Origin of the sequence: Pseudonocardia sp. 73-21 (assembly GCF_001899645.1) — a bacterium.
In the GTDB taxonomy this organism is placed as follows: Bacteria; Actinomycetota; Actinomycetes; order Mycobacteriales; family Pseudonocardiaceae; genus Pseudonocardia.
On record NZ_MKVV01000079.1, the window covers coordinates 1 to 48,882 of the forward strand.

The following is a 48,882-nucleotide window of genomic DNA, read 5'->3' on the forward strand; positions in this document are numbered from 1 at the left end:
CCTGCAAGCCCTCACCGGGCCTGATCAAGAAGGTAACGGGGCAGGATGGACCGGTGATCTCCTCCCTCAGCGAGCTCGGCATGGCCCTGCGTTCCCGTGAGACCTCCTCCGTCGAGCACGTCACCGACGTCCTCGGGCGCCTCGCCGCCGACACCCACAACGCCGTGATCACGCTCGACGCCGAGCGCGCGCTCGCCACGGCCGCATCGTTGGACGCCGAGCTCGCACGGGGGCAGTGGCGGGGGCCGCTGCACGGCGTCGCCGTCGGGGTGAAGGACCTGTTCGACGTGGAGGGGCTCCCCACCCGCGCCGGGTCGCTGGTGCTCGCCGACGCCCCGCCCGCCTCCGCCGACGGGCCGGTCGTGGCGCGGTTGAAGGAGGCCGGCGCGATCGTCGTGGCGAAGCTGCACACCCACGAGTTCGCCTACGGCCCCACCGGCGACGTCTCGGCCACCGGGCCGGCCCTGAACCCGCACGACCCCACCCGGATCACGGGCGGTTCGTCGTCGGGATCGGCCGCCGCGGTCGCCGCCGGGCACCTGCCGCTCGCGCTGGGCACCGACACCGGCGCGAGCGTGCGCACGCCGGCCGCGCTGTGCGGGGTGGTGGGGCTCAAGCCGGCCGCCGGGCACCTGTCCAACGATCGCGTGTTCCCCCTGTCGGAGACGCTCGACCACGTCGGGCTGATCACCGCGGACGTGCACTCGGCCTCCGTCGCCTGGGACGTCCTGGCCCGCCCCGACGGCACCGGCGGCGGGATCCAGCTGCCGGGGGTGCAGGGCGTGCGCGTCGGCGTGCTCGTGGACGACTACTGGCGCGCCGCCGACCCCGTGATCGACGCCGGCGTCGACGCGGCGGTCGAGCGGCTCCGCAACCAGGGCGCCTCGGTCGTCGAGGTGCGCACACCGATGATCGACGAGCTGGCCGGCGTCTACGGCACGATCGTCGGGGCCGAGGCGTGGGCCACCCACGCCGACTGGTTCGCGCAACGCCCGCAGGACTACCAACCCGCCACGCGCGAGCGCATCGCCCCGAACGCCGACCTGCCCGCCCGTGCCTACGTCGACGCCCTGCGCACGCGGCGCCGACTGTCCGCGGCGTTCCGGGCCGCGGCCGACGTGGACGTGCTGGTGCTGGCCACCACCCGGCTGCGGGCCACCCCGGTCGGTGCGGCGTCGGTCGAGATCGACGGGAAGGACGTGCCGGTCCGCCCGTCGCTGCTGGCCCTGACACTGCCGTTCAACCTCACGGGCTGGGCGGCGGTCTCGGTGCCCGGCGCGGTCGGCGACGGTGCTGATTCTCGGGCCCGCGAGCAACCCTTCGCCGGCCTGCCCGTCGGGATCCAGGTCGTCGGCGTCGGGATGGAGGAGCGCGGCGTGCTGCGGGTGGCCGGAGCGCTCAGCCGGTCGTGAGCGGAAATCAGTGCCCCGGCACTGGTTTCCGCGCACGGGAGTAGTTTCGCCCCGTGACCGAGCGGGCTGTCTGTGTGATCGGCGCCGGGCTGATCGGCGGGTCCCTCATGCGGGCCGCCGAGAAGGCCGGCCGCACCGTCTGGGGCTCCGCCCACTCCGCGGAGACCGCCGCGCAGGCCGTCGCCGACGGGTTCGACGTCACCACCGACACCGACACCGCGCTGCGCCGGGCCGCCGAGGCGGACGCGCTCGTGGTGCTCTGCGTGCCGCTGCCGGTCCTGCCCGACGTGCTGCGCCGCGTCGAGTTCGTGGCGCCGGGCGCCCGGTTGACCGACGCCGTCTCCGTCAAGGTCGCGGTGGCCGACCAGGTCGCCCGCTTCGCCCCCAGCGCCCGCTACGTGGGCGGCCACCCGATGGCGGGCACGTCGGAGTCGGGCTGGGCCGCGGGCTCGGCCGGGCTGTTCGTCGACGCCGCCTGGGTGGTGGCCGCCGACGACGGCCTCGACCTCGACGTCTGGCGTGACGTCGCCGAGCTCGCCTGGGCGTGCGGCGCGCGCGTGGTGCCGGCCGCGGCCGACGAGCACGATCTCGCCGTCGCCCGCATCTCGCACCTGCCGCACCTGATGGCCGCGGTGCTCGCGGCGGTCGGCGCCGACAGCCGGCTCGCCCTGGCGCTGGCCGCCGGATCCTTCGCCGACGGCACCCGCGTGGCGGGCACCCGGCCCGAGCTGGTGCTGGCGATGTGCGAGGGCAACCGCGACGCCCTGCTCGGCGCCGTCGACGACGCGCTGGGCCGGCTCGGCGCGATGCGCGGTGCGCTGGCCTCGACGGGCGGGCTCGTGGCCACCGTCGACGCGGGCCACGAGGGCCGGCAGCGCTGGGCCGACGCCCGTGACCCGAAGGCCGTCCGCGTGGCGCTCACCGGCCGCGGCCCCCTCGCGCGGCTGCGCGAGATCGGCCGCCGCGGCGACGTCGTGGTGGGTTGGAAGTAGCTCAGCCGGCCGGGGCCGGCACGTAGCGTGTGGCCAGGCCCGGGTAGGCCGTGACCACGGCGTCGTCGTCGAGCTGCAGCTCCGCGGTGAAGCCCTCGGACGAGAACTCCACCACCGGTGCCGTGCCGTCGGTGGACACCGTGCGGTAGCGCTGCTCGACCAGCGTGACCTCGAGGTCCGGCAGGGACACGTACACCACGGGGATCGTGTGCTCCCCCGCCTCCTGGTGCAGCTCCAGACGCCGGATCGGCAGGGTGTTGAACATCGGGCTGCCGGACAGGTCGACGTCGACGGCCCCGCCGAACTCGGCGCGCGTACCGCCCGAACCCGTGTCGAGCAGCCAGTAGCCGTCGTCGGTGCGGTTGAGCGTGAGGTGCCGCTCCCGCGCCGCGGTGGCGCTGGTGATGGAGACGCGCTCCACCCTCCCGTCGTCACGCACGACGAGGCGGTAGGACGCGGTGTACTCCGAGCCCGGATCGGCGCGCACCAGACGGCCCAGAGCGCGGAAGGCCTTGCCGGCACCGAGGTGCAGACGGGTGCCCTCGAAACCGTGGCCGTCGTCGGCCTGCCACGTGAGCATGGTCGTCATCGAGGGCACACCCCTTTCTTGAGCGTTGATCCCGCAACATCCTGCACCCCCGGCGGTGCGCACGGCCAGTAACCCGGGAGATCACGACTCGGCGTGCACCTGATCGACATCCAGGTCGTCGCGAATCCCCCGGTAGACCGGCTGACGCAACCGGCCTCCGTCCGTCCACCCCTTGTGCACGACCTCGACGACCGTGGTCGGCTCGCACCACCGGGCGCCGACGGCGTCGGGCCGGGGCGGGCGCTCCGCGAACGGCTGGGTGTCCGCGTCCACCAGCCGGTCGCGCAGGGCCCGCTGAGCAGCGGCCGAGGCGAGGCCCGAGCCGACGCGGCCGGCGTACTGCAGCACCCCGTCCGCGTCCGGGACGCCGAGCAGGAGGGCTCCCACCCGCGAACTGCTCACCCGCGCCGTCCCGACGTTCTCCGGACGCCACCCCCCGACGACGCACGCCTGGGTCTGCCGGTGCGTGACCTTGATCCAGCCCTCGCTGCGCCGGCCGGGCCGGTAGATCCCGTCGCGCCGCTTGGCCACCACGCCCTCGATGCCGCGCTGCGCCGTGGCGTCGAAGAGGGCCTGGCCGTCGGTGTAGGTCGGTGAGAGCGCGAGGTTCGGGGTGAGGTTGAGCCGCTCCAGGGTGGCGCGCCGCTCGTCGAGCGTGCGGTCCAGCAGCGGGACGCCGTAGAGGCGCAGGATGTCGAAGGCCATGAACGTGACGGGCCGCGCCAGCGCCGCGCGCTCCTCCACCACGGAGTGCATCCGGTCGCCCAGCGCGTGGAAGCTGGGCACGCCCTTGTCCAGCAGCACCACCTCGCCGTCGAGCAGCACGTCGGGCGCCAGATCGACCAGTCCGGCGAGCTCGGGGAAGTTCGGGGTGACGTCCCGGCCGCTGCGACTGCGCAGCGTGAGCACCCCGTCGACGACCTCGGCGAGCAGCCGCATGCCGTCCCACTTCACCTCGTAGAGCCAATCGGGACCTTTCGGAAGGTCTCCAGGGGTGGCGAGCATGGGCTGCACGCCGTCATGCTGGCACCTATGCGGGCAATGTGGAGCGGTGCGGTCTCGTTCGGGCTGGTGAGCGTGCCGATCAAGCTGTACTCGGCCACCACCAACCACGACATCCGGTTCCACCAGGTCCACGCGGCCGACGGTGGGCGGATCAAGTACAAGCGCACCTGCGCGATCGACGGCGAGGAGGTGGAGTACGCCGACATCGTCAAGGGCTACGAGACCGACGACGGCGAGCTCATCACCCTCGACGACGCCGACCTCGACTCGCTGCCGCAGGTCTCCGGCCACGAGATCGACGTCATCGAGTTCGTGCCGGCCGACCAGATCGACCCGATGCTGTTCGAGAAGAGCTACTACCTCGAGCCCGAGGCCAAGGCGGCCAAGCCGTACGCGCTGCTGCGCGAGGCGCTGGTGCAGACCGACCGGATGGCCGTGGTGCGCTTCGCCCTGCGGCAGCGGGAGAGCATCGCGCTGCTGCGCGTGCGCGGCAAGGCCATCGTGCTGCAGACGATGCTGTGGCCCGACGAGGTGCGCGAGCCCGAGTTCGACATCCTCGACGCGGTGGTGGAGCTGCGTCCGCAGGAGCTGACGATGGCCGCGTCGCTCGTGGAGAGCCTGGGCGCCGACTTCGACCCCAGCCGGTTCCACGACGAGTACCGCGACGCCGTCGAGGAGATGATCGAGCGCAAGCGCACCACCGGCGAGAGCCGTCCGGCGCCGGTGGAGAAGACCACCTCCGACGAGGGCGACAGCATGACCGACCTGCTCAGCGCCCTGCAGGCCAGCGTCGACGCCGCCCGCGCCAAGTCCGGCGGCACGCCCGCCGAGAAGGACGAGGACGAGAAGCCCGTGCCCAGCCGCAGCCGGGCGAAGAAGCCCGCCGCCCCGCGCAAGCCGGCGAACAAGGAGGAGGCGGACGACAAGGCCGACGCCCCCCGCAAGCGCACCCGCAAGCCCGCCTGACCGTCCACGCGCGCGCTCGGCCCGGCGCGCGTGTCGGGACGCGCGCGCCGGGCCGGAACGCGAGCGCGGCCTACGGGCCGAGGGCGTTCTTCGGCGGCGTCTGGTCGTCGGCGATCGCCTGGAACAGCGCGCTCGCGCGGCTCTTGTCCCAGTTCAGCGTGCCGGTGCCGGTGGGGGTGACCGGCACCGTCGTCGAGATGCCGCTGGAGATGCCCTTCATCGCCAGGCCGAGCTGGGCGAGGTTCCACAGGTGGTCGCCGCTGTCGACCGTGATGGCCTTGTTCAGGCCGTCGACCAGCGGCACCGACCGGAACGGGTTGAGCAGCGTGGTCGGGCTGACCACCTTGTTGAGCAGCGCGGAGAGCAGGGCGCGCTGCCGTTCGACCCGGCCCAGGTCCGACGACGCCGTGGCGCGCGTGCGGACGTAGCCGAGTGCGGTGGCGCCGTCGAGGGTCTGGACGCCCTTCTTGATGTCCAGCGCCGCCTTCGGGTCCTTGATCGACTCCGGCACGTCGAGCGTGACGCCGCCGACCGCGTCGACGACCGAGACGATGCCGAGGAAGCCGATCTCGGCGTAGTGGTCGATGCGCAGCCCGGTGGCCTGCTCGATGGTCTGCACCAGCAGCGCGGGACCGCCGCCGTCGGGGCCGCCGCCCTTGCCGTACGCCGAGTTGACGCGCGCGCGGCCGAAGCCGGGGATGTTCAGCAGGGAGTCGCGCGGCACGCTCACCAGCGTGGTGGGGCCACTGCCGGTGTGCAGGATCATGATCGTGTCGGTGAGCTGCGACGTCTCGTCACCGGTGGCGTACTTCGCCCGCTCCTCCGGGGTGAGCTTCTGGCGGCTGTCGGAGCCGACGATGAGCCAGTTGGTGCCCGACGAGGAGTTCGCGCTGTCACCGAGCGCGGGGGTGCGGCTGAGGTTGGCGTCGACGTAGACGCCGAACGCCACCAGCGCCAGCACGAGGACCAGCAGGACGATGCCGATCCGCCGTCCCCAGCGCGGCCGGCGCTTCGGACGGGCCACCGGCGGCCGGGACGGAGGCGGCGGGGGCACCGGCCGGCGGGCGTCGCGGCCGGCGGGCAGCACCACGGTGGGCTGCGGAGGGCGCTGCGGGACCCGTTGCTGGCCCCAGCCGGGACCGGGGCCGCGCCGGGGCGGTGGCCCCGCGGGCCGTGGTGGGGGGCCGCCCCGGTGGTCACCGTTCATGCCGCCATCATCCCCGTCCTGCGAACCGGGCCTACCGCCCGTCCCATCTTCGTGGAGGACGAATCGCGGGCGCGGCGGGTTCCCGGCTACCCCTTGAGCAGGGGCTCGCCCTCGAAGAACCCCAGCTCCTCGGCGTAGAACTCGATGCCGACGCCGTTGGGGTCGCGGATGTAGAGGCTGTTGTCGATGCCGCGGTCCGGGCCGATGTAGGCGATGCCCGCGTCGTCGAGGCGCTTCTTCGCGGTGGCGAACTCCTCCGGCGACGTGGAGAGCGCGAGGTGCTGCACCCCGCCGATGGTCTCGGTGAAGTCCGGGTGGTCGTGGCCGGGGAAGTCGAAGAAGCCCAGCAGGTTGCGGTTGCCGATGTCGAAGAAGAAGTGGCTGGAACCGCGGTAGTCGCGGTTCTCCACGAGCTCCACCAGCGGGAACCCGAGCAGGTCCTGGTAGAAGCGGATGGTCTCCTCGACGTCCTTCGCGATCAGGGCGAGGTGGTGCACGCCGCGCACGGTGCTGGCCGGGCGGTCGGCGAGCGGCTGCAGGTACTTCTCCTTCAACGCGGCGCGGCGGGCGCGCACGGCGTCGAGCTCGGCACCTTCGGGCTGGGGCATCGGATCTCCCTCTCTCGAACCTGGTCCCGACAACAGTAGTTGAGATGGCAACATTCCGGGACCGGGCATGATCGCGGTGTGGACCTGCCGCTGCACGAGGACGACCTGACCGACACCGGGGTGCTGGAACCCGCCACCGTGCTGGCCGGCCTGCGCGTGGAGGACATGCCCGACGTGGCCGTGCTGTGCTTCTTCCCCGAAGTGGTGGAGGCACTCGGGGCCGGCGGGGCGCGGCGGATCTGCCGGATGTCGACCGAGCGGGGCCGGACGCCGGTCTGGGAACTGGAGCTCGACGGGCGACGGCTGGCGGTCATGCAGCCGGGGGTCGGCGCGCCGCTCGCGGCGATGTTCTTCGAGGAGCTGATCGCGTTGGGCTGCACGAGGTTCGTCGCCGTCGGCGGGGCGGGCGCACTGCTGCACGACCTCACGCTGGGACACGCGATCGTCGTCGACTCGGCGGTGCGCGACGAGGGCACGTCCTTCCACTACCTGCCGCCCGGCCGGGTGGTCGACGCCGACCCGCACGGGGTCTCCGTCCTCTCGACGGTCCTCGACGACGCCGGTGTGCCGTTCCACGTGGCCCGGTCGTGGACCACCGACGCGATCTACCGCGAGACCCGTTCCCGCGTGGAACGGCGGAAGGCCGAGGGTTGCGCGGTGGTGGAGATGGAGGCGTCGGCGTTCATCGCGGTGGCGCGCTACCGCGGCGTGCGGTTCGCTCAGCTGCTGCTGGCGGCCGACTCCCTCGCCGGTGAGGCCTGGGACCACCGCGGCTGGACGACGGCGCGGGAGGCCCGCGAGGGCCTGTTCCGGCTCGCGGCCCGAGCGGCGCTGGCGCTGTGAGCACCGACCGTTTCGACGGGTGGATCGCCGGTCTGGGGACGGGCTCCGGACTGCGCGCGGTGATCGGGATCTGGCCGCGCTCCCCGCTCGGCTCCTTCGCCGACGTGATGGTGGAGCGGGCGGACGGGCACCGGATGCTGCTGGCCCCGTCGCCGGACGTCGCGGACTTCGTGGCCGCCACGTACACGTTCGACGAGGTGCGGATCGGGCCGGTGGAGACGAGCACCGACGGCACGCGGTGGCGGGTCACGGCCGGTCCGTTGGAGGTCGACTTCACCGTGGGGCGACGCGCGGCGCTGGGGTGGCTGCTGCGGTCGGTGCCAACGCCCCTCCGGACGTCGCCGGCGTGGATCTCCGCGATCGACGTCGTGGCCCGCCGGGTGCTGCCCGGGGTGCGGACGCGCGGGAGCGCCGTGGGCGGGCGCGAGGAGTTCTACGGCGCGCAGGACCTGCACGGCATCACGGCGGCCACGGTGAGCTGGGAAGGCACCGACCAGGGCGCGCTGTCGCCGGTGGACCCACCCGTCCGGTTCGGGTTCGGCTCGACGCCCCGAGCGCCGTCCTTCACCCGCGTCACCACCCTCGTCCGCAGGCCCGACGATCCCTGACCCACCCGCCACATGGTCCCCGGTGGGTGTCGATCGCGGCTCCCGGGCCGCGACACGTGACCAGGTGGCGGATGTCGGGGCGGCGGCGTCAGATCCAGCGGGGTGGCGCGGGCACCGTCCCGGTGAGGCCTGTGCCGTCGCTGCGGCCCGTCAGCCAGGACACGAGCTCCGCCGCCTCGCCCCGGACCTCCGGCCCGCCGTCACCGCCGAGCGTCCAGGTCTGCTCCCGGTCCGTGGGGGCCAGCAGCACGGCGGGGCAGTCGTCCTTCGCCGACAGGGCGCCGGTGACGTCGTCCAGCAGGGTGTCCACCACACCCTCCGGGAAGTCGGCCGTCGACGCGCCGCAGTCCAGGTCCACGGCGTGCAGCCACACCTCGCGCACCCGCATCCAGGGCACCTCGGTGGCGGGGATGGCCCGGCCGAGCGCGCTGCGGATCTGCGCCGCCCAGGCCCCGGCGTCCAGCCCGGCGAGCGCCTCGTCGAGGTCGGCCGCGGTGCCCACGAGATCCGCCCGCAGCGTGGCGACCGGCAGGTGCGCCGAGGACTCGATGTCCTTCGCGCGCTGCTCGGCGTCGGCGTACATCGGGGTCTCGACACCGGTGCGCGCCCACGTCGCCAGCCGCGTCAGGGCCTCGGCGTTGCGGGCCAGGTGACCGACGACGTGCGCGCGGGTCCAGCCGGGCAGCGCGCTCGGGGCGGCGAGGGCGTCGTCGGGCAGGGCGTCGACCGCCCGGAGCAGGAACTCGGTACCCGCCCCCATCCACGGCAGGGTCTGGTCCACGTCGCGCCGGCTCATGACCACTCCATCCGCGCCGCGACGTCCGCGCGGAGCGCCTTCTTGTCTATCTTGCCGACCTTGGTGGTGGCCAGCTCCGTGACGAGCTCGAGGCGTTCGGGCAGCTTGTACTTGGCGACGCCGGCGGCGTGCATCGACTCGCGCACCTCGTCGAGCGTGACGGTGGAGCCGGGCCGCGCCACGACGTAGACGCACACCTTCTCCCCCATCACCGGATCGGGCATGGCGACTGCGGCGACCTGGCTGACCGCGGGGAGCTGGTAGACGAGGTTCTCCACCTCCTCGGCGCTGATCTTCTCGCCACCTCGGTTGATCATGTCCTTGTCGCGGCCCTCGACGATCAGGTAGCCGCCGGGGGTGCGACGGCAGATGTCGCCGCTGCGGTACCAGCCGTCCTCGGTGAACGCGCGGGCGTTCTGCTCGGCGGCCCGGTAGTAGCCGCGCGGGGTGTAGGGGCCGCGGGTGAGCAGCGAGCCGGGTTCGCCGTCGGGCACGTCCTGGTCGAGCTCGTCGACGAGCCGGACCTCGTCGTCGGGGGAGAGCGGGCGGCCCTGGGTGCCGCAGACGACATCGTCGGGGTCGTCGAGGCGGGTGTAGTTGAGCAGGCCCTCGGCCATGCCGAACACCTGCTGCAGCGCAGCGCCGAGCACGGGGCGGACCTTGCGGGCCAACTCGTCGGCCAGCCGCGCGCCGCCCACCTGCAGCACCTGCAGCGACGGCAGTGGCCCGTGCTCGGCGGCGTGCTCGAGCCAGCGTCCGGCCACGGCGGGCACCACCGCGGTGTGCGTGACGCCCTCCTCCGCGATCGTCGCGAACGCGCGCTCGGGCTCCGGTGACGGCAGCGTGACGACCCGGCCGCCGGCCAGCAGGACGCCGAGGATGCCGGGGCAGGCCAGCGGGAAGTTGTGGCCGGCGGGCAGGCTGATCAGGTAGACCGTGTCCGCGTCGATCCCGCACACGGCGGCGCTGGCGGTGGCGTTGTAGGCGTAGTCGTCATGGGTGCGGGCGATCAGCTTCGGCAGGCCGGTGGTGCCGCCGGAGAGCAGGAACACCGCGACGTCGCGGCTTCCGGGCTCGGGGCCGTCCCACGACGGGCCGGACAGCGCCCGCAGATCGACGTGGCCCGGTGCCGGCTCCCCCACCACGAGCACGTGCGCGACACCGAGGTCGGCGGCCATGGCCTGGTGGTCGAAGTCGCGCAGCACGTCGGGCACCGCGATCGCCGCCGCCTCCGCGTGGTCCACCAGGTAGGACAGCTCGTGGCGGCGGTGCGCGGGCAGCGCCATGACCGGCACGATGCCCGACCGTAGGCAGGCCAGCGTCAGGACGACGATCTCCCAGCCGTTGGGCAGCTGCACCACGATCCGGTCACCGGGGGCGATGCCGAGGCCCACCAGGCCGGCGGCCATGGCCTCGGCGCGGGCGGCGAGCTCCGCGTAGGTGAACCTCGTGTCGCCGTCCACCAGCGCGACGGCGTCGGGCGTGCGGGCGACGACGTCGGCCAGGTGCGACCACAGCGAGCGCCCCCGCCAGTACCCCGCCGCCACGTAGCGGTCGGCGTACTCCGCCGGCCAGGGGACGGTCCCGTCAGCGATCGGGGTGGGCATCGTCGACCTCCAAACCATGACTTCCGACGATGACGGCGTCGAGCGCGACGAGCCCGTCGGCGGTGAGCCGCAGCGGGTTGATCTCGACGTCCTCGACGTGGGGGTTGTCCAGCAGCAGGTCGCCCAGCGCGGTCACGACGTGGGCGAGCGCGGCGCGGTCGAGCACCGGGCCACCGCGCCAGCCGTCGAGCAGGGCCCGCCCGGCGAGCTCGTCGACCATCGCGGCGGCGTGGGCGACCGGCGCGACCCGGACCGCGACGTCGGCGAGGGCTTCGGCGACGGTGCCGCCCAGCCCGACGAGCACGGTCGGCCCGAACACCGGGTCGCGTCGCGCGCCGACCACGAGGTCGACGCCGTCGGGCGCCATCCGCTCCACGAGCAGCGACCCGGAGCCGATCGCGTCGGCCGCGGCGTCCATCTCCTCGGGCGTGCGTACGTTCAGCCGCACGCCCCCGACCTCGGTCTTGTGCAGCACCGCGGCGTCCAGCAGCTTGACGGCGACGGGCCCGCCCAGCCCGGCGAGCGCCGCCTGCGCCTCGGCGCGCCCGGAGCACCGCACCCGCGGCATGGTGGCGATCCCGAGCCCGTCGAGCACCCCCTTGGCGAGGTCCTCGTCGAGCGCACCGACACCCCGACCCACTGACACGGAGACCCCGACTCGCGGGCACGGAGACCCCGACTCGCGGCGCGGAGCGACGCCCCGCGAGTCGGCGGTTTCGCGTGCGCGAGTCGGCGGTTTCGCGTGCGCGAGTCGGCCGTTTCGCGTGCGCGAGTCGGCATCCTCCGGAGCGGGACGTCGGGCGTCGGCCAGCAGGGCCGCGACCGCCGCCGCCACCCCACGGGGATCGGGCAGGGCCGGGACGCCACGGGCCAGCAGCGCCGCGCGGGCGGCCGTCACCGCCGGTCCCGCCCCGCCGACGCCGACGACCAGGGGGACCGCCGCGTCGGCCTCGTCCACCGCGGCCGCGAGGTCCAGCGCGTCCGGCTCGTGCAGCGCGTAGGCGGCCACGACGTCGACGCCGGGGTCCGCGGCGACCGCGGCCAGCACCTTCCCGAACGCCGGGTCCGGACGACCCGTGTCGACCGGGTTGCTCTGGTGCGTCAACGGCGGCAGCAGCGCCCCGAGCCGGGACCGCGTCGCGCCCGTCAGCTCCGGGACGGACGCGCCGCGCCCGCGCAGGTCGTCGAGCAGGAGCAGGCCGGGGCCGGCCTGGGCGGTGAGCACCCCGACGCCCGTGGCGCCCGGTGCCAGGCGCGTCAGCGACAGTGCGCCGACCGCGTCCACCAGCTCGCGCTCGTCGTCGACGAGGACGGCGCCGGCCTGCCGCAACGCGGCGCGCGTGGTGCGCCAGGAGGTGGCCAGCGCACCGGTGTGGGACTGCGCGAACGCGGCGACGTCGTTGCGTCCCACCACGAGCGCGACGACCGGGCGAGTGGCCGTCAGCCGTTCGACCGCGGCCATCAGGCGGGGCCCGTCGGCCACGGACTCGACGTGCAGCGCGACCGCCGCCGTCGACGGGTCGTCCGCGAGGTGGTCGAGCACGTCGGGCGCCGTGACGTCGACGCCGTTGCCCAGCCCGACAGCGACGCTGACGCCGTGACCGGCCTCGGCCAGCAGGAACGCGAGCGCGTGGTTGACCCCGCCGCTGGCCGCGACCACGGCGACCCGCCCGGCCGGCACGTCGGCGACACCGGGCACGAACGTGGCGGTGAGCCCGCGACCGGGCACGAGGAAGCCGGAGGTGTTGGGGCCGAGCACGCGGATGCCCGTGCGCGCGACGACCTCGGCCAGCGCGGCCTGGTGCCGCTCCCCGTCGGGGCCGGACTCGGCGAACCCGCCTCCGCAGACGACGGCGGCCCCCGCCCCGGCGAGCGCGGCCTCCTCGACGGCCCCGGCGCTGGCGGCGGCGGGGACGCAGATCATGGCGAGGTCGATGGGCCCGTGCCGGTGCACCGCTTCGGCGACCGACGGGCACAGCTCCGGGTCCCGGGCGTTGACCAGCGCCACCGGGCCGGCGAACCCGGCCAGCGACCGGGCCATGACGGCGCCCAGCTTGGCCGGCGAGCGCGAGGCACCCACCACCGCGACGCCCCGCGGCGCGAACAGCGCCCCGAGCCCGACCGGCGGCGCCTGCGGCGCCCGTGCGCGGATAACGGTGTCCTGGGCCTGATATCCGCTCACGAGCCGGGCCCCGACACTCGTGCGCGGATATCGGTGTCCTGGGCCTGATTTCCGCGCACGGGCGCCGGAGGCGCACTCACGAGGTCGGCCCGGCCCGAGAGCACGGCGGTGGTGGCCCGGTCGAGGTCGGCGGAGGGGTCGACCAGCAGCACCGGGAGACCGTGCACCATCCGCGCCTCCTCCGCCACCAGGGTGCGGGTGAACGACGAGCCGCCGTGGACGGCGACGAGCCGGTCGGCGGACAGGGCGGCGAGCCGCTCCAGCACCGGCGGCAGACCGGACTCGTCGGCAGGCGCCTCGAACCAGACCGCCTCACCGGCCGACGTCGACCCGCCCGTCGACGTGACCTCGACGAGCCGCCCGGGCACCGTGCGCCCCCCGATCTCGATCGGGGTCTCCAGCGGCTCGGCCCCGTGCGTCGCCACCCAGCGCTCGTGGCTCGACCCCACGAAGTGCGGGGCGCGGCGGGCCAGGCGCGCGTCGGTGATGCTGCGCGAGAGGAAGTGGTAGGCGAACTGCCAGGGCTCGAAGAAGTCGTGGTAGCGCCCGAAGTGCTCCCACCAGGCCAGACTCGGCCGGGCCGAGCCCTGGATCTTCTCCACGGACGGCCGGGCCGCGGCCTCGTACGCCGCGAGCGCCGACGGGAGATCGGGCGAGGAGACCAGCGCCGCGGACAGCGCCACCGCGTCCTCCATCGCCATCTTCGTGCCCGAGCCCACCGAGAAGTGCGCCGTGTGCACGGCGTCGCCGAGGAACGCGACCGGCCGCGGGTCCGTCACGGTCCAGCGCGGCGAGCGGCGGGTGCGGAAGTTGCCCCAGCGCGAGTTGTTGGTGAGCAGCTTGTGGCCGTCGATCTGGTCGGTGAACAACTCCTCGAGGTAGGTCTGGCTGCGGAGATCGCTGGGCCCCGGTGGCTGCGTGACATCGAACGCGTCGAGGCCCGCAGCCCGCCACGCCCGCTCGTCGGTCTCGACGATGAACGTGCTGACGGAGTCGGAGATCGGGTAGCCGTGCACCGCGAACACGCCGTGCGGGCCGCGCTCGTGCACGAACGTCAGCCCGGAGAACAGGTAGTCGGTGCCGAACCAGATGAACTTGGCCGTGGCCGTGTCGACGGTGGACTCCAGCCCGATCTCCTCGCGGAGGGCCGAGCCGGTGCCGTCGGCCGCCACCACCAGGTCGTACCCGTCGAGTTCGGCGAGCGTCACCCGGGTCGAGAAGTGCAACGAGGCGCCGAACTCCCGGGCCCGGTCCTGCAGCAGCCCGAGCAGGATCTTGCGCGAGATCGCGGCCATCCCGTTGCCGCCGCAGCGCAGCACGTCGCCCTTGAGCCGCACCTCGATGTCGTCCCAGTGCACGCCGTGCTCGCGGAGACCGTCGCGCAGCACGGGGTCGGCGTCGTCGATCGCGGCCAGGGTGCGGTCGGAGAACACCACGCCGAAGCCGAACGTGTCGTCGGCGCGGTTGCGCTCGAAGACCGTGACGTCGATCGACGGGTCGGCCTTGCGCAGGAGCGCCGCGAGGAACAGCCCGCCCGGACCGCCTCCGACGACCGCGACCCTCATGCGACGCACGTGTTGCGGCACTCGCCGACGCCCTCGACTGTGGTGACCAGTGACGATCCCTCGGCGAGGTAGCGCGGGGGCTTGCGGGCGTGGCCGACGCCGCCGGGCGTGCCGGTGGCGATCAGGTCGCCGGGCGCGAGCGTGATGATCCCGGAGATGTACCGGATCAGCGCCACCGCGTCGTGGACGAGGTCCGCGGTGTCGGCCTTCTGCACGACGTCGCCGTCGACGGTGCAGGAGATGTCACCCGGTACGACGTCGGTGACGAGCCACGGTCCGACCGGCGTCGACGCCTCGAACGTCTTGCCCTGCAACCACTGCACCGACCGGTACTGGAAGTCGCGGGCGGTGACGTCGTTGACCACCGTGTACCCGGCGACCGCCGCGCGCGCCTCCTCCTCGGACGCGTGGCGCACCTCCGCCCCGACGACGACGCCCAGCTCGGCCTCCCAGTCCACCTCGCCGGAGCCGGCGGGCAGCGTGATCGGGTCGTACGCGCCGATCAGGGAACGGGAGTACTTCGCGAACAGCGTGGGGTACTCGGGCAGCTCGCGACCCATCTCCAGGATGTGGCTGCGGTAGTTCAACCCCACGCAGAGGATCTTCTCCGGCCGCGGGACGACGGGCGCGTAGTCGAGGCCGTCGAGCGGATGGACGGGGCCGGACGCGGCAGCGGCCTCGGCGCGCCAGTCCGGACGGGCCAGCAGCACGCCGAGGTCGGCGTGGCCGAGCTCCACCGCGCCGACGTCGTCGATCCGGACGGCGCGGGTGCCGTCCGTGGTGCGGATGGTGGCGAGCTTCATGAGATCTCCGTCCGGGCCAGGCCCAACGCTTCGAACACCGGGTCGTCGGAGAACCGGAACGCGTCCAGCCCCTGGTCGGTCCCGATGGTCAGCGGCGCCCACGACGGCACCGCGAACAGGTCCCCCGTGGCCACCTCGTAGCGCTCGGAACCGACCGTCACGACGCCGGAACCGGAGAACACCTGCCACACGCCCGACCCGGCGACCCGGATGGTGCGCGAGCGGGCACCCGGCGCGAGCCGGTGCATCTCGGTGCGCATCGTCGACAGCGCGTCGCGACCGGTGGCCGGGTTGGTGAACCGCACCGCCGCGTGCCCGGGCGAGACGACACCGGGGTGGCCCTCGGCCTCCAGCGCCAGCTGCGCGGTGAGCGCGGCGTCGGTGTGCTCCCACCGGTAGGCCTTCAACGGCGACGACGCCGCGGCCGGCGCCCCGACCGGCGTCAGCCCGGGGTACCCCCACAGCCGTTCGTTGCGGGAGGTCTCCGGCGTCTCCGTGGTGGCCAGCACCTCGGGCCCGAACTCGAAGAACCCCGCGTCGAGCTGGCGGACCAGCGGGATGTCCAGCCCGTCGATCCAGGCCATGGGGTGGTCGGTGGTGTTGTGGTGCTCGTGCCAGTGCATGCCCGGCGTGAGCAGCAGGTCGCCGCGGCGCATCGCGATCGCATCGACCTCCCCGTCCCCGGCATCGACGTTGGTCCACACCCCCTCGCCCTCGACGACGAACCGGAACGCCGTCTGGGTGTGGCGGTGGGCGGGGGCCTCCTCGCGCGGGCCCAGGTACTGGATGGCCGCCCACAGCGTCGGTGTGGCGTAGGCGGTGCCGGGCAGGCCCGGGTTGGCCAGCGCGATGGCCCGGCGTTCGCCGCCCCGGCCGACGGGCACCAGCTCACCGCTGCGCGCGGCCAGCGGGTGGAGCGTGGACCAGCGCCACAGCATCGGCACCGCGCCCGGCTGGGGCGCCTGCGGCATCAGGCCGGCGCGCTGGGTCCACAGCGGCGCCATGTGTGCGGCCGCGAAATCCGCATAGAGCTGGTCGAGCGCGGCCAGCTCGTCGGCAGTCGGTTCCCCGGTGGTCGTCACGACCACCACAGTACAACAGAATCACGACGGTCGTCCATGATGTGAAACTTTCTACGACGCCTGACGGGTGCCCTCCGACACGCCGTCCACGAACGCCTCGGCCGGCGCCCGCAGCAGGCCGTGGGCCTCCAGGAACACCTCGTGCGCCGCGCGGCCCGACCATCCCGCCGGCAGCAGCTCGGGCGGCAGGTCGGGGTCCCGGAACGGGAAGCGCCGGTAGTCCTGCACCAGCTGCATGCGCTCCACCAGCGCGTCCCGGCCCTGCACCTCGCCGCGACGGTAGCGCTCCAGGCGCGGCCGGTACTCCGCCAGCAGGGCGGCGTAGTCGCGGTCGAGCCCGGCGAGGTCCCACGAGCGGTCGGCCATGTCCCGGTCGGACCCCGGACCCTCGGACCGCGCCCGGAACGCGTCCAGCCGCAGGTTCGGCTGGTCCGGGAAGCTGGCCCGGACCTGCGCGATCCGGTCGTGCGGGCTCAGCCACACCGACGCCGACAGCGGCCCGAACCCCAGCCAGGCCAGGCGCTTGCGCAGCTGTTCGCGCAGCGCGCGTTCGGTCTCCGGCACGGAGTAGATCACCATGTTCCACTGCCCGTCCCACGGCCCGGTGGCCCGGTCGAAGATGCGCGCGCGCCCCTCGTCGAGCAGGTTCCACGCCGCGCCGGTGAGCAGGTAGGTGGTCTCCCGACCGTCCCGACGGCTCTCGAGCCAGCCCTCCTTGCGCAGCCGCGTGACGACGACGCGGACCGTGGCCTCGGGCACGTCGAAGCACCCCATCAGCCCGGCGAGCGTGCGCAGCCGGACCTCACCTCCCCGGAAGCGGAGGTAGTCGCCGAACAGGTCGAACACGAGCGAGCGGGCCTTCACCGCGACCCCACTTCCCGAAACGTTGCACTTCGTTGACGACCGTTGCCGATCAACTCCATGATGAGGGCCACAACGTACCCGTTCGAGGAGCACCCATGGCCGAGACGTTCGTCCTGATCACCGGAGCGTGGCACGGCGGGTGGGCCTGGCGGCCCGTCGCCGAGCACCTGCGAGCGGCCGGGCACGAGGTCCACACCCCGACCCTGCCGGGCCTGGCCGACGGCGCCGACCCCACCCTTCTGCACCTGTCCGACGTCGTCGACTTCGTCGCCTCCTACATCGAGGAGCACGACCTCTCCGACGTCACGCTCGTCGGACACAGCTGGGGCGGTTACCCCATCACCGGGGCGGCACCGCGGGTGGCGTCGCGGCTGAAGAAGCTCGTGTACTGGAGTGCGTTCGTGCCGGCCGCCGGCAAGAGCCTCTACGACGAGGTGCCCCCGCCCTACCAGGAGCTGTTCGCGGGCACCGCCGCGGCGTCGGGCAACAACACCGTCGTGCTGCCCTTCGAGGTGTTCGCCGGTGGATTCATCGGTGACGCCCCCGAGCCGGTGCAGAAGCTCGTCCACAGCCTGCTCACCCCGCACCCGTACCAGTACTTCACCGAGACGGTGGAGCCCATCGACCCCGCCACGCTCGGCGTCCCGGTGGCCTACGTCGTCAGCGTCGACGACGTCGCGCTGCCGCCCGGCGAGTACGGCTGGGTCCCGCGGTTCCCCGAGCGCCTGGGCGTGACGCCGACGGAGGCCCCCGGCAGCCACGAGGCGCTGTTCACGCAGCCGGCCGGACTGGCGGAGGCGCTGCTCAAGGCCTGATCAGGCCCCGATTCCGCGCAGGACGTCGTCGACCACCGACGTCGCCCAGCCCGGATCGGCCGGCACCCCCGCCAGGTGGTCGGCGTAGAGCACCCCCACCAGCATGCTCGTCGCCCGCTCGACGTCCAGGTCGGCACGCAGCTCACCCCGATCGACCCCGGCCCGGAGCACCCGGGCGAACTGCCGGCGCCGGGGCAGCAGCGTGCTGGCCCGGATGAGGTCCAGCAACTCCCGCGAGCGCGGCTCGGCGGCGAGGCACGACCCGACGATGCTCATGCCCCCGACCTCGTCGTACTGCCGGCGCATGGCGCCCAGCAGTGCGGCGAGGTCGGTGCGCGCCGCGCCCGTCGGTTCCGGGACGTGGTCGACCTGCAGGTGGGTCAGCGCCGCGCCGATCAGCGCGGACTTGCTCGGGTAGCGCGTGTAGACGGTCACCTTCGACACGCCGGCCTCCGCGGCCACGCGATCCATCGACGTGCCCGCCACACCCTCGAGCGCGAGGATCGTGATCGCCGCCTCCAGCACGGCGACCTCGACCGCCGGATCGCGCACCCGACCGCGACCGGACCTCTTGTCCTCGACCACGCGGCCAGCCTATCCTCGAATTCATGTACTGAACAGTTCAGTACAGTTGAAGGAGGGCGTTTCGATGACGACCCACTCCGTGCCCACCGTCGCGTTCGACCCGGTCGACCAGGCCATGCGCTTCGCCGACTTCCCCGTCTACGACGAGATCCGCGCGCAGGGCGGCATCGCGTGGTCGCCGTCGCACGGCGGGTTCTGGGCGGTGGCGGACTTCGCGCTCGCCCGGCTCGTCACCACCGACCACGACCGCTTCCGGTCGGGCTCCGGCGTGCGCATCCCGCCCAACGGCACGCCGCCGACGTTCGCCCTGGAGTACGACCGGCCCGCCCACACCGTGCACCGCGGGATCCTCACCGACGCCGTGGGCCCGCGGACCGCCCCGCACCTGGACGCGATGGTGCGCGGCCACGCCCGCCGGCTGCTGGCGACCTGCACCGGCGACACGGTCGACCTCGGTGGGCAGTACGCGTTCCGGCTCTCGCTCGACGTCATGTTCGACCTCATCGGCGCGCCCGCCCACCTCAAGGAGGAGGTGGAGCTGCTCGCCGAGGCGCTGTTCCTCTACCGCAGGCCGCTGCCCGACGGCCGCGACGCCGCCGCGCGCCTGCAGGAGATCCTCGAGGAGATGGTGGCCGACCGCACCGCCCACCCGCGGGAGGACTGGCTGAGCTCCGTCGTCAGCCGCCTCGACGACGCCGAGCACGCGCTCAGCGAGCGCGAGGTGCACGGGGCGATCGTCGCGCTGCTGGTGGGCGGCCACCACTCCACGGCGCGGACGACGGCGTGCCTGCTCGCCCGCATCGCGTCCGAGCCTGATCTCCAGGCGCTGCTGCGGGCCGAGCCGGGGAGGATCCCCGAGGCCGTGGAGGAGACCGTCCGCCTGCAGACCCCGTTGCGCTGGTTCGCCCGCACCGCCGCCGATGACGTCGCGCTCGGTGGTGTCACCGTGCGCGCCGGCGAGCGCGTGCTGCTGCTCTACGCGGGCGCCAACCGCGATCCGCAGCAGTTCCCCGAGCCCGACGCCTTCCGGCTCGACCGGCCGAAGGGCCGTGCGCACCTGGGCTTCGGCTGGGGCATCCACCGCTGCGTCGGCATGCCGCTGGCGCAGCTGGAGATCCGGGTGGCGGTGGAGGAGCTGCTCGCCGCGGCCGCCGTCGTCGAGCCGGCCGGCGACATCACCTGGACGTCGTCGACGGAGCCGCGCCACATCCCCTGCGTGCTGCGCTGAGACGAACGCGTCCCGGGGCAGCCCGTCAGGACGGGACCGTCACCGCCGGGCGGCGCGCCTGCTCTCCACGAGGGCCAGTGCGGCCCGCAGGGCGCTCGCCGCGTCGAGGGTGGCGTCTCTCGCCGCTGCGCTGATGGCCGTGAAGCCCGCGTAGCCGTGCACCAGACCGGGGAACCGGCGGGCCACGATCGGCACACCGTCGGCCCGCAGGCGGTCGACGAGCTCCTCCCCGTCGTCGCGCAGCGGGTCGAAGCCGGCCGTCGCGATGTAGACGGGCGGCATGTCCGAGAGGTCCGACGCCCGCAGGATCGCGCCGCGCGTGTCCTCGGAGGGGACGCCGTCGGGCAGGTAGAGCCGCTCCAGCTGCTGCAGGTAGTCGAAGGTGAGCCCGAATCCGGAGCCGAACGTCTCGCGCGAGCCGCCGCGGCGCTCGGCGTCGGTCACCGGGTAGAGCGCCAGCACCAGGGCCGGACGCCCGTGGGGCTCCTGCTCGTGGGCCACGACCAGGGCGAGGTTGCCCCCGGCGCTGTCACCGCCCACCGCGATGAGTTCCGGATGCGCGCCGAGCTCGGCGGCGTGGGCCCGCGCCCACAGGTACGCCGCGATCGCGTCGTCCAGCGCCGCCGGGTAGGGGTGCTCGGGCGCGAGCCGGTACTCCACCGACAGCACCCGGACCCCCGACTGCGCGGCCAGCAGCCGGCACAGCGGGTCGGTCGACGCCACGCTGCCGAGCACGAACCCGCCACCGTGGAAGTAGACGAGCATCGCCGAGCTCACCGGGGCCGACGGCGGCACGTACAGCCGGGCGGGCAGCGGCCCGATCGCGCCGGGGAACTGCAGATCACGCGTCTCGATGTCGTCGAGACCGGGTTCGGCGGCCACCTCGGCGGCGAAGTCGGCCTGGCGGCGCTGCTCGGCGAGCACGGACTGGTCGAGCGTGCCGCCGTCGGAGGACTCGAGCAGGGCGGCGATGCGCCCGAGCAGCTGCAGGTCGGGGTCGAGCGTCTGGCCGTCGACACGGATCGGCGGGCCTGCCATCAGCCGTTTCACAGGTTTGGGCAGGCCGAAGACGAACCGGAAGCCCCACCGCAGCGCCAACACCCGCACCGTCGAACCGTTCACGACCGAACGGTACGCCCGGCGGGCGCGCATCCGCAGGTGAAGATGACGATGCCGACAGGCAAGTACGTGCCGCCGTCGCGGCCGGCTTCTCCGTGCTCAACCTCGTCCTGCAGCAGCCGCTCCTCCTGGCCCATCGGGGTTCCGCGTGGTTCCTGCCGCTCGCGATCGTCGCGCACGTCGTCGTGGATGCGCCGCAGCCGGGCGGAAACTGAGAACAACGCTCAGCTTGCAGAGCAATGCTCTTGACGATCCGCGGCCGAGCTGCGACGGTTGCTCCCGAACGAGAGCATCGCTCTCGCAGAGACCCGGGGGACCCGATGCCGATCGACCGCTCCACCCTCCGCGGCGGGCAGGCCGCACTCCTGCTCGCCGGACTGCTGTTCGTGCTCTACCCCACCGTCCGCCCGTACGGGGACGCCGACCCGGCCACCGCGGCGTCGGCGTTCGCGTCGGGAGCGTGGCTCCTCGCCCACCTGTCGGCGGTGGTGGGTTTCATCCTGCTGCCGCTCGGCCTGATCGCCGTCCGCGCCGTCACCGGCCGGGGCGCGACGGCCGGTGCCGCGTTCGTGGTGACCTGGATCGGGGCCGGGCTGGTGCTGCCGTACTACGGTGCCGAGGTCTTCGCCCTGCACGCCGTCGGCCGGGCCGGCGGCCCGCTCACGCTGGTCGACGCCATCCGCAACGGGCCCGTCCAGATCACCGAGTTCGGGGTGGGCCTGCTGCTGCTGGCCGTCGGAACGGTGCTGGCCGCGGTGGCCGTGTGGCGTTCCGGGGTGCTCGCACGGTGGTCCGCCGTGCCGCTCGCGGCCGGGTTCGTACTGTTCCTGCCCCAGTTCTACGCCCCGCCCGCGCTGCGGATCGCGCACGGCGTACTCGTCGCCGTCGGGTGCTTCCTGCTGGCGGCCGAACTGGGTCGTGCGCGGATATCGGTGCCCCAGCACTGATTTCCGCGCACGGGCGCGTCAGCGCAGCAGGTCGAGCGCACGGCCGAGCGTCGTCAGGCGTTCGTCGAGGGTGTCGCCCGCGGGGTAGAGGCGGACGGTGTCGACGCCCGCGTCCCGCCAGACGCCCAGCCGGGTGCGCACCATCTCCTCGGTGCCGATGAGCGTGGTGCCCAGCACCATCTCGTCGGTGACCAGGGCGGCGGCCCCGTCCCGGTCGCCGCCCTGCCAGCGCTCGCGCACCTCGGCGGCCACGTCGGCCCAGCCCTGGCGGCTGTAGGCGTCGTTGTAGAAGTTGGTGCTGGCCGAACCCATGCCGCCCAGGCTGAACGCCAGCCCCTTCTTGCGCTCGACGACCATGCCGCGCAGCTCGTCCTCGTCGGCGGCGAAGGCCACCTCGGCGCCCTGGCAGACGTCGAGGTCCGCACGCACGCGGCCGGCCGCGGCGAGGCCGGCGTCGAGCGGGGTGAAGTAGGCGGCCGAGCCCTCGGGCACGAAGCTCGTGCCCAGCCAGCCGTCGGCGATCTCGCCGGTGAGCGCCAGCATCTTCGGTGACATCGTCGCGAGGTAGATCGGCACATCCCGCGGCCGGGACGACAGCCGCATCGGCCGCGCCTCTCCGGGCAGCGGGATCTGCACGGTGTCGCCGGAGAACGACACCTTCTCTCCCGCCATGGCCTGCCGGATCACCGCCACCGTCTCGCGCGTGCGGGTCAGCGGCCTCGCGAACGGGACGCCGTGCAGCCCCTCCATCACCTGCGGCCCCGACGGGCCGAGCCCGAGCAGGAACCGCCCGTCGGACATGTCGGCCAGCGTCAGCGCCGCCTGCGCGATCGCGACGGGCGTGCGGGTGCCGACCTGGATGATCCCGGAGCCGAGCAGCAGCCGGTCGGTGCGCCCGGCGAGGTAGCCCAGCGCGGACGGCGCGTCGGAGCCCCAGGCCTCGGCCACCCAGCACACGTCGAGGCCCAGCTGCTCGGCCTCGAGCACGAAGTCGAGGGTCTCGCGCCAGCTCGCGCCCCCGGACGCCTCGATCGTGGTCGCGGAGCGCATCAGGCCGAGACCCGCTCCTTGATCGCGGCCAGGGTCGCGGCCATGTTGGCCTCGAACTCCCTCATCCGGCCGTAGACGATCTTCTGCTCCTTCTCGGGCATGCGGTCGATCGCGAGGCTCAGCCCGGAGCGCCCCGGCCCCATCTGCATCCACTGCCGCAACCGCGTGCCGTCACCGTCGGGTTCGAGGGTGAAGCGCCAGACGGCGGCCGGCTCGGCCGGGTCACCCGCCGCCCACGCGAACACGCGCGGCTCGTCGCACTCGATCACCTGCGACGGCGACGACCACTCCCCGATCGCCTGGTGCCGGCTGTAGCCGACGAACCGGCTGCCGACGGCGCCCGGCTCGTCCAGCCACTCGACGCGCTGCAGCTCGGTGCTCATCGACGGCATCTGCTCGACGTCGGACACCAGCGCCCAGACCCGCTCCGGCGGTGCGTCGACCCGCGTCTCGACCTCGACGCAGGGAGTGTCGGCGTAGCGGGCTCCGGTCCATTCCATGCCCGACAGAGTTTCGCAGAGAGACCCAGCTGTCAAACGGCCAGGACCCGGGCCTCGACGTCCGGTAGGTCGGCGAACCCGGCGCGTCCGTCGGTGGTGACGAGTAGCCGACCGGTAGCCCGGGCAGTAGCGGCGATGATCAGATCGTGGGCGCCCCTCGGCCGCCCGTCCCGTCGGACGTGCGCGAGCAGCGCCGCGTGATGGACGGCGACGGCGTGTGTGTAGTCCACGACCGGCAGCACGGCGAGCAACTCGTCGAGGAACGCCCGCTGGGCAGCGGTGCGTGCGGGATCCTGGTCGAGCTCGACCCCGGTCAGGTACTCGGCGACCACGACCGCCGGGACGGCGACGTCGTCCTCGTCGGCATACGCGGACGGATCGAGCCGCCCACGCACCGCCGCGACGAGCACGCCCGTGTCGAGGATCAGTCGAGCCACGGGTCGCCGTCCCGGTCAGTCGTGGCTGCGCCGGCCGACTCGACGTCGGCCGCGAAACCATCGTCGACGGCGAGGCGGTGATGCCAGCGTCCCAGGACGTCGGCCACGGCCCGGCCGTTGGCCCGGGGCGCGGGAACGATCATCGCGACCCGCCGTCCACCACGGGTGATGACATAGGACTCGCCGTCCTCGGCGCCGTCGAGCACGGCCGAGAACCTCCGCGCGGCCTCGGACGCCGACAACTCCTTCATATGCTCAGACTATCAGAATCAGATGATCTGACCCCGAGGTCGATCGGCGAACCACCGCACCACCAGCCGGTCGACCTCCGCCGCGGCCGGCATCTGCGGCGCCGGCTCGACACCCGGCTCCTCGGCCAGTGCGTGCTCCATCCCCGCCACGGTCACCAGCGTCCCGTCGACGGCCGACCGCAGCGCGGCCGCAGGCTCCAGGATCACCGGGTCGTCGCCCTCCCCGACGACGATCAGCACATCGACGTCCTTGAGCTCACCCGCCCGCGCGACGAAGTCCAGCCGCCGCGCGACCTCCTGCGACCGCTCCGACCACGCGTACGTGACCCCGAAGCGCCGTTCGTTGGCCGCCACCACCGTCGCGAGCTGGACCACCGGGCCAACCAGCACCGCCGCGTCGACCTCGACATCCCCGCCGGCGATCACGAGCTGCGCCACCGCCGCGCCCAGCGAGCCGCCGAGGACCCCGATCGGCCCCTGCGCGAGGTCGAACCGGGACCGCAGCTCGGCCAGCGCCGCAGGGAACTCCGCGGCAGCCTGCGTCGTGATCGGGCCGAACAGGTTCAGCACGGCATCCTCGTGGCCCAGCCGCATCAGCTCGTCGAACCCGCCCTCCGGCAGCCGCGACCCGCACATCGGCAGGCCCAGGTAGATGCGCCACGCGTCGAGCCCGTCGAGCGGCAGGGCGGAGGCGAACGCGGTCTCGGTGCGCGGCGGGTCCATCAGGTGCCACCCGACGACGGTCGGCGCCGACGCACTCCCCGAGGCGGGCGGGACGGCGAGGAACGGGACCCCCGCGGCGGTTCCGGTGATCGTCATGACGTCTCCCCCGATCGCGAACTGTACGACGTCCAATATAGCTGGACGTTGTACAGTTTGCCACCATGGGCACCCGGAATCCCGGCCAGCGCGCCGGCCTGACCCGCGGCGCCGTCCTCGCCGCCGCGAACGAACTGCTGGCCGAGCGCGGCCTGGCCGCGTTGACGATGCGAGCGGTGGCCACGCGGCTCGACGTCGCGCCGAACGCCCTCTACAGCCACGTCGCGAACAAGACCGCGCTGCTCGACGAGGTCCTCGACGAGCGGCTCGCACTCGTCACGGAGCCCGATCCGGACGGTGACCCGGCCGCGGGGCTGCACGCCGTGATGACCTCCACTCGCGCGGTGTTGCTCGACCGCCCCGATCTCGTCCCGCTCTACCTGGCCCGCCAGGGCGCGCGCGGCCCGCACGCGCAGCGTCTCGGCGAGGTGATGCTCGGCCTGATGGACCGCGCGGGGGTCACCGGCGGTGATGCGCGGGAGGCGCTGCGCGTGCTGATCGTCTACACGATCGGCTTCGCGGCGCTGGGCACCGGCGGTCCGCTGGCCGCGGACGAGACGGCGCGCAGCTTCGACCGCGGCCTGCGGTGGCTGCTCACCGGGATCATCCCCGGCTGAGTGCGAACCCCTCGTAGCCCGCGTCGGCCACCTCGGCACAGCGCTGCGCGTAGGTGGCGAGCCCGCCCGCGTAGGGCATGAAGATCCGCGGCTTGCCCGGCACGTTGGCGCCCAGGTACCAGGACGTGGGCGACCGCGACAGCAGCGTCGCCGACGCCGCCTCCGCCACGTGCGCCATCCACGCGTCCTGCGCCCCGGGCGTGGCCTCGATCCGCCCGACGCCCTCCGCGCGCAGGTGGGCGAGGCAGTCGGTGATCCAGCCGACGTGCTGCTCGATGGACGTCGGCATGTTCGACAGCACCGACGGGCTGCCCGGCCCGGTGATCGTGAACAGGTTGGGGAAGCCGACGACCTGCAGCCCCAGGTAGGTGCGCGGCCCCTCGGCCCACTCGTCGCGCAGGGAGACGCCGCCCTCCCCGCGGATGTCGATGCCCAGCAACGGGCCGGTGAGGGCGTCGAACACGGTGGCGAAGACGATCGTGTCGAGCGGGTGCTCGGCGTCGGTCGTGCGGATGCCGGCCGGCGTGATCTCCTCGATCGGCGTCTTCTTGAGGTCCACGAGCGTGACGTTCCCGCGGTTGTAGGTCTCGAAGTAGTGGGTGTCGATCGGCGGCCGCTTGGTGGCGAAGCCGTGGTCGCGCGGGGTGAGCGCCTCCGCGGTGGCCGGGTCCCGCACCACCTGCGCGATCTTGTCCCGGAGGAACTCCGACGCGGTCGCGTTGGCGGCCTCGTCGGACAGGATGTCGTTGAACGACGCGCGGAAGCGCAGCCCGCCGCGCTCCCACGCGGCCTCGTAGACCGCGGCCCGCTCCTCGTCCGACACCGACAGCGCGGACCGGTCGTCGGGGAAGTAGGGGAAGCCGCCGAACGTCGAGCGCTGCACCTCGCGGTGGGCGGCGTAGTTGCGCTTGATCTCAGCCTGGTCGGCCGGGTCGAAGGGGCCGTTGCGCGCCGGGACGCTGTAGTTGGCGGTGCGCTGGAAGACCGTGAGGTGCTCGGCGTCCTCGGCGATGACCGGGACGGCCTGGATGCCGGTGGACCCGGTGCCGACCACGCCCACGCGCTTGCCCGCGAACGAGACGCCCTCGTGCGGCCACATCCCGGTGTGGAACCACTCGCCGCCGAACGTCTCCAGGCCCGGGATCGCCGGCACGTTCGCGGTGGAGAGGCAGCCGACCGCCGTGATCAGGAACTGCGCCTCGAACCGGCCGCCGGTGGCCGTCTCCACCCGCCAGCCGTCGTCGAAGGTGGCGGTGGTGACGCGCTCGCCGAACCGGATGTCGCGCCGCAGGTCGAACCGGTCGGCCACGTGCTCCAGGTAGCGGAGGATCTCGGGCTGGCGCGGGTAGCGCTCCGACCACTCCCACTCCTGCTGCAGCTCGTCGGAGAACGAGTAGGAGTAGAACCAGCTCTCGGAGTCGCAGCGGGCGCCGGGATAGCGGTTCCAGTACCAGGTACCGCCCACCCCGTCGCCCGCTTCGAGCACCACGGTCGAGAGCCCCAAACCCCGCAGCCGGTGGAGCATGTAGAGCCCGGCGAACCCGGCCCCGACGACGACGGCATCCACCTTCTGCGCTGAGGTCACGACTCCGACTCTGCCTCCTCAGGACGTGTGGTGCACCTCCTGCAGCCCGTAGACCGGCGTCGGGATGCCCTCCTGGCGGGCCTTGAGCTGCAGCGCGAGGTAGAGCGAGTAGTAGCGCGACTGGTGCAGGTTGCCGCCGTGCACCCACAGCGCCTCCTGCTGCGTCGGCTTCCACATGTTGCGCTGCTCCCCCTCCCACGGACCGGGGTCCTTGGTGGTGTCGGACCCCAGGCCCCACACCTTGCCGAGCCGGTCGGCCATCTCCTGCCCGACGATGTCGGCGGCGATGCCGTTCATGGAGCGGTAGCCGGTGGCGTAGACGACGAGGTCGGCGGGCAGCCGGGTACCGTCGTCCAGCACGACCTCGTCCTTCGTCAGCTCGACGACCTGCCCCTTGGCCAGCTTGACGCTGCCGTCGGCCACCAGCTCGGCCGCGCCGACGTCGATGTAGTAGCCCGAGCCGCGGCGCAGGTACTTCATGAACAGGCCCGAGTCGTCGTCGCCGAAGTCGAGGTCGAAGCCGGCCTTCTCCAGCGCCGCGTAGTAGTCGGCGTCCCGCTCGCGGGCCGCGTCGTACACCGGCTTCTGGAACTGGTGCATGATCCGGTACGGCAGCGACGCGAAGATCGTGTCCGCCTTGTGCGTGGTGACGCCGGCCGCCACCGCCCGCTCGGAGTACAGGTCGCCGAGGCCGAGGTCCATCAGCGTGTCCGACTTGATGATGTGCGTGGAGCTGCGCTGCACCATCGTCACGTCGGCGCCCGCCTCCCACAGCGCCCCGCAGATGTCGAACGCGGAGTTGTTGGAGCCGACCACCACCACGTTCTTGCCCTTGTACGCGTCCGGCCCGGGGTGCGCCGAGGAGTGGTGCTGCTCGCCCGCGAACACGTCCTGGCCGGGGATCTCGGGCAGGTTCGGCTTGCCCGAGACGCCCAGCGCGAGCACCAGGTGCTTGGGCCGGAGGGTGACGGCCTCGCCGTCGCGGTCGACCTCGAGGGCCCACTCGGAGCCGTCGTAGGTGGCCTTCTTCGCCTCCGTGGAGCCCCAGTAGTTCAGCTCCATGACCCGCGTGTACATCTCGAGCCAGTCGCCGATCTTGTCCTTCGGCGCGAACACCGGCCAGTTCTCCGGGAACGGGATGTAGGGCAGGTGGTCGTACCAGACGGGGTCGTGCAGGCACAGCGACTTGTAGCGGCTGCGCCACGAGTCGCCAGGGTTGGCGCGACGCTCGATGATGATCGTCGGGACGCCGAGCTGGCGCAGGCGCGCGCCCAGCACGATGCCGCCCTGCCCGCCGCCGATGATGACCACCTCGGGCTGGGTGGTGTAGCCCAGCTCGGCCTTCTCCTTCTCACGCGTCTCGGCCCAGCTGACGCGGTCGCGGCTGGCGCCGTGCTCCGCGCCCATCGGCCGGTTGGCACGGCGCGGCTCCTCGTGGCCCTTGAGCTCGTCGAGGGTGGTGAGGAACGTGAAGGCCTTCCCGCCGACGAGACGCAGGTGCCCGCTGCCCCGCCCGACGGCGGTCTCGAACTCCAGCCACGCGTCGGTGACGCCGTCGGCCTCGGTGGGCTCCTCGGTGGTGCGGAAACCGGTGGGGTCGGTCGCGTCGAGCTGGGAGCGCAGCATGTCGGCGACCCCGGCCGGACCCTCGACGGTCTTGATGTTCCAGGTGAACGCGACGATGTCGCGCCAGAAGCTCTCGTCGGCGAACAGCGCGGCGGCCGCCTCGACGTCGCGGGCGGTGAGCGCCGACTGGAAGTCGGCGAGCCAGGCGTCGACGGTGGTCTGGGGCGAGACGGTCTGGGTCACGGAGTACCTCCTGAAGAGACTGTGACCCAGCTCATCTCCTCGGGACGTTCTGCGCAACCGTTGCAGCCATGTTGCAGCCCTCGACGGGTCAGACGTCGAGCAGCCGCCTGACGCCGGGCGCCGTGGACCCGGCCAGCGCCGACACCGGCCCGGCCACCTCCACGTCGACGTCGGGCGCGATCCGGTACGGCCGGGCCTGCAGCAGCCCGCCCAGCGTGCGGCGCAGCCGTGACATCTCGGCGCGGACCGTGACCAGGTGCTCGCGGTCACCGTAGAGCGCCACCGACAGCGCGCCCGCGTCCATCCCGACCGCACCCGCCCGGGCCAGCAGGACCAGCACCTCCAGGTGCCGCGTCGAGAGCGGGTGCACCCAGCGCGTCGAGGAGTCGACGACGGCGCGCGGCGGGCGCCCGGCGAGGTCGATCGTGAGCCGGATCCGCTCGGCCGGGCCTGCGCGCAGCAGCCACCCGCCCGGCACCGGCTCGGGCATGCAGACGCCCACGCCGTGGACCGCCACCGGGTGTCCGGCCCGCGGCACGGCCACGCGTTCGAGGTTCGGCATGCCCGCGACGGCGGCGACCCAGCCGTGCTCGTCGGCGACCAGGCCCGGGCCGTGCCGGGCCAGCAGCGGCGCCCCCACGTTGCGCAACGTCTCCAGCCGGGTCTCGTGCGAGCGCCACAGGCTCGCCTCGGCGAGCTTCACCGCGGTGCCGACGAGCGCGACCGTGGTGGGGTGGATGGTCTCGGCCGGCCCGCTGACGTCGACGACGCCGAGCAGCTCACCGGTGCGGGGGTCGTGCACGGGGCACGCGGTGCACGTCCACACGTGGTGGGAGCGCACGAAGTGCTCGGCCCCGAACATCTGCACGGGCGCGGCCTCGGCCAGGGCCGTGCCGATGGCGTTGGTGCCGACCACGCCCTCCGACCAGTTCGCCCCCTCGGTGAACCCGAGCCGGTCGGCGCCGCGGCGCACCGCCGTGGAGCCCTCGCGCCACAGCAGCACACCGTCGGCGTCGGTGATCACCATGATGTGGCGGGCGTCCTCGGCCACCGACGTCAGTGCGGCGCGCAGCTCGGGCAGCACGCGCTGGAGCGGCGACACGCTGCGCCGGTGCTCGACCTCGTCCGCACCCACCGGGCCCGGCGGGTCGTCGAGGTCGGGGTTGACGCCCTGGGCCCGGGCCCGCTGCCACGACCGCGCCACGAGGACCCGTGGGTCGGCCGGCGGACGGTCGCCGGAGAGCAGGGCGTCGTGGACGCGGGCGAGCAGGCGCGCGTACCGGTTGACGTCCACTCCCGACCGGACCGCGCAGACGCCTTCGTCCACAGCCACCTCCCGCGCTCGACCCCGCACCCTAACCCGCAGGCAGGCCCGCTTCACTCCCTTGACCAGGCAGTCCACGGCCCGGAGAACAGTCGCAAATTGAGACGACGTGGCCTCGGAAGGCCGCCACTGATGACCTGCGTCACTCCTTTGCCGCCAGGCGCCGGCGGTCGAGGGATCGATTCCCGTGCGCCTGGCTTTCCCGCGGGGCACCGTCGCTCAGCCCGAAGGAGCATTCGAGCCATGTCCGAGGACACTTTCCGCCTCATCTACCGCAGCCGGAACCAGATCCCCGCCGACCAGCGGACGGTCGGACTGGGGACGCTCCTCGGCAAGGCCCGGTCGAACAACAAGAAGCACGGCGCCACCGGCGCACTGCTCGTTCTCGGGGGACACGTTCGGCCAGGCGTCGGAAGGCGACGAGAGCGTCGTCCGGGATCTGTTCGCGACGATCGGAAAGGACTACCGCAACGATTCCGTGGCGCTCGCGGAAACGGGCGACGTACCCGAGCGGGTTCTCGCGAAGTGGCCCGTGGCGCGGGTGTCCGGGGACGGCGCGCCGGACATCGCCCTGATCGCCCGCGTGGACGGTATCCACCGCGCGGACACCCAGAACACCACGCCCGAGCAGGAGACCATGCTCGACGTGATGCGCGAGGCCGCCCGCAGCGGGTCGGACGCGGGCTGAGCCGGACGACGCGCCGGCGGATCGCGCCGGCGGCGTCGCTCGCGTCTCAGGTGAAGGCCGACTCCCCGCGGGCGTAGCCGCGCATCGCACCGATCACCGGGTCGGCCTCGCGCGTGTCCGGCCCCGGCTCCGGCGCCTCGGCCTCCGGCCGGTTCGTGAGGATCGGCATCCCCGACGGCTGGTCGTCGTCGGAGATGCGGGCGATGGACCACTTCGCGAAGGCCCGGCTCTCGATCGCCTGCGCCTCGAGCAGCGTGACGGCCTCGTGGCGGGGGTCGACCGCGATCTCCTCGAGCTCGGCCTTGCGATCCTCCGGGCGATGGTCAACTGGCTCCGGTAGACGAGCCGGAACCTGTGGTGCGACAGCGGTGTCGGCCTGAAAGGCCTTCCTGGTGACGGGGGCCCGGCCAAGGTGGCGACCCCACCCCTGGAACGTACCGCCGTGTGACGGCGCCCATACTTCGATCTTCGGTCAGGGGGCCGCCGCGGGCGGCGTCGGGGCCAGGCTCGCACAGGCCTTCCGCGCCGCGGCCCAGGTGGTGGCGCCCACCCCGGGCGGGGCGGCCAGGGAGCCGCCCGGGGCGGACGGGGACCCACCGTGTCGATCTCCGCTGGGTGACTGCTGGGCCCGGTGTGTGCGACCTCTGTGCCCTCCCCGCTGCGACGAACACCGGCCGGGACGGCAGGATCGGGTGATGACCACCGCCGAGGACAGCGCCGCCCCCGACATCCGCCGCGAAGTACGCGCCTTCGCCCGGCATCTCTTCGGCGTCTACACCGGTGGCGCCCTGAGCTACATGATCGATCTCGGGCACCGCACCGGGCTGTTCGACGCCGCCGCCGCCGGCCCCGCCACCAGCGCGGAGCTGGCCGACCGGGCCGGGCTGCAGGAGCGCTACGTCCGCGAGTGGCTCGGCGCGGTGGTCACCGGAGGGATCATGACCTACGACGCCGGCAGCGGCCGCTACACCCTGCCGCCCGTGCAGGCGGCCACGCTGACCGGCACCACGTCCAAGAACATGGCCCCGATGGCCGCCATGGTGGCGCTGCTGGGGCAGAACCTCGACGGCATCGAGGACGCGTTCCGCCACGGCGGCGGCGTGCCCTACCCGGCGTTCGACGGGTTCGCGGGCGTGATGGACCAGCTCGGCCGGCTCCCGCTCGACGAGCTGCTCGTCGACGTGTGGCTGCCGCTCGTGCCGGGCCTGGTCGAGCGGCTGACGGCCGGGGCCCGCGTCGCCGACGTGGGCTGCGGCAGCGGCCACGCCATGGTGCTGCTGGGGGCGGCCTTCCCGAACTCCACGTTCACCGGTTACGACATCGCCGAGGACGCGCTGGCCCGTGGACGCGCCGAGGCGGCGGACCTGCCCAACGTGACGTTCGAGGTGGCCGACGCCGCCGCGTTCCGCCCGGCGGCGCCGCTGGACGTCGTGTTCGCGATCGACGCCGTGCACGACCAGGCCGATCCCGCCGCCGTCCTGCGCGGGGTGCACGACGCCCTGGTGCCCGGCGGCACGTTCGTCATGATCGACATGGCGGCGTCCAGCGACCTGGCCGAGAACGTCGGCAACCCGTTCGCGCCGTGGATCTACGCCATCAGCACGCTGCACTGCATGACGGTCTCGCTCGCCCAGGACGGAGCCGGGCTCGGCGCGGCCTGGGGCGAGCAGGTGGCCCGCACGATGCTGGCCGAGGCGGGGTTCGGCGAGGTCAGCACCCGCCCGGCTCCCGGCCAGGCCCTCAACCTGATCTACGCGACGCAGCGCCCGGGCTGAGGGGGCGTCGAGATCCGGGAGATCGCCTGCGACGAGTCCGGTTACGAGGGCGACGAGGCCCGGGCGGCGAGAATCTCCAGGTAGTGCGGGTTGTGCATGATGCCGAGCACGTTGCCGAACGGGTCGACGACCGACGCGGTGACGAAGCCGGAGTCGCCGCGCGGGGTGAGCGGCTCGTCGTGGCGCCCATGGCGAGCAGCGTCGCGAGCGTGCCTGCCACGTCGTCGACGTGCCAGTTCATGATCGCGCCGCCCGGGGTGCCGGTGGCCGCGGCCGGCGCGTACTTCCGGTCGACGAAGCCGAGCTCGTCCTCGTCGTCGCCGACCCGGAACTCGATGTACGCCGGAGCCGCCGGCGCCTCGGGGAACGCGAAGTACGGCTCCAGGCCGAGCAGCTCGGTGTACCAGTCCCGGGCCGCGGCCAGGTCGTCGGCGTAGAAGGTGATGGTGGCGAATCCTCGGAAGGTCATGGGGAGAGGATGCCGAGCTGAAGTGCTCACCTTGTGAGCACTTTTCGTGGGAGATTCGTCCCGTGCGCGCGGACCGGCTGGTGGCCACCCTGTTGCTCATGCAGGCCCGTGGCCGGGTGACGGCCGCGGAGCTGGCGGGCGAGCTGGAGGTGTCGGTGGCCACCGCCCGGCGCGACCTGGAGGCGCTGTCCGCGGCGGGTGTCCCGGTCTATCCCCAGGCCGGGCGCGGCGGCGGCTGGTCGCTCGTGGGCGGCGCGCGCACCGACCTCAGCGGCCTCACCGCGGCCGAGGCGCGCGCGCTGTTCCTGCTCGCGGGGCCGGTGCGCTCCGCCCCGCTCGCCTCCGCCCTGCGCAAGCTCGTGCACGCCCTGCCGGAGACCTTCCGCGCCGACGCGCAGGCCGCCGCCGACGCCGTCGTGGTCGACCTCGCGCGGTGGGGCGAGCGGGACCGGGACCGCCCCCCGCTGGTCGACGCCCTGCAGGACGCCGTGGTCCGGCGGCGCCGGGTCGAGATCGGCTACCGCGACCGCGGCCGGCGGGAGGTGGATCCGTGGGGCCTCGTCGCGAAGGACGACGTCTGGTACCTGATCGGCGGCACCGCCGAGGGGCAGCGGACCTTCCGCGTCGACCGGATCTCCGGTCTCACCCTCACCGACGTCCCCGCCGAGCGCCCGGCCGACTTCGACCTGGCGCGCGAGTGGGAGCGGGTGGTCGGCGAGATGGAGCAGCGGCGCTCGCTGCTCTCGGCCACGGTGCTGGTCAACGCGCGGCTCGCCCCCATCCTCTGCGACCGGTTCGGCCGCCACAGCGAACGGCTCGACACCGTCGACGACGGGCGCGTCCGCGTCCGGGTCGCGGCCCCGATGGCGATCTCGATCGCGCAGGAGCTGGCCGGCTGGGGCGCGCTCGTCGAGGTCCTGGAGCCGGACCCGGTCAAGGACGAGCTCGCCCGGCTGGGGTCCGAGCTCGTCGCCCGCTACTCGCCCACAGCACCCCGATGAGGACGATCCCGCAGGCGGCCTGCTCGAGTCGCATCCACGTCGGTAGCGCACCCGGGAGGGCACCGTCACCGGGGAGGAACGCGAGCTCACCTCCGAGGCCCGGCTCGCGCTCTACCGCGTGGCGCAGGAGGCGCTGACCGACATCACCACGCACACCCGGCCCGACCGCGTCGAGCTGGACGTGCCGGCGTGACGACCATCAGGGTGCTCGTCGCCGACGACCAGCGCGTCGTCCGGGAAGGCCTGTCGATGATCGGCTGTGTCCCGGGTGAGGTCATCCCTACCGCCCGGTGACCCCGTCGATGGCCTCGCGCAGCAGGTCCGCGTGGCCGTTGTGCCGCGCGTACTCGCCGATCATGTGGACGTGCACCATCCGCAGGGACAGCAGGTCGCCGTGCACCTCGGTCTCCTGCGTGAACGGCACGTCCGCGACGGCCTCGTCCGCGAGCCGCCACTCCTCGCGCAGCGCCGCCACCTCCTGCTCGGCCCGGGCGGGATCGACGTCGGCGAAGTCGGCAGGGTCACCGGGGCCGCCGTGCAGGGCCGGGACGTCGAGCCCGGCCACCCGCTGCCGGAACCAGATGCGCTCCACCTTGGCCATGTGGCGCACCAGCCCCAGCAGCGACAGCGTCGACGACGGCACCGGCCGGGCGGACATCTGCTCGGCGGTCAGGCCCGAGCAGATGTTGAGCAGGGTCGACCGCTGCCACGCGAGGTAGCCCTCGAGGATCGGGCGGTCGGCACCGGTCAGCGGACCGTCGGCGGAGTCGGCTGGGGGCGAGGTCCAGGTCATCGCCCCATCCTGACGGATCGGTCAGCGTGCGGCGCTGAAGCGCGCGGCCCGTTCGCCGTGCAGCCGGCCGGGCGGCAGCCGCCGGCCGCACACGAGCAGGAGCAGGTCCTGGGCGTGGGCGTGGATCTCGGCGCCGTCGCCGAACGTCCAGTCGAGGTCGTCGGCGACGAGCCGGGTTCCGTCCAGGTCCACCCCGAAGTAGGAGCGGGACGCGGCGAGGCCGCCCAGGACGACGCGGATCCGCTCCGCGGGCACACGCCGATCGACGCCGAGGGCCACCGTGATGTCCAGGCCGTGGATCACGTCGTGCGACAGCGCACCGGCGAACCCGCCGCCCGGCGGTTTCCAGGGGTGGTCGACGTTGTCGGCGAGCGCGGCGAGGAGCTCCGCGGACGTCAGGGACGCCGCGTCGCGCCGGGCACTCCGGTCGGCCATGCGGTTGAAGTTCCCGCCGGCGCGCACCAGCCCGAGGACGACCCTCGGCACCGAGTAGCGGAACGGCATCGTCATGTGCGCCACGACCTCGCGGACGCGCCATCCCGCGCACAGCGTCGGCGCGTCCCAGTCGGGTTCGGGCAGGTCGGCCAGTACGGCGGCGAGATCGCGGCGCTCGGCCGCGATCGCCGCCCGGATGTCGGTGTCGGTCACGTGTCCTCCTCGGTGGGGTCCGTCGTCCTCACGACGAACGGCGGATCCCCGGGAGGACACCCGAGCTCGCTCATCCTGCGGGTGAGGTAGCGGCGCTCGGTGTCGGTGGGGGCCAGCGCCAGGGCGGCGCGGTAGGCCGCCGCGGCCCCGGCGTGCCGGCCGAGCCGGCGCAGGAGGTCCGCCCTCGTGGCCGGGAGCAGGTGATGGCCCGCGAGCGAGCCGGCGGCGTCCAGTGCGTCGACCAGCGCCAACCCGGCCGCGGGACCGGCCGCCATCCCCACCGCGACGGCCCGGTTGAGCTCCACCACCGGCGACGGAACCAGGCGCACGAGCTGCCCGTACAGCGCCGCGATCTGCGCCCAGTCGGTGTCGGCGGCGTCGGCGACCGTCACGTGGCACGCGGCGATCGCGGCCTGGACCTGGTAGCGGCCCGGCCGTCCGCGGCGCAGCGCGGCGTCGAGCAGGTCGACGCCCTCCCCGATCTGCCCGGTGTCCCAGCGGGAACGGTCCTGCTCCTCCAGCGTCACCAGATCGCCCGCCGCGTCGAGCCGGGCGGCCCGCCGGGCGTCATGGAACAGCATCAGCGCGAGCAGACCGACGGCCTCGGGTTCGTCCGGCATCAGCGCGACCAGCATCCGCACGAGACGGATGGCCTCCGCACTCAGGTCCTGCCGCACCAGGTCCACGCCTGCGGTGGCGGCGTAGCCCTCGGTGAACAGGAGGTACAGCACGGCCAGCACCGCCGGGACGCGCTCGGGCAGCAGGTGCGCGGGCGGCACCCGGTAGGGGATGCCCGCGTTCCTGATCTTCTGCTTCACCCGCACCAGGCGCTTGGCCATCGCCGGCTCGCCGACCAGGAACGCCCGCGCGATCTCCGCGGTCGTCAGCCCGGCAAGGGTCCGCAGCGTGAGCGCGACCTGCGACTCGACCGCGAGCGCCGGGTGGCAGCAGGTGAACATCAGCCGCAGCCGGTCGTCGGGTTCGGCCCGGGACTCCTCGGCCTGCTCCGCCATCTCCTGCAGCTTCGCCGCACCGACCGCCTCCCGGCGCAGCCGGTCGATGGCGCGGTGGCGCGCGGTGGTGGTGAGCCAGGCACCGGGCCGGTCGGGGACGCCGTCGCGCGGCCAGCGCTCCCACGCCGCCGCGAACGCCTCCTGCACGCACTCCTCGGCCAGGTCCCAGTCGCCGGTGACCCGGATCAGGGTGGCCACGATCCGGCCCCACTCGAGCCGGAACGCCTCGCCGATCGCGGCCTCGACCGCCGCGTTCACGGGGTGCGGATCGGCCGGACCTCGATCGACCCGTAGGTCGCGGCCGGATGCTTCGACGCCACCTCGACCGCCTCGTCCAGGTCGGCGCACTCCACGATGCAGAAGCCGCCGACCTGCTCGCGGGTCTCGGCGAACGGCCCGTCGGTCAGCAGCACGGCGTCCTCGCGCACCCGCACCGTGGTCGCGTCGGCGGGCGGGTGCAGCCCGGCCCCGCCCTGCAGGACCCCGCGCCGCACCATCTCGACGTCCCAGCCTCCGCAGCCGTCGTCGGCGTGGGCTGCGGCCGACTCGTCACCACAGATCAGCAACAGGTACTTCACGACACCCTCCTCGCACGCGGTCCACCACCACGACGAACGGGAACGCGCGGCGAGGACACTAGAACAGCGCGAGCTGGTCGGACGCCCGGCGGGGCGGCAGCGGCGGGTGGGTACGCCGCGCGGGCCGCGGCGCCCACGACGGCTCGACGGCCGGCGCCACGGGCCCGGAGCCGTCGCGGGCGAGCGCGCGCAGGGCGGCGGCGGTGGTCCAGTGCAGGTCCTGGCCGGAGTAGGTGGCGCGGACCGCCTCGACCGGCAGCGGCAGTGCCCCGACCTCGCCCGAGAGGTCGACGGCGACGTGCGGGTGCATGGTCATGACCTGGCAGTTGAGATCCCACGCCGCCCGGGACGCGGGCTCGGCCAACCGGGCAGCGCGGGCCGGGCCGATCGCCTCGACGACCCGTCCACCGTCGGCGTCGAGGTCGGCGAAGGCGGCCGGCACCGAGCCGAGCGCGGCGAGCAGCCGGGCCGCGGTGCGGGGGCCGAACCCCTTGACGCCCGGCAGGTTGTCCGACGGGTCGCCGCGCAGCGCCGCGAAGTCGCGGTACTGCTCCGGCCGCACGCCGAGCATCAGCTCCAGCCGTTCCGACGTCAGCATCGGGGAGGCCTCGACCCCGCCGTTGATGATCCGCAGGACGCGGGTGTGGGCGTCGATGAGCCCGAACGCGTCCCGATCCGACGTCATGACGACGGTGGTGGCGTCGAGCGCGGGCGCCTGTGCCGCCACCGAGGCCAGCACGTCGTCGGCCTCCAGACCGTCGGGGACGACGACCTGCAGGCCCAGCCCGCACAGGACGTCGGCGGCCGCGGTGAGCTGGTCCACGAGCGTGTCCAGCTTGTCGGGCCGCTGCGCCTTGTACTGCGGCCACCGCTCCCGCCGGACACTGGCGGCCGGGTCGTCGAAGCCGACGACGACGAGGTCCGGGTCGACGCGGTCCACGGCCGCCACCAGCTGGGCGAGCAGCCCGCGCACGGCCCACATCGGCCGTCCGTCGGCGTCGCGGAAGCCGCTCGTGGCCTGGGAGTGGAAGGCCCGGTGCACGATCGCGTTGCCGTCGACGGCGAGCACGACCCGGGGCACCCCACGACTGTGCCCCATCGCCGCCGGATCAGCGAGAGGCGGGGGTTCCCCCACGGGTCCTGACGGAGGCGGTCACCCGGCCCACGCGGCCCCGGCGATCTGCCGGGTCGCCGCGTTGAGCCGGTTCCAGGCGTTGATCGCGGCGATGCTGACGAGCAGGCCCGCGAGCTCCTTCTCGTCGAAGTGGTCGGCGGCGGCGTCCCAGACGGCGTCGGGCACCGGGTCCGGGCGGTCCGCGAGCCGCGTCGCCGCCTCCGCGAGGGCGAGCGCGGCCCGCTCGGCGTCGGTGAAGTACGGCGTGTCCCGCCACGCGGCGACGCCGACGATCCGCTCGTCGGACTCGCCGAGGTGGCGCAGCTCGCGGGCGTGCATGTCGACGCACACGCCGCACCCGTTGATCTGGCTGGCCCGCAGGTGCACGAGCTTGTGGGTGGTGGTGGGCACGGTGCCCGTCTCGGCCGCGGAGCTCAGCGCCACGAGGGCCTTGAGCGCGTCGGGCAGGACGGCGACGGGGTGGGTCATGCGTGCGTTCATCTCGGGCTCCTGTCACATCGTCCGGCGTTCGCCGGTCTTCCCTCATGACACCGCCCGAGATGAGGATGTGACCGATGCCCGACACCGCCTGGCTCACCGACCGCTTCGAGGAGCACCGCCCGCGGCTGCGCGCGGTGGCCTACCGGATGCTCGGCTCGCACGCCGAGGCCGAGGACGCCGTGCAGGAGTCCTGGCTGCGGGTGGCCCGCGCGGGCGCCGACGGTGTGGAGAACGTCGGCGGCTGGCTCACCACCGTGGTCGCCCGCCAGTGTTTGAACATGCTGCGCTCGCGCACCCACCGCCGCGAGGACCCCCTCGACGTCCACGTCCCCGACCCCGTGGTGGGCACCGGTGACGACCCGGTCGAGCAGGCGATGCTGGCCGACGCCGTCGGGCTCGCGCTGCAGGTGGTGCTGGACTCGCTCGACCCCGCCGAACGCCTGGCGCTCGTCCTGCACGACATGTTCGCCGTCCCGTTCGACGCGATCGCACCGATCGTGGGACGCAGCCCGGCCGCGACGCGCCAGCCGGCCAGCCGGGCGCGGCGGCGCGTCCGGGACGAGGCCCCGGCGCCCGAGCGCGACCTCGCCAGGCAGCGGGAGGTGGTGGACGCCTGGCTCGCGGCATCGGGTCACGGGGACTTCGAGGCGCTCGTGGCGCTGCTCGACCCCGGTGCCGTGCTGCGCGTCGACGCCGGTCCGGCGGGTGTGTCCAAGCTCGTCCGGGGGGCGGCGGAGATCGCCGCCAACGCCCTGCTGTTCGGCCGGGCCGCTCCCACCGCCCGTCCGATGCTGGTGAACGGCACGGTCGGGCTGGTGTCGGCGACGGCGACGGCGGTCACGTCGGTCATGTCGTTCACGATCGTCGACGGCCGCATCCAGCGGCTCGACATCCTCGCCGACCCCGACCGGCTGGCCGCCCTGGGGCTGCAGCGGTAGCTAGGGCGCACCCACGCGGCGGTCGGACACGGGCTCGGTCGCCGGCCGGCCGCCCCCGACGACGGTGCCGAGCAGGGCCCGCAGGTCCGCCGTGGCCACATCAGGCCGCCCGAGGTCCACCGCGACGACGGGCGCCACCAGCCGCAGCGCCTCGACGTGGTCGTGCGTTCCGTCGACCGTGCCGGCGACGATGACGTCGGGGCGCAGCGCGGCGACGTCGCCGACGGCCCCGGCCCACCCGACCAGCGGCGCGCCGAGCTCGCGCAGCAACTCGCCCACCTGCTCGTCGGCGGCGACCAGGCGCCGGATCACGGGCGGCAGCACCACCGGCGTTCCGGTGGCGTCCACGAAGGCCCGCCGTCCACCACCGGGACCGATGAGGCCGGTGAGCACGGCGCGACGGGCGGGGAGGTCGCGGGGATCCTGAGCAGCAGTCGGTGGCACGCCCGGAGCGTAGGCAGATCGACGCCGTGACAGAAAGGCCGTGCGGCTGTGCTGCAGACCAACGGAAGCCCTGCGGTTCGTTCCGGAGCCCGATGGACCTGCGGTGCCGTGCTCGTAGCGTCCCTTTCCACGAGACCGAGCTTTCTTCACCGGGGAGGACTGCATGAGGACCTACGCACTGGAACGGCCGGTCGACGGCCAGGACACGTGGCACGACCACAAGCGCCACCTGTGGATGCTCGGCCTGATCGTCCCGCTGCTGCCGTTCATGGCGATGGGCCTCTACGCCGCGACCGGCCTCGAGGTCACGCTCTGGCTCGGTCCGATCATCGTGCTCGTGGTCGTGCCGCTGATCGACCTGTTCGCGGGGCGCGACCACACCAACCCGCCCGACGAGGTGATGGAGGCGCTGGAGGAGGACCGCTACTACCGCTGGATCACCTACGCCTTCCTGCCGCTGCAGTACGGGGGTCTCGTCCTGGGGATGTGGTTCATCGCGACACAGGACTCCGGGGTGGCCGGCATGGTCGGCCTGGCCCTGACGCTGGGCGCCGTCGCCGGCATCGGCATCAACACCGCGCACGAGCTGGGCCACAAGAAGGAGTCCTCCGAGCGCTGGCTCGCCCGGATCGCGCTGGCGCAGTGCTTCTACGGCCACTTCTACATCGAGCACAACCGCGGCCACCACGTCCGCGTCGCCACTCCGGACGACCCGGCGTCGAGCCGCATGGGCGAGAGCTTCTACGCGTTCTGGCCGCGCACGGTCGTCGGGTCGCTGCGCAGCGCGTGGCGGGTGGAGCGCAAGCGGTTCGCGCGCCGGGACCAGCACCCGTTCCGCCTGCGCAACGACGTCATCAACGCCTGGCTGATGTCGGCCGTGCTGTGGGGCGCGCTGATCGTGGTGTTCGGCGTCGGGATCCTGCCGTACCTGGTGATCCAGGCGGTCTTCGGCTTCACGCTGCTGGAGCTGGTCAACTACATGGAGCACTACGGGATGCTGCGCCAGCAGGTCGGCCCGCCCGACCGCCGTCGCTACGAGCGGGTCACGCCCGCCCACTCGTGGAACTCCAACAACATCGCCACCAACGTGCTGCTCTACCACCTGCAGCGCCACAGCGACCACCACGCCAACCCGACCCGGCGCTTCCAGACCCTGCGCGACTTCCCGGAGAGCCCTGTCCTGCCCACCGGCTACACCGGCATGATGGCACTCGCCGTGATCCCGCCGCTGTTCCGGCGGACGATGGATCCGCTGGTCGTCGCGCACTACGACGGCGACCTGCGCCGGGCCAACCTCGCCCCGCGCAAGCGCGCGGCGCTGCTCGCCCGCTACCCGGTGCTCGTCCCCGACGCGACCGCCGTCGGCGCGGACACCGCGGCCGTGGTCGCCGGTGACGACGTCGCCGCCGCCCGCTGCCCCGGCTGCGGCCACACCTACGTCGTGGCCGAGGGCAACGAGCTCGAGGGCTTCGCGGCGGGCACGGCGTGGTCGGACATCCCGAACGACTGGACCTGCCCCGACTGCGGCGTCCGGGACAAGGTCGACTTCGTCCCGCTCGCCCACACGGAGGCGTGACGATGCGGATCACCGCCGACCGCGACGTGTGCGACGGCCACGGGATGTGCGAGGCCATGGCCCACGAGTTCTTCGAGCTGGACGACGACGGCCTGGTCCTCGTCCTCGACGAGGCGCCCGGCGACGAACACCGCGAGCTCGTGGACTCCGCGGTGCGGTCCTGTCCCGTCTCGGCCCTGCGTCTCGAGGCCTGATCGGCGGCCCGGCCGGTACATTCCGCCCGTGCCCCCATCGGCGTCGGACACCCTCGGCCAGTTGGCCGAACAACTGCTGGCCGACAGCACCGCACTGGTCGCCACCGTGCTCGACGAGATCGCCGGCGCGCTCCCCGAGCTCGCCGGCGATCCCCGCCTGCGGCCGGTGCTGGCGGCCACCGTCCAGGACACGATCCGGGCGGGCCTGGCCGTGCTGGGCTCGGCGGCGCCGGTCACCGGAATCCGCGCCCCGGACGCCGGGCTGGAGCTGGCCCGCCACCTGGCGCAACGGGGCATCCCGATCTCGGTGATGCTGCGCGCCTACCGCCTGGGGCAGGCCGCGTTCCAGCAGGAGCTCATCGACCTGATCGCGGCCACGCACGCCGACGCCCACGAGGTCGCGGCGGCAGCCCGGGACCTGGCGTCGGTCACGTTCAGCGTGGTCGACGCGATGTCGGAGGAGGTCGTCGCCGCCTACCAGTCCGAACGCGACGGCTGGATCCGGCAGCGCAACACCGCCCGGCTCGCCAAGGTCACCGCCCTGCTCGCGTCCCGGTCGGTGGACGCCGGCGGAGCCTCACTGGGCTACGACCTCTCCGCCTGCCACGTCGCCGCCGTCCTGTGGTGCGGCGCCGACGTCGACGAGGACACCCGCCTCCCCCTGCTCGAACGTCTCGTGCCGGCGATCGCGACGGCACTGGGCTGCGCCCGCCCACCACTGGTGGTGGCGCCCGACGCGTCGACGCTGTGGACCTGGTTCCCCACCGCCACCGGCCCGACGGACGCCGTGGCGGCCGTGCCCGGCACCTACGCCGCCCTCGGTGACCCGGCCCCGGGCCCGGCCGGTTTCCGCCGCACCCACCAGCAGGCGCAGCAGGCCCAGCAGATCGCCGTGGCCGCGGACCCGGCACACCGGCAGCGCGTCACCACACCGGCCCAGCTCGGCCCGCTGGCCCTGCTCGCCGTCGGCCCCGGCTCGGCCGCGCCATGGGTGCAGGCGGCGCTGGGCGGCCTGGCCGACGACGACGAGACCGCCGCGCGCCTGCGCGAGACGCTCTGGGTGTACCTGTCGAACGGCAGCAGCCTCGCCGCCGCGGCCGCGGAGCTGCACCTGCACAAGAACACGATCCAGTACCGCATCCGCAAGGCCGAGCAGGTGCGCGGCCGGCCACTGCAGAACGGCCGGATCGACGTGGAGGTGGCCCTGCTGGCCTGCCGCCTCCTCGGCTCCACGGTTCTGCGTCCGGCACCGGAGCTGGAATGACGCACACGCCGTACATGGTCCTGGGGGAAACAGCGCCGTCCTGCTGACCTCCTCAGGGCCGGGTGCCTGGCCGGCGACGGCCGCGGCCGCACGGACCGACGATCCGCCATCGTCATCAGATCCTGCGGGAGAGCCGCAGGGCACCGAGCGGGCGTGCCGCCCGCAGGTGCAGCGGTCACGGGTCGGTCAGGGTGGGGAGAGGCAGCGTCGACCGGTCGACCCAGGTGTCCGGGTCGACACCGTGGCGGGCCGCGGTGTCCATGAGGTCCTGCAGATGCGCCCGGTGCAGATAGGTCTCATAGGGCAGCCCCGCCGCCCGGGCGGCGGCCAACCTGGTCAGGACGACGTCGACCTCACTGCGCAGCTTCGTGATCACGCTCATCCTGTCGGACCCCTCAGGCTCACCCTGATCGAAGAAACAAGGTATCGTGACTTGCAGAACACTGCAACTGATAATATAGGAGAGCCGACATAGTCTCCTGAGGCCGTGCTTCACCGAGGTCCGGCGACCTCGCTGCTGCGGCCCGATCCGGTGGATCGACAGAATTCGAAGGAGAACCCTCATGTACGTGCGGATCAACACGATCTTCGGCGAGAAGAGCAAGATCGATGCTGCAGTCGAGTACATCGAAGAGTCGGATCGGCCGGTTGTCGAGGCCGCGGCCGGCAACAGCGGCCTGCTCACCCTGGTCGACCGCGAGGCCGGCCTGATCGTTGCCGCGTCGTACTGGGACGAGCCGCTGCACTCATCCGAGGCCGTGCTGACCCGGGTTCGGGAAGGAGCGGTCGCGGTCGCCGGAGGCGATCTGAGCGTGGAGAGCTTCGAGGTGGCAGCCCAGCAGCAGCCGGCGGCGACACCGCCCGGGGCGGCAGTGCGTTTCGCGCGCATGCAGATCGAGCTGGCCAGATTCGACGAGGCGATCTCGTTCTTCGATGAGCAGGTACTACCCGCGCTGACCGCGTGCGCCGGCCTCTGCAGCATCCAGTTGCTCCTCGACCCCGGTTCGGGCTCCGGCATCGTCGCGACGGCCTGGCAGGACCTGGCAGCCGCCGACGCCGCAGAGGAGGCCATGGCACGGCTGCACAGCAGCGCCACGAGCCGGGGCGGGGTGAAGTTCCTGAACGTCGAGCCCTACACCCTGGTCCGCACATCCATGCGGCTGAGCTGAGTCGAGCGTTGCAGGAATTGTTCTTGAATCCCAGGGCCGCAGGGGGGCGGGCCGAACACATCGAGAGGACACGACTGCGATGGACGTGTTCGAGCAGGCCTTGCGCGAATCCGTCGACCGCGCACAGCAGGCGATGCTGGCCGCACAGCGGGACGACCGACCGTTCGCGGCGGACCAGCACGCCTCGCGGATCCTGGACCTGCTCGACCGGGCCCTGGAGAATGGCATCGACACCGTGGGCTGGGTCCCCGCGTCCGCGTGGGCGTCGGTCACCAGCGCCGTGGAGGAGACCGGGTGAGCGCACCCCCCGGACGCAGGTTGCCGGGGTGACGCCTCCGGACTCGGCCCCATGGTCGCGCCTCAGCGACTCCGCGCCGTCGAGGCGGCCACCCGAGCGCCCTGCAGGTCCTCCAGCAACTCGACCTGGCCGGTCAGCACCGATGTCAGAATTTGCCGTGCTACCGCCAGCAACTCGGCAACCTGCGGGCTCGTGAGCGAGTAGTGCACCGTCGACCCCTCCTTGCGTGCCACCACCAGCCCCGCCCGGCGCAGCACCGCCAGCTGCTGAGAGAGGTTCGCCGGCTCGATCCCCACCTCGGGCAGCATTTCTGCCACCGAGTGTTCGCGCTCACCGAGCAACTCGAGCACCCGGATCCGCACCGGATGCGCCAGAGTCTTGAAGAACTCCGCCTTCAACTGATAGAGCGGCTTGCTCATCCGGACCACCTCTCCCTGGATCCCCCACCGCAGCACACAGCAGCCAAGAACGAACGATTGCAGATCTTAGCAACTCTTCAACGCACGCGCTGCGGGTCGCCTCGCTCAGGGGCATCGCGACGACGTCGACGGCAACGGGGTGTGGTCGACGTGCACGACATCGCTGCGCTGACGGCACCGAAAGCGTGCAGGGCACCGATGCATCGTCGGCCTGGTCGATCGCGGCGTCGGCGGGCAAGGCGCGTTGGGTTGTTGTCCGCCGTTGAAGCTCAGCGCGTCGCCGCCGTTGCCGCCGCTGTACCGGGACCGCCGATGCCCCCGGGCAAGGTGCCATCTACACCGGGTGCGCCGGTCGAGCCGTCGGCGCCCCATCGCCTACCGCTACCGACCCGAGGACCTCGCCGAACCCGCAGCCGTCGACGCGGACACCCACCACGTCGTAGGCGGGCTCACCGGCAACGCCCGGCCTTCTAGCCAATGCTGATGGCGCCTTGGGTCAAGGTTCCGGCAACCGTCTTCGTGCCAAGGGTCACCGTCAGCTGGTCCTGACCGCCCGGCTTGTCAACAACGGTCAGCGTGAACGGCACTGTCTTCCCCGACCCCGTGACCGCGGTCCCCGCGACGATGGCACCGGTCGAGGTCTTCGTGACCTTCGTGATCGTGCGAGACCCGGCCGTGGTGTCGGCTCCCCCACCGGCCAGGCCGAACGAGCCGGACACCTTCCCCGTGGCCGTGACGGTCGCCGTGACGGCCACGGTGTACCGCTGGGCACCCACCGTCAGCGTCCCGCCACCACGAACCGCCGTCGCCGCCGCAGGCGGCGGCTCGCTCAGACCCGTGGTGTAAGAGATCGTCACCGCGGCCGGGCTGTCGGTCAGCGCGACCGTGCCCCCCGCGGGCACCAGCGACGACCCGCCCCCGCCACCACCGGCAGCATCCAGGAGGGGGCAGTTATCGCCCGCACCCGAGCCCGCACCCGTCGAGCCGCCGCCACCACCCCCGCCGTACAGGCCCCCGCCACCGCCGCCCGATGAGGTAGAAGCGCCAACGCCATCACCGCCCTGGCCCAGCGAGCCCGGCGACCCCGAAGGTGCGCTCGCACAAAGGAGTGCCTGGCTGCCGGTACCGCCCTGGCCGCCGGCCCCCCCGGCGGTCTGTGTCCCGGCGAAGCCGCCTTGGCCGCCTGCGGCGGTCGCGGCCGCAGGCTGCGCGTCTTCCCCGGCGTTGGCCGCTGGCACGGTCGCCTCATCCGAGGCGGAATGTCCGCCGCCGCCGCCGGCCACGATCAGCCGGGAGGCCAGCGACCCCGCAGCCGTACTGGAGACAGCCCGCACATCCGAAGCGCCGCCGCCACCGCCTGACGCGTTCCCGAAGCCGGGGGCGCCGCCCCCGTTGAACGCCGTCGGCGTGTCGCCCTCCGACGTGGAGGCGGTGTCCGGCTGCTGACCGACCTCCACGTACAGAACCTGACCGCCGCTAAGGCCGCCCAGGGTCCCGGTAACCTGTGCACCCTGCCCGCCGGGGTTTCCCCCGTAGTCCGCGCCTCCGGCCGCGCCGACGGCGACCACCCGCACCGAGCTCACCCCTGCCGGGACGGTGAATCGCTGCTCACCGCCGGTGTAGCCGTAGCTGCAAACAGTCGTTGCCCCCGAGGTGACGCACGGCGTTGCCGCCGTCGCAACCCCGGCCCCGGCCGACACCAGCGAACCCGCTGCCAGCACCACCCCGCCGAGCCCGTAGCCGAAGCGTCGCCTCAACTCACCCATGGTGCAGAACTCCTTCAATTGACCGACGGTGGGTGGAGTAAGGAAAGTCGTCGCGGGTTGGCTCACGCATTGACGCAGATGTTACCGAACGCTGGATTGAGTGGATTGATGACGACTATTCCGTTTCCGCAGATATTGACGGGCACCCGAATCGGGGCCGGGGACGAGAGTACCCCTGAGCCGACTCCCGAGTTCTTGCCTCCGCGATGACCTGGCTTTGCTGAATGGTGATGACCCGGCCTTGCTGAAGGGTGATGACCTGGCGTTGCTGGAGACTGGCCCGGCGCGGGGCGGGAGGAGCAAATGTTCGGGTTGGGGGAGGAGCAAACTTGGGGCGTCTCGGTAGCGGGGGCGGCGTTGGCCGTACCGGCGGACACTCCGAGCGTGGCGAAGAGAAGCACCCCAATTGCGAGGGTTGAGTCCAGTGCGCGCTTCATCATATGACACACTCCCAGGGGTCCAGCGGCGGATTACTCTCGCGGTTGTTAGTGAGCCGCGCACACGGGCCGCTCCCCCAATGGCCTTGCTTTAGATCGCGACACACTGCTTGAGGTGCACGGGTTGTGTCTCGTGTCGCGGGATGATCACGGGTGTGGCGCATGACGGGTCCGAGGGGCTCTCACCGGAGGGCTGGCTTCCCGATCGGGTGTCGGTGGGGGCTTTGACCAGGGCTTTCCCACCGGCGTTGGTGGATGAGATCGTGGCCGCGACCGACACCCGGGAGCAGCGTCGCCGTCTGTTGCCGGCACGGTTGGTGGTGTACTTCGTGCTGGCGTTGTGGTTGTTCCGGGGCCCGAACTGCGGCTACGGACGAGTGATGATCAAGCTGGTGGACGCGTTGTATCACCGCCGCCGTGGCCAGCAGCTGCTCGACGGTGTCCTGGACCCGCACGGCTGGGTCGACGCCGGTGGCGGTCGGCGGTGGCGGCCCCCGAACATCTCCAGCCTGGCGCGGGCCCGGACCAAGCTGGGTGCCGATCCGCTGCACATGCTCTTCGACTCCGTCGCCGGCCCGGTCGGCGCCCCCGACGTGGCCGGGGTGTTCTGCTGCGGGCTGCGTGTGGTCTCGATGGACGGCACCACCACCGATGTGCCCAACACTGCGGAGAACGCCGAGTACTTCGGGCGACCGTCGAACGCGACCCGGGACGGGGCGTTCCCGCAGGTCCGCTGGATCGTCGCGGCCGAGTCGGGCACCGGGGCGCTGATCGGGGCCGCCCAGGGCCCGTACACGGTCGGCGAGCAGACCCTGGCCCGGGATCTGCTCCCGGCGTTCGCCCAGGACATGCTGGTGCTGGCCGACCGCAACTTCCTGTCCCACACCCTGGCCCGCGACGTCCTCGCCAGCGGCGCGCACATCCTGTGGCGGGCCTCGGCGTCGTTCCGGCTGACTCCGGTGCAGGTGCTCGCCGACGGCACCTACCTGGCCGTGCTCCAGCCGCGCCGCAAGGCCGACGGGGCGCCGATCATGGTGCGGGTCATCGAGTACACCGTGCACAGCCGCCCTGCCGGTTCCCACGACACAGCCGGCTCCGACAACGAGGACACCTCGGAGGTGTTCGCGCTGGTCACCGACCTGCTCGACCCCGAGGCCCACCCCGCGCTGGACCTGGCCTGCGCCTACCCGATGCGGTGGGAGTGCGAGACCGTGATCGGGCACCACAAGACCGACATGGGAGCGGGCATGGCGGTGCTGCGCAGCAAGGACCCCGAGGGCGTCGCCCAGGAGATGTGGGCCCTGTTCGCGGTCTACCAGGCCATCCACACCCTCATCGGCGCGGCCGTGGACGCCACCGGCATCCCACCCGACCAGATCAGCTTCCCGCACGTCCTGGCCGCCGCGACCGATTCGGTCACGGCGGGCTTTCCCCCCTCACCAGGCTGACCTGGCCCTCGCGACGTTCCTGCTCAAGATCCTCGACCCAAGATTCTTCGTCCGCCGCCGCCCCGACCGCGCCAGCCCCCGCGCCACCAAGAAGGCCGGCGACTTCCCCGCCCGCAAAGACCAACCCAGCGTCG

At 73.2% G+C, this 48,882-nt stretch carries 54 protein-coding genes; 19 read left to right on the forward strand and 35 right to left on the reverse strand.

Features of this window, described 5'->3' with window-relative positions; translation table 11 throughout:
• Positions 1 to 53: 53 nt before the first annotated feature.
• Together BGP03_RS24555 and BGP03_RS24560 are read left to right on the forward strand one after the other, a co-directional pair.
• Complete coding sequence (locus BGP03_RS24555) at positions 54 to 1,412, forward strand: amidase (protein ID WP_296374415.1); 1,359 nt, start codon at positions 54 to 56, stop codon at positions 1,410 to 1,412.
• A gap of 53 nt (positions 1,413 to 1,465) precedes the next feature.
• Complete coding sequence (locus BGP03_RS24560; protein ID WP_298798985.1) at positions 1,466 to 2,404, forward strand: prephenate dehydrogenase; 939 nt, start codon at positions 1,466 to 1,468, stop codon at positions 2,402 to 2,404.
• A gap of 1 nt (position 2,405) precedes the next feature.
• Here BGP03_RS24560 and BGP03_RS24565 read toward each other — a convergent pair whose 3' ends face one another.
• Both BGP03_RS24565 and ligD read right to left on the reverse strand, forming a co-directional pair.
• On the reverse strand, positions 2,406 to 2,993 hold the full coding sequence (locus BGP03_RS24565; protein WP_296374411.1) for a putative glycolipid-binding domain-containing protein: 588 nt from the start codon (positions 2,991 to 2,993) through the stop codon (positions 2,406 to 2,408).
• Positions 2,994 to 3,074: 81 nt separating this feature from the next.
• Entirely contained in the window at positions 3,075 to 3,998 is a 924-nt protein-coding gene (gene ligD, locus BGP03_RS24570) for a non-homologous end-joining DNA ligase (RefSeq protein WP_298798987.1), read from the reverse strand.
• Between the two features lie 27 nt (positions 3,999 to 4,025).
• Between ligD and BGP03_RS24575 the strand changes: the two genes are divergently transcribed.
• Positions 4,026 to 4,964, forward strand: a complete 939-nt coding sequence (locus BGP03_RS24575) for a Ku protein (RefSeq protein WP_298798983.1) — start codon at positions 4,026 to 4,028, stop codon at positions 4,962 to 4,964.
• 70 nt (positions 4,965 to 5,034) lie between these two features.
• Here the strand turns inward: BGP03_RS24575 and BGP03_RS24580 are convergent, their stop codons facing one another.
• Positions 5,035 to 6,171, reverse strand: coding sequence for an LCP family protein (locus BGP03_RS24580; RefSeq protein WP_296374408.1), 1,137 nt, complete (start codon positions 6,169 to 6,171; stop codon positions 5,035 to 5,037).
• An 86-nt stretch (positions 6,172 to 6,257) separates the two neighbouring features.
• The gene (locus BGP03_RS24585) at positions 6,258 to 6,779 is read right to left on the reverse strand and encodes a VOC family protein (RefSeq protein ID WP_296374406.1); all 522 of its coding nucleotides are present in this window, start codon (positions 6,777 to 6,779) and stop codon (positions 6,258 to 6,260) included.
• 78 nt (positions 6,780 to 6,857) lie between these two features.
• Here BGP03_RS24585 and BGP03_RS24590 point away from each other — a divergent pair, with 78 nt between their 5' ends.
• Both BGP03_RS24590 and BGP03_RS24595 read left to right on the forward strand, forming a co-directional pair.
• A complete protein-coding gene (locus BGP03_RS24590; protein WP_298798980.1) occupies positions 6,858 to 7,622 on the forward strand; it encodes a nucleoside phosphorylase in 765 nt (254 codons plus the stop codon).
• The gene (locus tag BGP03_RS24595; RefSeq protein ID WP_296374403.1) at positions 7,619 to 8,230 is read left to right on the forward strand and encodes a hypothetical protein; all 612 of its coding nucleotides are present in this window, start codon (positions 7,619 to 7,621) and stop codon (positions 8,228 to 8,230) included. The genes BGP03_RS24590 and BGP03_RS24595 overlap by 4 nt, the downstream gene beginning before the upstream one ends.
• An 88-nt stretch (positions 8,231 to 8,318) precedes the next feature.
• Here the strand turns inward: BGP03_RS24595 and BGP03_RS24600 are convergent, their stop codons facing one another.
• The 7 genes from BGP03_RS24600 to BGP03_RS24630 all read right to left on the reverse strand — a co-directional run bounded on the left by BGP03_RS24600 (position 8,319) and on the right by BGP03_RS24630 (position 17,129).
• Positions 8,319 to 9,026 (reverse strand): maleylpyruvate isomerase family mycothiol-dependent enzyme, encoded by a 708-nt coding sequence (locus tag BGP03_RS24600; RefSeq protein ID WP_296374401.1) that lies wholly within the window; start codon positions 9,024 to 9,026, stop codon positions 8,319 to 8,321.
• Positions 9,023 to 10,633 (reverse strand): (2,3-dihydroxybenzoyl)adenylate synthase, encoded by a 1,611-nt coding sequence (locus BGP03_RS24605; RefSeq protein ID WP_296374399.1) that lies wholly within the window; start codon positions 10,631 to 10,633, stop codon positions 9,023 to 9,025. Before BGP03_RS24605 ends, BGP03_RS24600 begins: the two co-directional genes overlap by 4 nt.
• Entirely contained in the window at positions 10,614 to 12,815 is a 2,202-nt protein-coding gene (locus BGP03_RS24610) for an acetate--CoA ligase family protein (RefSeq protein ID WP_299737658.1), read from the reverse strand. The genes BGP03_RS24605 and BGP03_RS24610 overlap by 20 nt, the downstream gene beginning before the upstream one ends.
• Positions 12,812 to 14,380, reverse strand: coding sequence for an FAD-dependent monooxygenase (locus BGP03_RS24615; protein WP_296374395.1), 1,569 nt, complete (start codon positions 14,378 to 14,380; stop codon positions 12,812 to 12,814). The genes BGP03_RS24610 and BGP03_RS24615 overlap by 4 nt, the downstream gene beginning before the upstream one ends.
• Positions 14,377 to 15,183 carry a fumarylacetoacetate hydrolase family protein gene (locus BGP03_RS24620; RefSeq protein ID WP_298799509.1) on the reverse strand — a complete coding sequence of 269 codons (807 nt, stop codon included), beginning with the start codon at positions 15,181 to 15,183 and terminating at the stop codon, positions 14,377 to 14,379. The genes BGP03_RS24615 and BGP03_RS24620 overlap by 4 nt, the downstream gene beginning before the upstream one ends.
• Positions 15,180 to 16,232, reverse strand: coding sequence for a cupin domain-containing protein (locus tag BGP03_RS24625; protein ID WP_363094430.1), 1,053 nt, complete (start codon positions 16,230 to 16,232; stop codon positions 15,180 to 15,182). Before BGP03_RS24625 ends, BGP03_RS24620 begins: the two co-directional genes overlap by 4 nt.
• Positions 16,233 to 16,316: 84 nt before the next feature.
• Positions 16,317 to 17,129 carry a PaaX family transcriptional regulator C-terminal domain-containing protein gene (locus BGP03_RS24630; protein WP_296374390.1) on the reverse strand — a complete coding sequence of 271 codons (813 nt, stop codon included), beginning with the start codon at positions 17,127 to 17,129 and terminating at the stop codon, positions 16,317 to 16,319.
• A 95-nt stretch (positions 17,130 to 17,224) separates the two neighbouring features.
• On the opposite strand from BGP03_RS24630, the gene BGP03_RS24635 reads away from it, so the two are divergent.
• A complete protein-coding gene (locus tag BGP03_RS24635; protein WP_298799507.1) occupies positions 17,225 to 17,944 on the forward strand; it encodes an alpha/beta fold hydrolase in 720 nt (239 codons plus the stop codon).
• Here BGP03_RS24635 and BGP03_RS24640 read toward each other — a convergent pair whose 3' ends face one another.
• Positions 17,945 to 18,529 carry a TetR/AcrR family transcriptional regulator gene (locus BGP03_RS24640; RefSeq protein WP_298799506.1) on the reverse strand — a complete coding sequence of 195 codons (585 nt, stop codon included), beginning with the start codon at positions 18,527 to 18,529 and terminating at the stop codon, positions 17,945 to 17,947. It lies immediately after the preceding gene.
• Between the two features lie 64 nt (positions 18,530 to 18,593).
• On the opposite strand from BGP03_RS24640, the gene BGP03_RS24645 reads away from it, so the two are divergent.
• Complete coding sequence (locus BGP03_RS24645) at positions 18,594 to 19,757, forward strand: cytochrome P450 (protein ID WP_296374386.1); 1,164 nt, start codon at positions 18,594 to 18,596, stop codon at positions 19,755 to 19,757.
• A gap of 39 nt (positions 19,758 to 19,796) precedes the next feature.
• On the opposite strand, the gene BGP03_RS24650 is transcribed toward BGP03_RS24645, so the two are convergent.
• Both BGP03_RS24650 and BGP03_RS24655 read right to left on the reverse strand, forming a co-directional pair.
• Positions 19,797 to 20,879, reverse strand: a complete 1,083-nt coding sequence (locus BGP03_RS24650; RefSeq protein WP_296374383.1) for an alpha/beta hydrolase — start codon at positions 20,877 to 20,879, stop codon at positions 19,797 to 19,799.
• The gene (locus BGP03_RS24655; protein ID WP_296374381.1) at positions 20,876 to 21,097 is read right to left on the reverse strand and encodes a hypothetical protein; all 222 of its coding nucleotides are present in this window, start codon (positions 21,095 to 21,097) and stop codon (positions 20,876 to 20,878) included. Before BGP03_RS24655 ends, BGP03_RS24650 begins: the two co-directional genes overlap by 4 nt.
• A 99-nt stretch (positions 21,098 to 21,196) precedes the next feature.
• Between BGP03_RS24655 and BGP03_RS24660 the strand changes: the two genes are divergently transcribed.
• Positions 21,197 to 21,823: a hypothetical protein gene (locus BGP03_RS24660; RefSeq protein WP_298799504.1), complete on the forward strand. Its 627-nt coding sequence runs from the start codon at positions 21,197 to 21,199 to the stop codon at positions 21,821 to 21,823.
• Between the two features lie 18 nt (positions 21,824 to 21,841).
• On the opposite strand, the gene BGP03_RS24665 is transcribed toward BGP03_RS24660, so the two are convergent.
• From BGP03_RS24665 to BGP03_RS24685, 5 genes are read right to left on the reverse strand one after another with little or no spacing between them, the layout of a single operon-like run.
• Positions 21,842 to 22,873, reverse strand: coding sequence for an LLM class flavin-dependent oxidoreductase (locus tag BGP03_RS24665; RefSeq protein WP_296374377.1), 1,032 nt, complete (start codon positions 22,871 to 22,873; stop codon positions 21,842 to 21,844).
• Positions 22,873 to 23,373 (reverse strand): SRPBCC family protein, encoded by a 501-nt coding sequence (locus BGP03_RS24670; protein WP_298799503.1) that lies wholly within the window; start codon positions 23,371 to 23,373, stop codon positions 22,873 to 22,875. The genes BGP03_RS24665 and BGP03_RS24670 overlap by 1 nt, the downstream gene beginning before the upstream one ends.
• Before the next feature lie 32 nt (positions 23,374 to 23,405).
• Positions 23,406 to 23,810, reverse strand: a complete 405-nt coding sequence (locus BGP03_RS24675) for a PIN domain-containing protein (protein ID WP_296374372.1) — start codon at positions 23,808 to 23,810, stop codon at positions 23,406 to 23,408.
• A complete protein-coding gene (locus BGP03_RS24680) occupies positions 23,798 to 24,061 on the reverse strand; it encodes a type II toxin-antitoxin system prevent-host-death family antitoxin (RefSeq protein ID WP_296374370.1) in 264 nt (87 codons plus the stop codon). The genes BGP03_RS24675 and BGP03_RS24680 overlap by 13 nt, the downstream gene beginning before the upstream one ends.
• Before the next feature lie 18 nt (positions 24,062 to 24,079).
• Positions 24,080 to 24,880, reverse strand: coding sequence for an alpha/beta hydrolase (locus BGP03_RS24685; protein WP_298799502.1), 801 nt, complete (start codon positions 24,878 to 24,880; stop codon positions 24,080 to 24,082).
• A 65-nt stretch (positions 24,881 to 24,945) separates the two neighbouring features.
• On the opposite strand from BGP03_RS24685, the gene BGP03_RS24690 reads away from it, so the two are divergent.
• Positions 24,946 to 25,497, forward strand: a complete 552-nt coding sequence (locus BGP03_RS24690) for a TetR/AcrR family transcriptional regulator (RefSeq protein ID WP_296374369.1) — start codon at positions 24,946 to 24,948, stop codon at positions 25,495 to 25,497.
• On the opposite strand, the gene BGP03_RS24695 is transcribed toward BGP03_RS24690, so the two are convergent.
• From BGP03_RS24695 to BGP03_RS24705, 3 genes are all read right to left on the reverse strand, one after another.
• Positions 25,484 to 27,082: an NAD(P)/FAD-dependent oxidoreductase gene (locus BGP03_RS24695; RefSeq protein ID WP_298799501.1), complete on the reverse strand. Its 1,599-nt coding sequence runs from the start codon at positions 27,080 to 27,082 to the stop codon at positions 25,484 to 25,486. The genes BGP03_RS24690 and BGP03_RS24695 overlap by 14 nt on opposite strands.
• Positions 27,083 to 27,100: 18 nt before the next feature.
• Positions 27,101 to 28,891, reverse strand: a complete 1,791-nt coding sequence (locus tag BGP03_RS24700) for an NAD(P)/FAD-dependent oxidoreductase (protein ID WP_296374367.1) — start codon at positions 28,889 to 28,891, stop codon at positions 27,101 to 27,103.
• An 88-nt stretch (positions 28,892 to 28,979) separates the two neighbouring features.
• Positions 28,980 to 30,218, reverse strand: a complete 1,239-nt coding sequence (locus tag BGP03_RS24705) for a GAF domain-containing protein (RefSeq protein WP_296374366.1) — start codon at positions 30,216 to 30,218, stop codon at positions 28,980 to 28,982.
• 475 nt (positions 30,219 to 30,693) lie between these two features.
• On the opposite strand from BGP03_RS24705, the gene BGP03_RS36070 reads away from it, so the two are divergent.
• Complete coding sequence (locus BGP03_RS36070; RefSeq protein ID WP_363094418.1) at positions 30,694 to 30,903, forward strand: hypothetical protein; 210 nt, start codon at positions 30,694 to 30,696, stop codon at positions 30,901 to 30,903.
• Positions 30,904 to 30,949: 46 nt separating this feature from the next.
• Here BGP03_RS36070 and BGP03_RS24715 read toward each other — a convergent pair whose 3' ends face one another.
• Positions 30,950 to 31,072: a hypothetical protein gene (locus tag BGP03_RS24715; RefSeq protein ID WP_298799498.1), complete on the reverse strand. Its 123-nt coding sequence runs from the start codon at positions 31,070 to 31,072 to the stop codon at positions 30,950 to 30,952.
• Between the two features lie 526 nt (positions 31,073 to 31,598).
• On the opposite strand from BGP03_RS24715, the gene BGP03_RS24720 reads away from it, so the two are divergent.
• Positions 31,599 to 32,678: a class I SAM-dependent methyltransferase gene (locus BGP03_RS24720; RefSeq protein ID WP_296374363.1), complete on the forward strand. Its 1,080-nt coding sequence runs from the start codon at positions 31,599 to 31,601 to the stop codon at positions 32,676 to 32,678.
• Here the strand turns inward: BGP03_RS24720 and BGP03_RS24725 are convergent.
• The gene (locus BGP03_RS24725) at positions 32,644 to 33,147 is read right to left on the reverse strand and encodes a VOC family protein (protein ID WP_363094420.1); all 504 of its coding nucleotides are present in this window, start codon (positions 33,145 to 33,147) and stop codon (positions 32,644 to 32,646) included. The two genes, BGP03_RS24720 and BGP03_RS24725, sit on opposite strands and share 35 nt — an antisense overlap.
• Positions 33,148 to 33,209: 62 nt before the next feature.
• On the opposite strand from BGP03_RS24725, the gene BGP03_RS24730 reads away from it, so the two are divergent.
• Entirely contained in the window at positions 33,210 to 34,148 is a 939-nt protein-coding gene (locus tag BGP03_RS24730; RefSeq protein ID WP_298799497.1) for a WYL domain-containing protein, read from the forward strand.
• Between the two features lie 280 nt (positions 34,149 to 34,428).
• Here BGP03_RS24730 and BGP03_RS24735 read toward each other — a convergent pair whose 3' ends face one another.
• The 6 genes from BGP03_RS24735 to BGP03_RS24760 form a co-directional block, all read right to left on the reverse strand.
• Positions 34,429 to 34,941 carry a DinB family protein gene (locus tag BGP03_RS24735; RefSeq protein ID WP_296374360.1) on the reverse strand — a complete coding sequence of 171 codons (513 nt, stop codon included), beginning with the start codon at positions 34,939 to 34,941 and terminating at the stop codon, positions 34,429 to 34,431.
• A 21-nt stretch (positions 34,942 to 34,962) separates the two neighbouring features.
• Positions 34,963 to 35,589, reverse strand: coding sequence for a maleylpyruvate isomerase family mycothiol-dependent enzyme (locus BGP03_RS24740; protein WP_296374359.1), 627 nt, complete (start codon positions 35,587 to 35,589; stop codon positions 34,963 to 34,965).
• The gene (locus BGP03_RS24745; RefSeq protein WP_298799496.1) at positions 35,586 to 36,860 is read right to left on the reverse strand and encodes a sigma-70 family RNA polymerase sigma factor; all 1,275 of its coding nucleotides are present in this window, start codon (positions 36,858 to 36,860) and stop codon (positions 35,586 to 35,588) included. The genes BGP03_RS24740 and BGP03_RS24745 overlap by 4 nt, the downstream gene beginning before the upstream one ends.
• On the reverse strand, positions 36,857 to 37,180 hold the full coding sequence (locus tag BGP03_RS24750) for a YciI family protein (RefSeq protein WP_296374355.1): 324 nt from the start codon (positions 37,178 to 37,180) through the stop codon (positions 36,857 to 36,859). The genes BGP03_RS24745 and BGP03_RS24750 overlap by 4 nt, the downstream gene beginning before the upstream one ends.
• A 58-nt stretch (positions 37,181 to 37,238) precedes the next feature.
• Positions 37,239 to 38,261: a 5'-3' exonuclease H3TH domain-containing protein gene (locus tag BGP03_RS24755; RefSeq protein WP_298799495.1), complete on the reverse strand. Its 1,023-nt coding sequence runs from the start codon at positions 38,259 to 38,261 to the stop codon at positions 37,239 to 37,241.
• A gap of 72 nt (positions 38,262 to 38,333) precedes the next feature.
• Positions 38,334 to 38,795, reverse strand: coding sequence for a carboxymuconolactone decarboxylase family protein (locus tag BGP03_RS24760; protein WP_296374351.1), 462 nt, complete (start codon positions 38,793 to 38,795; stop codon positions 38,334 to 38,336).
• Between the two features lie 74 nt (positions 38,796 to 38,869).
• Here BGP03_RS24760 and BGP03_RS24765 point away from each other — a divergent pair, with 74 nt between their 5' ends.
• A complete protein-coding gene (locus BGP03_RS24765) occupies positions 38,870 to 39,733 on the forward strand; it encodes a sigma-70 family RNA polymerase sigma factor (RefSeq protein ID WP_298799494.1) in 864 nt (287 codons plus the stop codon).
• Here the strand turns inward: BGP03_RS24765 and BGP03_RS24770 are convergent, their stop codons facing one another.
• A complete protein-coding gene (locus tag BGP03_RS24770) occupies positions 39,734 to 40,177 on the reverse strand; it encodes a hypothetical protein (protein WP_296374346.1) in 444 nt (147 codons plus the stop codon).
• 163 nt (positions 40,178 to 40,340) lie between these two features.
• On the opposite strand from BGP03_RS24770, the gene BGP03_RS24775 reads away from it, so the two are divergent.
• From BGP03_RS24775 to BGP03_RS24785, 3 genes are read left to right on the forward strand one after another with little or no spacing between them, the layout of a single operon-like run.
• On the forward strand, positions 40,341 to 41,753 hold the full coding sequence (locus BGP03_RS24775) for a fatty acid desaturase (RefSeq protein WP_298799493.1): 1,413 nt from the start codon (positions 40,341 to 40,343) through the stop codon (positions 41,751 to 41,753).
• A 2-nt stretch (positions 41,754 to 41,755) separates the two neighbouring features.
• On the forward strand, positions 41,756 to 41,947 hold the full coding sequence (locus BGP03_RS24780; protein WP_296374343.1) for a ferredoxin: 192 nt from the start codon (positions 41,756 to 41,758) through the stop codon (positions 41,945 to 41,947).
• 28 nt (positions 41,948 to 41,975) lie between these two features.
• A complete protein-coding gene (locus BGP03_RS24785) occupies positions 41,976 to 43,211 on the forward strand; it encodes a helix-turn-helix domain-containing protein (RefSeq protein ID WP_298799492.1) in 1,236 nt (411 codons plus the stop codon).
• 175 nt (positions 43,212 to 43,386) lie between these two features.
• On the opposite strand, the gene BGP03_RS24790 is transcribed toward BGP03_RS24785, so the two are convergent.
• Positions 43,387 to 43,593, reverse strand: coding sequence for a hypothetical protein (locus BGP03_RS24790; protein ID WP_296374339.1), 207 nt, complete (start codon positions 43,591 to 43,593; stop codon positions 43,387 to 43,389).
• Positions 43,594 to 43,774: 181 nt separating this feature from the next.
• On the opposite strand from BGP03_RS24790, the gene BGP03_RS24795 reads away from it, so the two are divergent.
• Both BGP03_RS24795 and BGP03_RS24800 read left to right on the forward strand, forming a co-directional pair.
• Entirely contained in the window at positions 43,775 to 44,380 is a 606-nt protein-coding gene (locus BGP03_RS24795) for a hypothetical protein (RefSeq protein WP_296374337.1), read from the forward strand.
• 79 nt (positions 44,381 to 44,459) lie between these two features.
• The gene (locus BGP03_RS24800) at positions 44,460 to 44,678 is read left to right on the forward strand and encodes a hypothetical protein (protein WP_296374335.1); all 219 of its coding nucleotides are present in this window, start codon (positions 44,460 to 44,462) and stop codon (positions 44,676 to 44,678) included.
• Positions 44,679 to 44,740: 62 nt separating this feature from the next.
• Here the strand turns inward: BGP03_RS24800 and BGP03_RS24805 are convergent, their stop codons facing one another.
• The 3 genes from BGP03_RS24805 to BGP03_RS24815 form a co-directional block, all read right to left on the reverse strand.
• The gene (locus tag BGP03_RS24805; protein WP_296374334.1) at positions 44,741 to 45,097 is read right to left on the reverse strand and encodes a metalloregulator ArsR/SmtB family transcription factor; all 357 of its coding nucleotides are present in this window, start codon (positions 45,095 to 45,097) and stop codon (positions 44,741 to 44,743) included.
• 470 nt (positions 45,098 to 45,567) lie between these two features.
• Entirely contained in the window at positions 45,568 to 46,881 is a 1,314-nt protein-coding gene (locus tag BGP03_RS24810; RefSeq protein WP_298799491.1) for a glycine-rich protein, read from the reverse strand.
• A gap of 44 nt (positions 46,882 to 46,925) precedes the next feature.
• Positions 46,926 to 47,303, reverse strand: coding sequence for a chaplin (locus BGP03_RS24815; protein ID WP_363094427.1), 378 nt, complete (start codon positions 47,301 to 47,303; stop codon positions 46,926 to 46,928).
• 140 nt (positions 47,304 to 47,443) lie between these two features.
• On the opposite strand from BGP03_RS24815, the gene BGP03_RS24820 reads away from it, so the two are divergent.
• The gene (locus BGP03_RS24820) at positions 47,444 to 48,748 is read left to right on the forward strand and encodes an IS4 family transposase (RefSeq protein ID WP_299737686.1); all 1,305 of its coding nucleotides are present in this window, start codon (positions 47,444 to 47,446) and stop codon (positions 48,746 to 48,748) included.
• The last annotated feature ends 134 nt before the right edge of the window (positions 48,749 to 48,882 follow it).

Bases quoted from the DNA above. Each gene is read 5' to 3' on its own strand.
- BGP03_RS24715 (WP_298799498.1), bottom strand. From the start codon at position 31,072: ATGCCGATCCTCACGAACCGGCCGGAGGCCGAGGCGCCGGAGCCGGGG.
- BGP03_RS24780 (WP_296374343.1), top strand. From the start codon at position 41,756: ATGCGGATCACCGCCGACCGCGACGTGTGCGACGGCCACGGGATGTGC.
- BGP03_RS24645 (WP_296374386.1), top strand. From the start codon at position 18,594: ATGACGACCCACTCCGTGCCCACCGTCGCGTTCGACCCGGTCGACCAG.
- BGP03_RS24720 (WP_296374363.1), top strand. From the start codon at position 31,599: ATGACCACCGCCGAGGACAGCGCCGCCCCCGACATCCGCCGCGAAGTA.
- BGP03_RS24670 (WP_298799503.1), bottom strand. From the start codon at position 23,373: ATGGAATGGACCGGAGCCCGCTACGCCGACACTCCCTGCGTCGAGGTC.
- BGP03_RS24725 (WP_363094420.1), bottom strand. From the start codon at position 33,147: ATGACCTTCCGAGGATTCGCCACCATCACCTTCTACGCCGACGACCTG.
- BGP03_RS24660 (WP_298799504.1), top strand. From the start codon at position 21,197: ATGCCGATCGACCGCTCCACCCTCCGCGGCGGGCAGGCCGCACTCCTG.
- BGP03_RS24580 (WP_296374408.1), bottom strand. From the start codon at position 6,171: ATGAACGGTGACCACCGGGGCGGCCCCCCACCACGGCCCGCGGGGCCA.
- BGP03_RS24620 (WP_298799509.1), bottom strand. From the start codon at position 15,183: ATGAAGCTCGCCACCATCCGCACCACGGACGGCACCCGCGCCGTCCGG.
- BGP03_RS24665 (WP_296374377.1), bottom strand. From the start codon at position 22,873: ATGCGCTCCGCGACCACGATCGAGGCGTCCGGGGGCGCGAGCTGGCGC.
- BGP03_RS24805 (WP_296374334.1), bottom strand. From the start codon at position 45,097: ATGAGCAAGCCGCTCTATCAGTTGAAGGCGGAGTTCTTCAAGACTCTG.
- BGP03_RS24815 (WP_363094427.1), bottom strand. From the start codon at position 47,303: ATGATGAAGCGCGCACTGGACTCAACCCTCGCAATTGGGGTGCTTCTC.
- BGP03_RS24790 (WP_296374339.1), bottom strand. From the start codon at position 43,593: ATGAGCGTGATCACGAAGCTGCGCAGTGAGGTCGACGTCGTCCTGACC.
- BGP03_RS24800 (WP_296374335.1), top strand. From the start codon at position 44,460: ATGGACGTGTTCGAGCAGGCCTTGCGCGAATCCGTCGACCGCGCACAG.
- BGP03_RS24760 (WP_296374351.1), bottom strand. From the start codon at position 38,795: ATGAACGCACGCATGACCCACCCCGTCGCCGTCCTGCCCGACGCGCTC.
- BGP03_RS24565 (WP_296374411.1), bottom strand. From the start codon at position 2,993: ATGACGACCATGCTCACGTGGCAGGCCGACGACGGCCACGGTTTCGAG.
- BGP03_RS24605 (WP_296374399.1), bottom strand. From the start codon at position 10,633: ATGCCCACCCCGATCGCTGACGGGACCGTCCCCTGGCCGGCGGAGTAC.
- BGP03_RS24765 (WP_298799494.1), top strand. From the start codon at position 38,870: ATGCCCGACACCGCCTGGCTCACCGACCGCTTCGAGGAGCACCGCCCG.
- BGP03_RS24585 (WP_296374406.1), bottom strand. From the start codon at position 6,779: ATGCCCCAGCCCGAAGGTGCCGAGCTCGACGCCGTGCGCGCCCGCCGC.
- BGP03_RS24775 (WP_298799493.1), top strand. From the start codon at position 40,341: ATGAGGACCTACGCACTGGAACGGCCGGTCGACGGCCAGGACACGTGG.
- BGP03_RS24735 (WP_296374360.1), bottom strand. From the start codon at position 34,941: ATGACCTGGACCTCGCCCCCAGCCGACTCCGCCGACGGTCCGCTGACC.
- BGP03_RS24575 (WP_298798983.1), top strand. From the start codon at position 4,026: ATGCGGGCAATGTGGAGCGGTGCGGTCTCGTTCGGGCTGGTGAGCGTG.
- BGP03_RS24795 (WP_296374337.1), top strand. From the start codon at position 43,775: ATGTACGTGCGGATCAACACGATCTTCGGCGAGAAGAGCAAGATCGAT.
- BGP03_RS24820 (WP_299737686.1), top strand. From the start codon at position 47,444: ATGATCACGGGTGTGGCGCATGACGGGTCCGAGGGGCTCTCACCGGAG.
- BGP03_RS24615 (WP_296374395.1), bottom strand. From the start codon at position 14,380: ATGAGGGTCGCGGTCGTCGGAGGCGGTCCGGGCGGGCTGTTCCTCGCG.
- BGP03_RS24690 (WP_296374369.1), top strand. From the start codon at position 24,946: ATGGGCACCCGGAATCCCGGCCAGCGCGCCGGCCTGACCCGCGGCGCC.
- BGP03_RS24635 (WP_298799507.1), top strand. From the start codon at position 17,225: ATGGCCGAGACGTTCGTCCTGATCACCGGAGCGTGGCACGGCGGGTGG.
- ligD (WP_298798987.1), bottom strand. From the start codon at position 3,998: ATGCTCGCCACCCCTGGAGACCTTCCGAAAGGTCCCGATTGGCTCTAC.
- BGP03_RS24680 (WP_296374370.1), bottom strand. From the start codon at position 24,061: ATGAAGGAGTTGTCGGCGTCCGAGGCCGCGCGGAGGTTCTCGGCCGTG.
- BGP03_RS24685 (WP_298799502.1), bottom strand. From the start codon at position 24,880: ATGACGATCACCGGAACCGCCGCGGGGGTCCCGTTCCTCGCCGTCCCG.
- BGP03_RS24600 (WP_296374401.1), bottom strand. From the start codon at position 9,026: ATGAGCCGGCGCGACGTGGACCAGACCCTGCCGTGGATGGGGGCGGGT.